Genomic DNA, 56,172 nt, shown 5'->3' on the forward strand with positions numbered 1-56,172 from the left:
CACCCGACCAATGCTGCAAGCCGTCAGAAAGTTCTTGCCAGGGCGCCGTCCACACGAGAACCAAAGCAGACGCGCTGAAGCCAGCCGAGATGTCCGCTTCTGGTAATGCGGACATACATGGCCGGCGTAAGCCGGCATGCCGCGCCTTCAGCAGCCCCGGCAGATCGAATTGAGCATCCTGTCGACCTTCGCTTCCTCGCGGTCGATGGCGGGACTGGTGCCAAGCGGTGGTCCTTTCATCAGATGGCCGGTGCCGGTCGAGGAAAGCGCGGTACCCAGCGAATTGGTACCGGGCGTGGCGGCGCTCGTACCGAAGGCGCCGCCAGTCATGGCCCCGTGCACGGAACCCATGCCGCCGCGGGCGAACGCAGCCGTTCCCGTGAGGCTAACGACACTTAGGACGCAAAGAACGCAAATGCTTCTCATGACGTTGCTCCTGATCTGTTCGCCCGATTGCGGAGCCTCGGCACGCATTGGATGCGCGGCCGCGAGTCCGGCCGCGATCACGCGTCGGAGCGCAGGCCGATTTCGGCTCTGACGATCGAGGTGGTGTCGGTACCGGAGAATTCCGACTTAAAAAACGTTAAGGAAAGTGTTTTCATCACGCTCGGGCGTGTCAGGCCGCCGGCCTTATGAAGACACGACTACACCGCGTTGATATCGACGCTTTCCAGTATCGGCTTCGGGTAGCCATCGCGCGCCACCTTGATCATGGCGCGGCCGAGCTGTTCGCTTGTCGTCATGTGGTTCGGCGTGGCGCGCACCATCCAGGACAGCAGCGGCCCGCTGATAGCGTAGACCGCATTCACCCAGGCGGTCTTGGACCTGACGCCGTGCAGCGGCTGGATGCCGGATGGCCGGAACATGTACGCCGCCTTGAACGGCAGCTTGAGCAGATCGTTCTCGGTCTTGCCCTTGACCCGCGCCCATCGGAGCGGGCCCTGCTCGGTCGAATCAGTGCCTTTGCCGGTGACGTAGGTGAAGACCATGCCGGGGTTGAGCCGGGCCAGCGTTTTGGCCGCCGCCATGGTGACGTCGTAGGTCAGATGGCGGTAGCGCTCCAGATCCATGCCGATCGAGGAGACGCCGAGGCAGAAGAAGCAGGCGTCGTATCCGGCAAGCTCGGATTCGATCTTCGAGAAATCCGTGAAATCGTCGTGCAGGACTTCGCGCAGCTTGGCGTGCTGCACCCCGGCCGGGCTGCGGGAGACCGCCAGCACTTCCGTGACGCCAGCATCGACAAGGCATTCGCGCAGGACGCCCTGCCCGACCATGCCGGTGGCGCCAAATAGAATCGTCTTCATGATTTGATGAACGCCAAGAGGTCTGCGTTGATGGTGGCGGCTTCCGTGGTGGGCATGCCGTGCGGAAAGCCCTTGTAGGTCTTCAGCGTGCCGTTCTTCAGCAGCTTTGCCGACAATGGCGCGGAGTCCGCGTAAGGCACGATCTGGTCGTCGTCGCCATGCATCACCAGAACAGGCACGTTGATCTTCTTGAGGTCTTCGGTGAAGTCGGTCTGCGAGAAGGCGACGATGCCGTCGTAATGCGCTTTGGCGCCGCCCATCATGCCCTGGCGCCACCAGTTCTCGATCACGGCTTCCGACGGCTTGGCGCCCGGCCGATTGTAGCCATAGAAGGGGCCTGCCGCGACGTCGCGATAGAACTGCGAACGGTTGGCCGCCACCTGCGCCTGGAAATCGTCGAACACCGCCTTGGGCAGGCCGCCGGGATTGGCCGGCGTCTGCACCATCAAGGGCGGCACCGCGGCGATGATTGCCGCCTTCGCCACACGGCTCTCGCCGTGACGGGCAATGTAATGCACCACCTCGCCGCCGCCGGTGGAATGGCCGACGTGAACGGCATTCTTCAGATCGAGATGCGCGGTCAGCGCCGCGAGATCGTCGGCATAATGATCCATGTCATGGCCGTCCGCCACCTGGCTGGAGCGGCCATGGCCGCGGCGGTCATGGGCGATGACGCGAAAACCGTTGTTCAGGAAGAACATCATCTGCGCGTCCCAGTCGTCCGCCGACAGCGGCCAGCCATGGCTGAACACGATCGGCTGGCCCTTGCCCCAATCCTTGTAGAAGATCTCGACGCCGTCTTTGGTCGTGATGGTGGGCATTTCGAATTCTCCTCTTGTTGAGCATCATTCCGGGACATGCATTTTCGCGGATGCGAAATCCGGATGAGATGGAGATTCCGGGTTCGCGCTGAAGCGCCCCCCGGAATGCCGAAATCGGGTTAGGCAGGCTGTGCCGGCGCCGGCCGGAATCGCCGGAGCACACCGATAATGACGACGACGAAGAACACCAGCACGACGCCCTGGGCGACGGCGAACGGCGGCTCGGCCGGCGGCACGCTCGGCGCCAGCGCGTGCAACGCCGGCACTTTCAGGAACGACTGGACCACCAGCACGAAGACGTTGAGATAGAGCGAAATCAACGCGGTCAGCGCGTAAATCCAGCGCCAGGCGCCATTAAGCTTCATGATGTAGAGGGCAAAGCAGGCGATCGCCAGCAGCACCAGCGAAAGAAAGCCGAACATATGCGACGGCAACAGTTTCTCGGACGGGAACGGAGGAATCAGAAACCCCGAAACACTGGTGAGGATCGTGAACAACAGGAAGATCGCCGTCAGGCCCGGCATCCGCTTCGAGCCGAGCATCCCGAACATCACGACAAGGCCCGCAACGATGGCGATCAGGCTGATGACCACATGCACCAGAACGAATGTCGCCAAGCTCATCCCTAAAATCATCTGCGCCCCCGCCATTGGAAATGTTCCAAAGCATACGTCGCATCGTCAAAAATTTCCACACGCGTCGCGTGCAGCGTCGTCAGGGCAGGCATGTGCGTGAATAAATGACGCATCAACGAAAGTAGTATGATGCACGAAATCTTTGCAACGCTGTCACAAACCGGAGCAGCGCCCGCGCTGAAGTTGAATCCAGGGCGTGTACTCAGGGCGCTGCGCTATGCGCCAATTGACGCATTCACCGCCATTTCTAGACTATGCCGGAATTCACGAAGGGGGCAGGCGTGCTTTCAAAACTCAAAAATCTGGCTGCAGACGCCATGAAAAGCGTCAGCGGACAGTTCGCGAACGCCTCCGGGGCAATTGCCGATCTGGCCGCCAGTCTTGCTACCCGCGCCGCGGCGGCCGCTGATCTCGGCCGCATTCTCGATATCATAGAAATGGTCCCGGGCGTAAGTTTCGACAAGCCCGAGCCCGATGCTGACTATCTCAATACGTTGCTGGCTGCCGTGCAGATGGGCGAGCTGACGCTGGCCGTGCATTATCGCCAGCAAACCGAAGCCAGCGTGGTGCGCTTGCATCCCATCACAACGGCAGAGGCCAATGCACTAACCGGCTCGGAGAACAAGTTCTCCTCGAAAAGCCTGGTCGACGGTGAAGGCGACAAACCTGCCATCCAGATGCTGATGAACACCGAGCATCTGGCGGAAAATTACCGGCACGTTTCCGCCGATACGCTGATCAACGCATTGGCCTTCCCGGTCGAGAATGTCAAAGGCGGCTTCATCATCGCCAAACCGTTTCGTGCGATCGCGCGACCGATCGCTGGCTGGCTGCTCAACATTATTTTCGACCAGGGCGAAAAACTGCACCGGCGCTTCCTCGGTAATCGCGGCGAAGATCAACTCCCATCGCCTTCGCCACTTGCGGACGAAGAACAAACCGACGCACCGCGTGCCTCAAGGACGCCGGAAGGCGGCGACGTCCAAGCCCCGGGCTCCGATCGAACCATCGAGGACCCGCCGCGGAACGATGGGCGGATTGATTAAACACGGTCGAGAGCAGCGCTCCATGCATCGTCGCTGGCGCCAAACCGGATATCGCTCTGGCATTTGGATAAACTTTATCTATCCAGCTAATGGGATCGACATAGCGATTTCCGAGATTTCGTAGTCGTGCGCGATCACTGGGGGAGACCATGGTAGAGTCAACAGCCATGGAATCCCGAAACGAAATGTCAGAGCCGCGCACAATCCGCGACGACGCGACCTCTACAACGCCGTGCATCGTCAATGGCCTGACGTTTCGCCCTCGTAAAAAGATCAATGTCTGGAAAGGTCTCGGCATTGTTCTCGGCACCACTTTGGTGCCGGATGTCATCGTGCTCCTCGCCATCATCCCGTTCGCTGTGCGTCGCATTCTGAAGGTTCTCGACGCGAGAGGAATGCTGGCTGACCGACCGGACGTTCTGAAATGACGAGACCGATAATCCTCGAATGGATAGCCGGTCCATTCCCCTGGCTGGGCGGAGCCGCGACGTAGTATGTTTGTCCGCTTTGTGGTCGGCACCGACGGCGAGAACCACCGATTGCTGAAGGGGATCATCAATGAGGCATTTCGTCTTCGCGACCGTGGGCGCCTCGACCCCCATCAACAGGCCTGCCTTAAGGACGCACATGTGTGGCTGAACGCCCACCTCCCTGTTCCGCCATTTTCCAGGAGCGACTGGGGCCCAAACGTAGTTTGCTGGTTCAAGGACACTGCTGACCCGTCGATCAAGAAGATGTGGGAAATCGTAGCTATCCTCAGGGAGAACGGCATCGCCGTGCGCCTACTTAGATCAAGGAATCCAGGAAAGATTGTCTACGAGGATGACTTCCAGGTCGTCGTTCGGGAGTGGAAGCGCCTGTAGGCGGACGCCGAAAGCCCATGTCTGCATCGTGTCAATAATAGCGGGGTATCGGACCGTTATGCGGCGTCTTGCGGTGCGACAGATCGAACAGCACCTCGTCGACATAGCACCAGCCCCAGCCTTCCGGCGGATCGTAGCCTTCGATCACCGGGTGGCCGGTGGCATGGAAGTGCGCTGAGGCATGCTTGTTCGGCGAATCGTCGCAGCAGCCGACATGGCCGCAGGTGCGGCAGATCCGCAGATGCAGCCACCGGCTTCCGCTTTTCAGGCACTCCTCGCAGCCGAGCGCGCTCGGCGTTACGGTTTGGATGCCGGCGATGTGGCTGCAGCCCTTTTTCGTCACCGCTTCACCCCTCGCGCGTTTCGAAGAACCTAGAGCGCCGGCTTCATGCTGTCGGCGAGAAAGCCGTGCAGCGCCGCCACCACCTGGGCGCCCTCGCCGATCGCGCCGCCGACGCGCTTGACCGAGCCGGAGCGAACGTCACCGACCGCGAACACGCCGGGCACCGAGGTTTCCAGCGGCGAGGCGGACCGCCCGTCCTTCTGGGTGCATTGCGTGCCCGTCACCACGAAGCCGCCGCGATCGACCATGACGCCGCAGCCCTCGAGCCAGGTCGTTGCCGGATCGGCGCCGACGAACAAAAAGAGATTACGGATATCGAGCGTGTGCTGTTCCGGCGCGAGACGGCTGCGCCAGCGCAGCCGCGTCAGCGCCGCCTCGGCATCGCCTTCGAGGCCGACGACCTCGGTATTGAACATCAGTTCGATGTTGGGGGTCGCCTCGATGCGCTCGATCAGATAGCGCGACATGCTGGCGCCGAGCCCGCCGCCGCGGATGATCATGTAGACCTTGCGCGCATGGCCGGACAGGAACACCGCGGCTTGCCCTGCGGAATTGCCGCCGCCGACCAGCACGACGTCTTGGTCCATGCACAGCTTGGCCTCGATCGGCGAGGCCCAGTACCAGACGCCGCGGCCTTCGAATTTCGCGAGGTTCTCGATCTCCGGCCGGCGATAGCGCGCGCCGCTCGCCACCACGACGGATTTGGCGCGCATCGTTTTCCCGCAATCGGTCGCCAGCGCAAAGACGCCATCGGGGCGGCTGCAATCGAGCGAGTTGATCGAGACCGGGATCAGCATGTCGGCGCCGAATTTCTGCGCCTGGGTGAAGGCGCGCCCGGTCAGCGCCTGACCGGTGATGCCGGTCGGGAAGCCGAGATAGTTTTCGATCCGGGCGCTGGCGCCGGCCTGGCCACCGAACGCGCGCGCGTCGAACACCGCGACCGACAATCCTTCGGATGCCGCATAGACGGCGGTGGCGAGGCCCGCCGGCCCGCTGCCGATCACCGCGACATCGTAGAGCTTTTCATGATTGTGCTCGCCGATCATGCCGATCGCGTAGGCGATCGCCGGCTCCGACGGATTGCGCAGCACCCGGCCGTCGGCAATCACGACCAGCGGCAGTTCGGCGCGCGAGGCGGCATAACGCGCGACGAGGTCGGCGGCGTCCTTGTCGGTCGCGGGATCGAGCAAATGGTAGGGCTGGCCGTTACGCCCCAGAAAATTCTGCAGCCGCGCCATGTCGCCAAGCGAAGGCGGGCCGATCAGCACCGGGCCGCCGGCGCCGCCCTGGATCAGGCTGACCCGGCGCAGGATCAGCGCCCGCATGATGCGCTCGCCGAGTTCGGCTTCCGCGACCAGCAGCGCCCGCAATTGATCCGGCGGAATCAAGAGCGTCTCGACATCGCCCTCAGCGTGGCCATCCACCAGCGCGAGGCGGCCCGAGAGCTGGCCGAGTTCGGCCAGAAATTGCCCCGGCCCCTGGTCGATGATCGGGGTGACATGACCAAGGCCGTCGCGCTGGGTGATCGCGACGTGGCCCGACAGCACCACGAACATGCCGGGACCCTGCTTGCCGGTCTCGAACAGGGCTTCGCCGTGCTCATAGCTGCACAAGCTCCCGAACCTGCGCATGCGCTCGATTTCGGGAGGCGTGAGCGCCGGGAATGTCTGCTCGTGACGGGGAAACGTATAGGCGTTGGGTCCGGTCGCCGGACCGGCCGTGGTGTCTGCACTCATTGTCGCCACCCAAAGAAACAAGAACTGTGCGAAGCGCCGCCACGCCGCCCGGCGAGCGATCAAGGCATTCTCCCTCTACGCTACCGGTGTGGCTTTTCTCCGCTGGCGTCATCTAGGGAGACATCGGCGTTTTCGGAAGATGCGGCGTCGCTGCGCCCGCGCGCCTGCGACTTCCGCCGCTTGAGATTTTCGCGCAACGCCAGCTTCAGCCGGTCGCGCCGTGAATCCTTCGCATCCACAGCCGTCTTGCCCGCGCCCTTGCCTTGATCGCCCGTCATCACCAGTCCGCCGAATATCCTTGCTCGAAACAGAGGCAGCCGGACGCACCGCCCGCTGCCGCCGGAACATAGTGCGTTTCGCGGCCCCTCGCCGCAACGGGCCCGTCGAGCTGACGGCGAGGCGATTGAACGCGCGGGTCAATGATTCGACGCTCCGGGGAACCGGATCGGCCGGAAGTTGACCGTTTTGAAGGCCTTCGCCGGCGACCACGCCGATTTTTCACGATTTTGGGCCCTTCCCGGCCCGCCCGCGTGCTTGCGCCAGAGGGGCCCTTGTGGCAAGAACCGGCCGCCTAGTGGGAGCCCGTTGGGGCCGATTCCCTTAAGTACCGGGCATGCTGCCGTAGCTCAGTGGTAGAGCACTCCATTGGTAATGGAGAGGTCGACAGTTCAATCCTGTCTGGCAGCACCATTCTTTCCGAAAATTGCCGACATCCTGCTCTCTGCAGCAGCCGAAGCCGCTATCGGCCACCAAACGTACGCCGCATATCCTGCTCGAATTTTTCCCGCCGCTCCCTTTCCTCGACTTCCCGCTTCTTGCTTTCCTCCTTCAGCCGTCTGGCCGTCTCCGCCCAATGTTTCTGCTGCTCGCGCGCTTTTGCGTTTTTCTCTGCGCGTGCCTGACGCTCCTGCGCCTGCCCCGGCATCTGCCACAGCCCGGTGAGATTGGTCAGCACGACGGCGATGCCGATCGAGAGGGCAACGATCTTGACGGTGTCCCAGCGCGAGATGACCTTCGGGTTTTCTCCCATTGCCACGACGTCAGGCTTCGGTGCGGGAGCCGCAGCGACCTTCGGAAGGTTGCTCCGCGATGCCGTCGCACTTGATCCGACATTTGATCCAACACTTGGCACGCTCGTCCTCGCCGGCTCGGCGGCCGGCGTGTCGCGAAAGGCAAGCCAGCGCGCTTCGACCGCTTCGCGGAGCGCCCGCGGCTCGACCGATACGAGTTCGTGATGCAAAGCCATCTGGACCTGCGCGCCCCTGGGAATGAAATTGGCGCTCCATCCGGGGCCGCGCAGAAAGGCTGAGTCGACGAAGAGCCGCTGGTCGTAGAATGGCTTGGAAAGCACAACCACGGTGACGTCGCGCAGGAGCAATAGATGGCGCGTTGCGAACTGACCGAACTGGAAGAACGACCAGTAGGTCGCTTCAACATCGATCGTGCCAATAGCCTGAATTTCGCGCCAAGGGATCAGGACTTCCTTGACGAAGGGGATTCGGTAACGGATACCCGCGGGCGAAAGCGTAAATAATGGCTTGCCGGGATTCGAGCGCCGCCAGAGCGTAAGGGCGACCAGGCCAGCACCGAACACCCAGCAGAGCACAATTCCGATGATCGTCCACGGCTCGCGGTCGAGGTCGACAAGCGCATATATCAGGAGGCCCAGGAAGATCAGCAGGAGACCGGTCGGCAGCAGCCTGACGATGGCCGTGGTCGACCTGAATTCCAGCGTTTGATGGATATCCTGGCCGCTGACATTCATGGCTTCGGCTCTCGATCGCGGGAATGGATAACGAGCATCACAGCCTGCTCCACCGGGCTTCAATGGTCCGGTGCGGAGCCGCAAGGCGCCATGCGCTTATCTGTACCGGGGAATTGGTCGGGCGAGCGTAGATCGCGGTTCACACGGGCAACAAGACAGCACGGAAAATCAGCCCAACGGGCGCTTCCCGCGGCTTTATTTCGGCCCGAGCGCGACGTTGCGGAACGCCTTGACCAGCGATCCCTCCAGCTTGCCTTCCATGCCGCAGAGGATCTGGTAGGCGTCGGGCCGCGGCATCGGCGGCCGGTAGGGCCGCGACTCGATGAGGGCTGCAAAGATGTCGGAGATCGTCAGCAGCCGGACGAGATCGGAAATCTCGGCCGCCTTCAGCCCATCCGGATAGCCGGAGCCATCGAGATATTCGTGATGGTGCCGCACGCCGTCCAGAATCTCCGGCGTGATGCCGGCTACGCCCTTCAAGAGATCATATCCGATCTCGGGATGGCGCCGGATGATCTGCTCTTCCTCGGGGTCGAGGCGGCCCGGCTTGTCGAGGATCGCCAGCGGAATGCGCGCCTTGCCGATGTCGTGCAGGGTCGCCGCCAGTCCGAGCCGCGATACGTCGGCGCCGGAGAAGCCGATATCGAGGGCGAAGCCGACCGCAATGCCGGTGACGAGCAGGCAATGCTGAAACGTGCCCTCATGATAGCGGCGCACCTCGTCGAGCCATGTCGACAGCCCCTCCTTCCCGACGCGGCTGATGATCTTCGACGTCGCACGCTTGGCATCGGCGACCTTCACCGGCTTGCCAAGGCGTACATTCGAAAACATCGAGGCGAAGGCTGCCACGCCCTCGTCCAGATCCAATGCCGGAGCTGCCGCGCTGTCCGCCGCGGCGGCTTCCGCCGCTTCGATCTCCGCAACCTTGAGAACGGCTTCCTTGGGCCGCGAAATGATCGAGGTCGCGCCGAGCGCATGGGCCTGCGCCACCATCGAGCGGGAGAGATTGTGAACGACAAACAGTTTCTCGGGGATCGCGGCGAGGTCCTGCAGAACAAACCTGAGCTTATCGACGCGCGGCATCTGCCGCAGGTCGACGTCGACCATCAGCACGCCATGCGACCTGATCCGAGTGCCGTCACCGCCCAGCAGCCATGGGACCACGGCGTGTTGCGGCTCGAGCATCGCTCGAATCGCAGGCAACTTCGTCGGTTCGTCTGTGACAAAATAGACGAGCATTTCGAGAAAGGTCCGTATGCGCGAATATTAAAGAAATCGTCCCTCGACGCTGAAGAACAGAAAAGAAAAATTGAACCATCTTGCCGGCGTTTCGGAGCACCGGGCCCTCACAGCCGGTCCCATCGGCATCGGGTACCTTCAACGTACCTCATTGTTGGACATCGGGGCTACCTTGCCGTTAAGCGGCGACCTCGTATAACTACGTACCTCAAATGAGGGACGCGGTTCGACCTCAAAAGGCAGAGATCGAGGACATCGTCGGTGAGTGACCTGTCGCCTCGAAAAAATTCGGGAACCGAAAGATCGACGCTCTGTGCCTTGCTCTCGGTCGGCTGCCTGGTCGCCGGCCCGGCATCCGCGCAGGTCGATCTCGCCGGCGCGACCGCCAAACTGACGCTGCAGGTCGCAACCGCCATCCTCGGCGAAAAATGCCGCCGCGTCGAGACGCCGAACCCCGTCTCCTTCGCCTCTGTAGCGCTGCACCGGACCTTCCACGACGATTTCGACGCGCATCCGCTAACGGACAGCAGATGGGCGTCTTACTACGCCGGCGGCGCGGCCTGGCCGGAAGCGCGTTACTGGGGTGGCGAGGGTTCCGACTTCAGGCGCAAGACCAGCTATAATGGCGAACAGCAGATCTATGTCGACCCGCGTTATGGCGGACGCGAAACAACGCCGCTCGGCCTCGATCCGTTCAAGGTCAGCAACGGCATTCTCTCGATCACAGCCAGTCGCACCCCGCCGGCGCTGAAGGCCGTGCTGTTCAACAATGAATACGTGTCAGGCATTCTCACGACGCAGAGCAGGTTTTCGCAAAAGTATGGATACTTCGAAATCCGCGCCAAGGTGCCGGTGGGCACCGGGGTTTGGCCGGCGTTCTGGATGCTCGCCGATGACGGCGGCTGGCCGCCCGAAATCGACATCATGGAGGGCCGTGGGCAGCGGCCGGGCAGCATCGTGATGACGACGCATTGGCGGATACCGGAGACGCAGCGCGTGGAACGCTGCGGGTTTGACTTCATCGTGCCGGACGCCGCGACCGCGTTCCACGACTACGGCGTGCTGTGGCAGCCGGATCGCATCACCTATTTCATCGACCGACAGCCGGTCTCCGAGATCAAGGTCCCGGTCGGCTTCCACGAACCCATGTACATGATCGTGAACCTTGCCATGGGCTCGAAGACTCTCGAGGGCGTCGGCTTCGTCGACGGCGAATCGCCCACGACCGTCGCCTTCGAGATCGATCGGGTATCCGCCTATCAAATCGACGAACGCTGACCGGAGACCATGATGTTCGGAAAATTCTCGCGCCGGCATTTTGCAAAGCTGGCGGGCCTGTCCGCCCTCGGCATGGCGGCGCGTCCGGCTGAAGCCGCCGCGCAGGCGGCGGCCGACCGGCCGAGCCTGGCAAATTTTCCGAAAGACTTCGTGTGGGGCACCGCCACCTCGTCCTATCAGATCGAGGGCGCCGTCAATGAAGACGGCCGCGGTCTCTCGATCTGGGATACGTTTACTCACACGCCCGGCAAGATCGAGGACGGCACCACTGGCGACCGCGCCAACGAACACTACCACCGCTACAAGGAAGACATCGGCCTGATCAGGGAAGTGGGCGCAAAAGCCTACCGGTTTTCGATCGCGTGGCCGCGGATATTTCCGGAAGGAACCGGCAAGCCGAATCCAAAGGGCCTCGACTTCTACGACCGCCTCGTCGACGAACTGCTCCGGCAGGGCATCGATCCCTATGCCACGCTCTATCATTGGGATCTGCCGCAGGCGCTCGAAGACAGGGTCGGCGGCTGGCGATCCAGCGAAACGTCAAAGGCATTCGGCGACTATGCCGGCCACGTGGCCGCGCGCCTGTCGGACCGCGTCAACTCGATCTTCACGATCAACGAAGCCGGAAGGTTTGTGAATTTCGGCTATGGCTGGGGTGTCGACGCGCCCGGCCTCAAACTGCCGGACGCCGACGTCAATCAGGTCCGCCACCATGTCGCACTGGCGCACGGCCTCGCGGTGCAGGCGATCCGCGCTCATGGACGCAAGGGCACCAAGGTGGGGCCGGCGGAGAACATCGCCGCCTGCGTGCCGGCATTCGACACGCCGGAGAACGTCCGCGCCGCCGAGATCGCGACGCGCGAACTGAACTCGGGCTTCCTCGGCGTCATCCTGGAAGGCAAATACACCGACGGCTTTCTGCAGTTCGCCGGCAAGAACGCACCGAAATTCACCGATGCCGAATTGAAGATCATCTCGACGCCGAACGATTTTGTCGGCCTCAATATCTACGCGCCGCAATTCTATATCGCGGCTTCCGACAAGGCACCGGGCTGGAGCGTGCTGCCCTTCCCGGCTTCATTCCCGCACATGAATTCGGAATGGCTGCGCGTCGGCCCGGAGACGATCTACTGGGCGCCGCGGCTGGCAGCGAAGGTCTGGAACATCGAGACGATCTATATCAGCGAGAACGGTACCTCGTCGGAAGACAGGCTTCGCGACGACGGCCAGGTCTACGACCTCGATCGCATCATGTATCTGCGCAACTACTTGCGGCAATTGCAGCGCGCGACGTCGGAGGGCGTGCCGGTGCGCGGCTATTTCCTCTGGAGCCTGATGGACAATTTCGAATGGATCTACGGCTACGAGAAACGCTTCGGGCTCTACCACGTCGATTTCGCCACGCAGCGGCGGACGCCGAAACTCAGCGTCGCCTTCTATCGCGATGTTGTGGCGCGGAACGCAATCGGCGTCTGAGCGGCGTCAGTCCTGTCCATATCGCGCGGCTTGCCGCACCGGTGCGAGGACTTCCGACGTGAAGCGCTGCTCGAGGTCGGTTGCCACAGTGGTGACGGGTTGCTGCGCAACCTTGCGCGACGATTCGTGACCTAGAAATGCACCGGCGGCCGTGATCATCAGCACGACATAAAGTACGAACATGCCGCCGACCCATTGCCAGTAAAGCCGGCGGTGGTCGGGTGTCAGGCTTTCGAGTAATCGACGCATGGTTTGCCTCCTCGCAGAACCAGTGCGCTGCGTATACGCCTCAAGTTACAAGCGGTGTGTGACGTACTTCACAGATGTCAATTTGAAGCGGAGAACCCGTGACCGGAGCCGAACTGAAGAAACTTCGCCAGCATCTCGGTGAGGCCATCGGCCAGCCGCTGTCGGTGGCCGACATGGCCAAACTCTGCGGGCTGCCGGCCGCGGATGGCGCCGACACCATCCGCAAATGGGAGGTCACCGGTCCGACCGGGCCGGTCGCGGAACTCTTGCGCATCCTGGCGATGGCCAGCGATCACTATCCGATCCTTGAGATGTTCAACGTGTTCGACCGTCACGACGTGCCGGTGAAAGAGCGCCCGGCGCGCCGGCAGGCCTTCCGCGAGCAGATGCGCGGCGACGTGCGCCGCCGCATCGGTTAAGCAGAGCTTAACGCGGAGCGGTGGAGGGTTACCGAAATTAAGCCTTTGCTTACCTTTGATTAGGCCTTCATTAAGTACAAAAAACGTTTGTCGGCCAATGGGTTGGGTTAGGATCCGCTGTCACCTCCAAGTGACAGCATTTTAGATAAATGCAGTCTAAGTGCGAGGTCATGTGATGCCCCGCACGAGGGTGTCGCCGAACGGTTTTCGGAGACCAACACCATGAAGAAGATCCTCGCAGCCCTCGTGGCCTTCGCCGCCCTCACCGCCGCCGCGCCGGCTCTCGGCGCCGATCTCGGCGGGCGCTCCTACTACAAGACGCCGCCGGCCTATGTGGCCCCGCTCTATAACTGGACCGGCTTCTATCTCGGCGGCCATATCGGCGGCGCCTTCAGCGGCAGCAACGATTTCAACGGCACGGTGCTGAGCGATTCCCGCGCCCGCCTGCTCGGCGGCATTCAGGCCGGCCTCGACTGGCAGTTCGCGCCGAACTGGGTGCTCGGCACCGAGGGCCAGTATTCCTGGCTCGGCAAGAACAACCTTACCGCCACCTTCCCGGGCGGCTACGTCTACACCAACGATCAGCGCGGCCTCGGCTCGATCACGGCCCGCATCGGCTACACCTGGGGTCCGGGCCTGATCTACGTCAAAGGCGGCTGGGCCTATTCCGACAACAGCGAGCGGGTGACGCTTGGCGGCGTGCCGATCCCGTTCCTGCTCGACGGCAACCACAGCAACGGCTGGACCGTCGGCGCCGGCCTCGAATACATGGTCGCCCCGAACTGGTCGGTCAAAGGCGAGTACATGTATTACGATTTCGGCAGCAGCCGCTTCGTGAACCCCGTCGCGCTGGCGCCGTTCGGAAGCTTCCACAACGAGGACCACACGCTGAAGCTCGGCGTCAATTATCGCTTCAACTTCGCAAGCCCGGTGGTGGCACGCTACTGAGCCCGTTCAACCGCGAATTGCAGAAGGCCGGCTTTCACGCCGGCCTTTTTTGTTTTGTGCGCTTTTCCGGCTTGCGGAAAAACCCGGAGCAAACGCTGCACCAGGCAAAATTATGGCGAAAAACGTTCCGATTTTCCAAACTTGTTAACCGGGTATCGCGATACTGCCGCGCGAGGAAACATCCCAAGGTAGCGTAGACGGGGCAGCGGGCAGATGTCGGTACAATCGAAATCGCGAGACAAGGGTTTTCGCTTCGGCGTCAGGGGCAGTCTGTTTGCCGCATTCGCCGTCATTGCCGGCATGGCGATCGTCATCTCGGCCGGCGCCGGCCTGATGCTCGGGCGGATCGGCGGCACCATGGTGGACTTGAGCGGACGCGACATTCCCCGCCTCGCCGCCAGCCTGCAACTTTCGGCGCAGAGCGCGAGCCTCGCCAGCCAGGGGCCGGCGGTGCTGGCCGCGCGCAGCGAAGAGGCGCTGAACGATCGCACCCGGAAAATGAAGGAGACCCAGACGGTCGCGCTGCAGAAGCTCGGCGAGATCGTGGAGCTTGGTGCCGACAAGGCGGTGGTTGCCGCGCTCACCGAGAACATGAAAAACATCGACGAGGTGATCAAGAGCCTCGGCTCGGCCGCGAAGGAGCGGCTCGAACTGGCCGCCCAGCATGAAAGACTGTATGAGGCCGTGCGCAAGGCGCAGCGGCGCTTCATTTCCGCCGCCGGCCCCGCCGCGATCGATGCCCAGACCGAACTCTACAGCATCTACGCCGCACCCGGCTTCTCCCAGACCGACGCCATCAACGCCCACAAGACGGCCGACCAGCTCGCCGACATCGCCGCGAGCGGCAACATGATGGCGTTCGACATGATCGCCGCGTTGTCGGCGACCAACGGCGATACGCTGGAGACCATCGGCAAGGATTTCCGCACCGCGCAGGCGCGCGTGAAGGCGAATGCGGAGCGGTTGCCAAAAACCACCGCGATGAATGTCGTCCGGCAGGCAACGCTCGAACTGCTGACGCTTGCCGAGGGCAAGACCGGCGTCTTCAAGGTCCGCCAGCAGGAGCTGGACGCCGACGATTACGGCCAGACCATCCTGGAGGAAACGCGCAAGCTCAATGTCGGCCTCGGCATCAGCGTGCAGCAGCTGGTCGACGGCGTGCAGAAGGAAACCGACTCCGCCGCCTGGCAGGCGCGTCAGGAGATCTCGTTCGGAACCATGGTCATGCTCGCCCTCGGCGTGATGACGCTGGTCGGTTCGGTGCTGTTCGTCTGGCTCTATGTCGGCCGCAACATCCTGCGGCGGATCAGCAACCTGCAGCGCTCGATGCAATTGCTGTCCAGCGGCGATCTCGAAACGCAGGTCTATCAGACCCACCACCAGGATGAGATCGGCGTCATGGCGGATTCGCTGCAGGTGTTCCGCGAGAGCATGATCCAGAGCCGCGCGCTGTCCGCCGAGCAGGACAAGGACCGCGTCGTCAAGGCTGAGCGTGCCAACCGCATGGAAGCCCGCATCGTCGAGTTCGAAAGCACCGTTCGCACGGCGCTCGACAGCCTGCAGACCGCGGCGGGCTCGATGCAGTCGACCGCGCAAAGCATGTCGGCGACCGCCGATCAATCCAGCGCGCTGGTGACCGCGGTGGCCACCGCCGCCGAGCAGACCTCGGCCAATGTGCAGACCGTGTCGTCGGGCACCGAGGAACTGTCGTCCTCGATCGAGGAGATCGGCCGTCAGGTCATCACCTCGTCGGAGATCGCCCGCAAGGCTGTCCAGGATGCCGGCGCCACCGACGCCACCATGCAGGGGCTTGCGGACAATGCGGCGCGGATCAGCGTGGTCGTCGATCTGATCCAGACCATTGCTTCGCAGACCAACCTGCTGGCGCTCAACGCCACCATCGAAGCGGCGCGCGCCGGCGATGCCGGCCGCGGCTTCGCGGTGGTCGCGTCCGAAGTGAAGAGCCTCGCCAACCAGACCGCAAAGGCCACCGACGAGATCCGCCAGCAGATCGTCAGCATGCAGACGGTGACGGAGAGCGCGGTGTCCGCGATCCGCAACATCAGCAGCACGATCGCCGAGATCAACGAGGTGACGACAGCGATCGCGGCCGCCGTCGAGGAACAGGGTGCGGCAACCCGCGAGATCGCGCGCAACATCCAGCACGCCGCCGGCGGCACCAGCGAGGTTTCCAACAACATCGTCGGCGTCTCCAGCGCCTCGGCGCAGGCCGAGACCGCCGCCGACGAGGTGCTGACTGCCTCCGACGCGCTGCGCCGCGAGGCCGACGTGCTGCGCGAGGAAATCGACGCGTTCCTGTCGAATATCCGGGCGGCGTAGTCAGGTATGCCGGGGCGGCGACGCCGCGCCGACAAAAAATGCGAAAACAACCCCATGCAAAGTAGCCGGGCACGCTGCGCAGCATCGGGGCATGCGCCACCATCGGCGATGCGCGGCGGCACGGGATTGCGCCGTCATTCCGGGGCGTCCGAAGGACGAACCCGGAATCTCGAGATTCCGGGTTCGCATCTTCGATGCGCCCCGGAATGACAGCCTTGCCCCCCGCTTTTTCAGCTAGCGCCGCGCCGCCTCTACCGCTAAGCCGGTAGCATGCATTCGAAATCCGACAGCGTGCAGTCCTCGGCCGAGGCACTGCGATACCCCTTCGAAAGCCACCCCGGCCACGACCAGGTCGTGGAGGTGGTGCCCGGCGTGCTCTGGGTCCGCCTCAAGCTGCCGTTCCGGCTCAACCATGTGAACATCTACCTGCTTGCCGACGGCGACGGCTGGGCGATGGTCGATTCCGGCTTCGGCAACGAAGAATCCATCGCGGCCTGGACCACCCTGTTCGAGGGTCCGCTGCGACATGTGAAGGTGACGCGGCTGATCGTCACCCACTCGCACCCTGATCATGTCGGCCTCGCCGGCTGGATCACGGAGCGCTTCGACTGCCCGCTGCAGATGTCGCAGGTCGAGTACCTGCAATCGGTCTATCACCAGAACCGCGGCACCGAGGAGCGGCGCAACGCGCAGCGGCTATTCTTCCGCCGGCACGGCATGGACGAAACGCTGACCGACAAGCTGCTTGGCCGGGGCCAGGATTATCTGAAGCGGGTCTCGGTGCTGCCGCCGTCCTATCACCGCATCTCGCATGGCGACGAGGTCGTGATCGGCACGCGGCGCTTCAAGGTCATCACCGGCGGCGGCCATGCGCTGGACCAGGTGATGCTGTATTGCGCCGCCGACAAATTGTTCCTTTCCGCCGACCAGGTGCTGAGCAAGATCTCGCCCAATGTCAGCGTCTGGGCGGTCGAGCCCGACCAGAATTCGCTCGGCGAGTACCTCGCCTCGCTCGCCAGCCTCACCACCACGCTGCCCTATGACGTCATGGTGCTGCCGGGCCACGGCGTGCCGTTCTACGGCCTTAAGACCCGCATCAAGCAGCTCGCCGACCATCACGAGGATCGTTGCCGCCTGATCGCCGAAGCCTGCCGGGAAGTGCCGCAGACCTCGAAGGAACTGGTGCCGGTCGTGTTCCACAAACACGTGCTGGACGAACACCAGATGGGCTTTGCCGCCGGCGAACTGGTCGCGCATGTCAACTACATGCTGGTCGAGGGGCGGCTGACCTGCGAGGTCACGGACGGCGTGCTGCGGTTCCGCACCACCTGATCGCGAGAGCCGATCGCAAGGCGCCTTGTCACAGCCAAAATCACACAGTGCCCTAGTTCGCCGCAGCGAAGTGTCGCCATGACTGATGAGAGCCATCCAATCACTTGGGACATCACGTTTAGGTTCTATTGGACGATTGTTTGGCGCACCTTCGCTATGTACGCCCTTGGCTTTACGCCCTTGTTTCTGTGGCTCATGGTTGATGCGCGCTTGGACGATCCGAGCTACCTTATTCTACGCTTCGCAACGGGGTGGGTATTGTTATTGGGGGCCAGTTTTATTGCGGTCAGGATGGCGCTTCGAAAGCGGTATCGCGGCTTTAGAATCCAGGTCAGCCGAGAGCGCCTGTCCTAATCGGCCTTGGCGAGTGTCCGAACTAGGACGGCACCCAAAACCAGCCACCTTAATTCCAACCTAGCGCCTTGATCCCGATCAACATTTGCGCCGGCTAGGTAGCATCCCGGAGGCGCGGCAAAATGTGGGGAATCACATAGACATCAAAGCTGGAAAGGCTCTAAAAAGGCCCGAAGCCAATACGGCCGGTTCCGTTCCAGGTCTAGTGATGGATTACAGCAGATTTTTCCAAACCGCCCTCAACCGCCTGCATGACGAGCGGCGCTACCGCGTTTTCGCCGATCTCGAACGGATCGCCGGCCGTTTCCCGCATGCGGTCTGGCACTCGCCGAAGGGCAAGCGCGATGTGGTGATCTGGTGCTCGAACGATTATCTCGGCATGGGCCAGCACCCCAAGGTGGTCGGCGCCATGGTCGAGACCGCGACGCGTGTCGGCACCGGCGCCGGCGGCACCCGCAACATCGCCGGCACCCATCATCCGCTGGTGCAGCTCGAACAGGAACTCGCCGACCTGCATGGCAAGGAAGCCTCGCTGCTGTTCACGTCGGGCTATGTCTCGAACCAGACCGGCATCTCGACGATCGCAAAACTCATCCCGAACTGCCTGATCCTCTCCGACGCGCTCAACCACAATTCGATGATCGAGGGCGTTCGCCAGGCCGGCTGCGAGCGGCAGATCTTCCGCCACAACGATCTCGCGCATCTGGAAGAACTTTTGAAAGCGGCGGGCCCTGACAGGCCCAAGCTGATCGCCTGCGAGAGCCTGTACTCGATGGACGGCGACGTCGCGCCGCTCGCAAAAATCTGCGATCTCGCCGAGAAGTACGGCGCCATGACCTATGTCGACGAGGTCCATGCGGTCGGCATGTACGGCCCGCGCGGCGGCGGCATCGCCGAGCGTGACGGCGTCATGCATCGCATCGACGTGCTGGAAGGCACGCTCGCCAAGGCGTTCGGCTGCCTCGGCGGCTATATCGCCGGCAAGGCCGAGATCATCGACGCGGTCCGTTCCTATGCGCCGGGCTTCATCTTCACGACCGCGCTGCCGCCGGCGATCTGCTCGGCCGCAACGGCCGCGATCCGCCACCTGAAGGCCTCGAACTGGGAACGCGAGCGTCACCAGGACCGCGCGGCCCGGGTCAAGGCGATCCTCAACGCCGCCGGCCTGCCCGTGATGTCGAGCGACACCCATATCGTCCCGCTGTTCGTCGGCGATCCCGAGAAGTGCAAGCAGGCGTCCGATCTCCTGCTGGAGGAGCACGGCATCTACATCCAGCCGATCAACTATCCGACGGTCGCCAAGGGCACCGAGCGGCTGCGCATCACGCCCTCGCCCTACCACGATGACGGCCTGATCGACCGGCTCGCCGAAGCGTTGCTGCAAGTCTGGGACCGCCTCGGCCTGCCCGTGAAGCAGAAATCGCTCGCGGCGGAGTAACCCTACCCCTGCTAATCTGGACGGATTGGGCCGGTAGCGCGGTGCGCTGCCGGCCCAAAGCGTTTATAGTCCCCCTACGGCTGCTGGCCGTGAAGGGAGATATGCAGCGATGCTGCACGACTGGGGCGTAATCGCCGCCGCGTTCGCCTATATCGGATTGCTGTTCGTCGTCGCCAGCTATGGCGACCGCCTGTCGCCGAGCCAGCGCGGCCGCGCCAGCATGCTGATCTATCCGCTGTCGCTGGCGATCTACTGCACCTCCTGGACCTTCTTCGGTTCCGTCGGCTTCGCCACCCGCACCAGCGTCGACTTCCTCGCGATCTATGTCGGGCCGATCCTGATGATCGGGCTTGGCACGCCGCTTCTGCGGCGCGTGATCCAGCTCGCCAAGTCGCAGAACATCACCTCGATCGCCGACTTCATCGCCGCGCGCTACGGCAAGAGCCAGGCGGTTGCCGGCACCGTCGCGATGATCGCGATCGTAGGTTCCGTGCCCTACATCGCGTTGCAGCTCAAGGCGGTGGCGTCGTCGCTGGAGACGATCCTCAGAGAGGACAAGCTGTTCTCCTCGATCCCGATCATCGGCGACATCGCGCTGGTGGTGACGCTGGCGATGGCGGCATTCGCCGTGCTGTTCGGCACCCGCCAGACCGACGCCACCGAGCACCAGCACGGCCTGATGCTGGCGGTCGCCACCGAATCCATCGTCAAGCTGGTGGCCTTTCTCGCCGTCGGCGCGTTCGTCACCTTCTGGATGTTCACGCCGGTCGAGCTGATCGAACGCGCGATGAAGACCCCCGAGGCGGTCCGCGCGATCGACTACGTGCCCTCGCTCGGCAATTTCCTCACCATGACGCTGCTGTCGTTCTGCGCGATCATGCTGCTGCCGCGGCAGTTTCACGTCAGCGTGGTCGAGAACTCCAGCCCCGAGGAGGTCAGCCGCGCCCGCTGGCTGTTCCCGCTCTATCTTATCGCCATTAACCTGTTCGTGATTCCGATTGCGATCGCCGGCCTCGTCACCTTCCCGTTCGGCGCCGTGGACAGCGACATGTACGTATTGGCGCTGCCAATCGAGGCGAATGTCCCGCTGCTCAGCATTGCGGTGTTCGTCGGCGGCCTGTCGGCCGCGACCGCGATGGTGATCGTGGAATGCGTCGCGCTCTCCATCATGGTCTCGAACGACATCGTCCTGCCGCTGGTGCTGCAGCGCGGACCCGCAACGCGCGACAGCAGCAAGGATTTCGGCGACTTCCTGCTCAGGATCCGGCGCTTTGCGATCTTCGCCATCATGGTGATGGCGTATTTCTACTATCGCGCGCTCGGCAATGCGCAACTGGCGGCGATCGGCCTGCTGTCATTCGCAGCGCTCGCCCAGCTGGCGCCGGCCTTCTTCGGCGGCCTGTTCTGGCGCCAGGGCACCGCACGCGGCGCCATGACCGGTATGCTGGTCGGCTTTGCCGTGTGGGCCTATACGCTGTTCCTGCCGAGCTTCCTGGAGGGCAATCCCACCGGTCTCCTGCTGCTGCAACACGGACCATTCGGCATCGAGGCGCTGCGTCCGCGGGCGCTGCTCGGCACCGATCTGCCGCCGCTGATGCATGGCGTGCTCTGGTCGCTCTCGCTCAACATCCTGACCTACATCGTGATGTCGATCGCGCAACGGCCGTCCTCGATCGAACGGCTGCAGGCGGACCTGTTCGTGCCCAACACGCTGACGCCGATCACGCCGACGTTCCGGCGCTGGCGGACGACCGTTACCGTGCAGGACATCCAGAGCACGGTGACGCAATATCTCGGCCCCGAGCGCGCCGCCCAGGCGTTCCAGACCTTTGCCGCCAATCGTCCTGGCAATCTCGATCCGGCGGCGCCAGCCGATTTCGAATTACTGCAATTTGCCGAACGCCTGATCGCCTCCTCGATCGGCGCGGCCTCCTCGCGCCTCGTGATGTCGCTGCTGCTGCGCAAGCGGACCGTCTCCGCCAAGGCCGCGCTGAAGCTGCTCGACGACTCCCACGCCGCGCTGCATTTCAACCGCGAGATCCTGCAGACCGCGCTCAACCATGTGCGCCAGGGCATCGCGGTGTTCGACGCCGATCTGCAACTGATCTGCTCGAACGCGCAGTTCGGCGAGATTCTCGCGCTGCCGCCGCAACTCGTGCAACTCGGCATTCCCTTGCAGGAAATCCTCGAATTCATGGACGCGGTCAATCCGTCCGGCGCCGGCGATTCCGATGCGCTGTTGGCGCGGCGGCTGGAGGCCTACACCACCGAAGGCGAGCCCTATCTGGAGCGCCTGCCCGACCGCCACATGGTGATCGAGGTCCGCTCCAACCGGATGCCGGGCGGCGGCCTCGTTATCACCTTCTCCGACGTCACCCCGAGCTTCGAGGCGGCTGAGGCGCTGGAGCGCGCCAATGCGACGCTGGAAAAGCGCGTGCGCGACCGCACCGAGGAACTGACGCGCCTGAATTCCGAACTGGCGCAGGCCAAGAGCACCGCCGAGGACGCCAACATCTCGAAAACGCGATTTCTGGCCGCGGCCAGCCACGACATCCTGCAGCCGCTCAATGCGGCGCGGCTGTATGTGACGAGCCTCGTCGAACGGCAGAACGGCGGCGAGGATTCCCGCCTGGTCGAGAACATCGACGACTCGCTGGAGGCGATCGAGGAAATCCTCGGTGCGCTGCTCGATATTTCGCGGCTCGATGCCGGCGCGATGGCGACCTCGATCACCAGCTTCAAGATGGCCGATCTGATGCGCTCGCTCGAGATCGAGTTTGCGCCGATCGCGCGCGCCAAGGGGCTGGAGCTGACCTTCGTGCCCTGCTCGCTACCGGTGCAATCCGACCGCTCGCTGCTGCGCCGGCTGCTGCAGAACTTCATCTCTAACGCGATCAAATACACCCCGCGCGGGCGCGTGCTGGTCGGCTGCCGCCGCCACGGGCAATCGCTGCAGATCGCCGTTTACGATACCGGCGTCGGCATTCCCGTGATGAAGCGCGGCGAGATCTTCAAGGAGTTCCACCGCCTCGAACAGGGCGCGCGCATTGCGCGCGGTCTGGGCCTCGGCCTCTCGATCGTCGAGCGGCTGGCGCGCGTGCTCAACCACGGCATCGCGATCGACGCCAACGCCGGCGGCGGCTCGGTGTTCTCGGTGACGGTGCCGGTCGCCAAGGCGATCACCCACACCGCCGCCGTCACCAGCGCGACGCCGCTGTCGAAGACGCCGATGAGCGGCGCCCTGATCGTCTGCATCGAGAACGACCCGGCGATCCTCGACGGCATGAAGACGTTGCTGACCGCCTGGGACGCCGAGGTGATCGCGGTGGCCGACCCGGAAGCCGCGATCGCCGCGATCGAAGCTTCCGGCAACGACGTGACCGGTCTTCTGGTCGACTATCATCTCGACCGCGGCAACGGCGTCGCCGCGATCCGCGAAATCCGCCGCCGCTTCGGCGAAAACATTCCGGCCATCCTGATCACGGCCGACCGCAGCCCGAACGTCCGCGCCGCCGCGCGCGAGGAGAATATCGCGATCCTCAACAAACCGGTGAAGCCGGCCTCGCTCCGCGCCCTGCTCGGCCAGTGGCGGGCGCAGCAGATGGTGGCCGCGGCGGAGTAGAAATCAGTAGTCGGTCGAGCTACTGAGTGGGCGCCACCGGTCCAACTCCTCGAGGCGCTGACGATCTGCCTCGGCAATGGCCGTCACGGCGTCGCTTCCGAGCGCCAGCCGCGGGGGCGGTCGATCCATTTCTGCCAGCTTCAGGACGACGGCGGCTGCCTTGGCGGGATCTCCCGGCTGGCGACCGTCATAATCACGCTGCTTCCTGACGGCCGCGCCGACGACGGCATCGTATTCGCTCCGTCCCTCATCCGTCACATGCGCGGCCTGTGCAAAGCCGGTCCGGAAGCCGCCGGGTTCAACGATCGTCAAATACACGCCGATCAATTCCATCTCGCGCGCCAGCGACTCGGAAAAACCTTCGACACCCCATTTCGCAGCCGAATAGGCGGCCCGCGCGGGGGCACCGAGCCTTCCACCGACCGACGAGACTTGTACGATGTGGCCCGGCGCTGCCGCCGCAGCACCGGGATCACCGCCTTGCTCACGATGATGGTGCCGATCAGGTTGACTTCAATCTGCCGGCGGAACGACTCCAGGCTCGTGTCCTCCACCGACCCGAGTTCGCCGTAGCCGGCATTGTTGACGACGACGTCAACACCGCCGAACGCCGAAACCGCAAGGTCGATGGCTGCTTGCGCAGCGTCCTCATCAGTCACGTCGAGCCGTGCGAGCCGCAATGTGTCACCGAACTGTTCACGCAACGGATCGAGCGGCCGCAAATCGCGGGCAGTCGCCACGACCCGATGCCCACCGGCCAGCGCCGCCTCCGTGATCGCGAGCCCAAGCCCGCGAGAGCTGCCACTGACGAACCATGTCTTCAAGACGGCCTCCCGGCTCTCAAGGCGCGAGCCGGGTGAAGACATAGTCGCGGCTTTTGGCGCGAGCTTCGTGACAGGCAAAGCAGGTGCGATGCTGGGCCTCGTCGACCGGTTTGCCGTTGACGAACCGGCCGAAGCCCCAGCCGCCGGTTGCGGCATATTTTCTGGAATCCTTGACCATCACCTGGACCGTGGTGGCTGCGCCGGGAATCGTCGCGGAGCCGAATTCCGGTGACTGTTTCCGCTTCCAGGCACGCTTGACCAGGATCGTTCCGTCGGGGAACGGAAATTGTCCGGCCTGATAGGCGTCGACGGCGGTCTGATTACCGATGACGGCGCGAAGCTCGTCGAGCGGAGCAGCTTCTTCGGCTGGCGCAATCAGCTCCCAGCGCTTGTAGTCCCGGGGTACCGTCACGCCGAAGATCGGTGATGCGTCCGCCGCGCTACCTTGTGCCGGTCCCTCGGCAAGGGCGATCGAGACGAGGTATGGCACGCAAACCAGTAGGACAACGATGAGCAGCACGGCTACCGTGACAGCCATCATGTAGGCGGTTCTCTTCGTTTCAGTTTCAATTGGGGTCATGATTTTGGCCAGGCTGAAGATCGGCATTGGTCCCGATCCGGCGCGTGCCGGATCGGGATAGTGTGAAAACTCAGACGCCGTCGGAATCGATGACGGCTCTGGCGAAGGCTTCCGGTGCTTCCTGAGGCAAATTGTGGCCGATGCCGCCGGTCACCATCCGATAGTCATATCGACCGGCGAATTTCCGGGCGTACGCACTGGCATCGGGGTGCGGCGCGCCATTGGCGTCACCTTCCATCGTGATCGTCGGCACGTTGATCACCGGCGCTGCTGCGAGCTTCTGTTCCAGTCCTTCGTATTTGGCCTCGCCCTTTGCGAGCCCGAGCCTCCAGCGATAATTGTGGATGGTGATCGCAACATGATCCTTGTTGTCGAGCGCCGCCGCGCTCCGGTTGAAGGTGGCGTCGTCGAACTTCCACTGCGGTGAGGCGAGTTTCCAGATCAGTCTTGCGAAATCGTGCGTGTACTTCGCGTAGCCGGCGAAGCCGCGCTCGGTCGCAAAATAGAACTGGTACCACCATTGCAACTCGGCCTGCGGCGGCAATGGGGCACTACCGGCGGCCTGGCCGGAGATCAGGTAGCCGCTGACCGACACCAGAGAGCGACAACGTTCCGGCCACAACGCGGCGATGATGTCGGCGGTGCGCGCGCCCCAGTCGAACCCGGCGACGACCGCCCTCTCGATACCGAGACTGTCCATCAGCGCAATGATGTCTGCAGCCATTGCCACGGGCTCGCCGTTGCGCGGCGTTTCGCCGGAGAGGAAATGCGTCGAGCCGTAACCGCGCAGATAGGGAATGATCACGCGGTAACCGGCCTTTGCCAGGATCGGAGCGACATCCACGAAGGCGTGAATGTCGTAGGGCCAGCCGTGCAGCAGGATCGCCGCAGGACCGTTCGAGGGGCCTGCCTCGGCATAGCCGACATTGAGCACACCGGCGTGGACCTGCTTGATCGGGCCGAACGAGGCACTGGACCCGGAAGGCCGCGATCCGGTCTCGGCGCTGGCCAGATCGATGACGCCGAGGCCGACGGCGAGGGTTCCTGCGGCGACGCCGAAGAACTTGCGGCGATGCTGGTCGATATCTTGATTCATGATGGTACTACCTTGTCGAGGGTGGGTGATGGCGCGTCAGATCAATGCGACCGTGACATCGATATTGCCGCGGACGGCTTTGGAGTAAGGACAGGTCTGGTGGGCGTCCTCGATGATGCCTTGCGCGATCTGCCGGTCGAGACCGGGCAGGCTGACACTGAGTCGTGCCCGAAGTGAGTAGCCGCCCTCATCGAGCACGAGATCGATTTCTGCGTCGATCGCGCGTTTGCGGGGAAGCTCGACGCTGCGTGTTCGCGCCGCGATTTCCATCGCGCCTTCGAAGCAGGCTGACCAGCCTGCCGCGAACAGTTGCTCGGGGTTGGTACCGATGCCCGCGCCGCCCGGCGTCGACAGCTTGAGGTCGAGGCGGCCGTCGGAACTGCGCGATATGCCGTCGTGCCGCCCGCCGCTGGTATGGGTCCTCGCCGTGTAAAGTATCTTTGCCGCTTGTGTCATGCAGGTCTCCTTGCCCCGGGCAACCGAATAGCAGCGGCGGCCGGAGCACACCCGTTTGGACTTGTGAGAAATTGTGAGGGCGACACATGCACGTCTCACAAGTCCTGCATGCACGGTCTGACGGCGATGCAGGGAAGGTCTTGCCGGATCGAGGTCATCTCGATATCCGGTTGCGCAGATGAGCAAGATTTCGCGATGACTGAGCCGGTTGGTTCCAGGGCAACGACCCTGTCGTTCGGACCCTTTACCGTGACGCCGCATGAGCGCCTTGTGATGCGCGACGGAGTCACGCTGCCGCTCGGCGCCAAGGCCTTCGACACACTGATCGCACTGATGTCGCGCCCCAACCAGGTCGTCAGCAAATGGGATCTGATGGCGCTGGTGTGGCCCGGCATCACCGTCGAGGAGGCCAATCTGCGCTTTCACGTCGCAACGCTGCGCAAGGCGCTTGGCGACGGCAAGGATGGCGCTCGCTACATCACGACGCTCTCGGGCCGGGGCTATTGCTTCGTGGCGCCGCTCTCGCACAGCGATATCCGGACGGAGCGCCGCCTCGAACCGCGGGCGGATTTGCAGCCCGCCAAACTGCCCAACCGCCTGCAACGGATGGTCGGCCGCGACGAGACCGTTGCCGCCGTGTCGGAAAAACTCATCTCCTCTCGCTTCGTCACGATCGCCGGCCCGGGTGGCGTCGGCAAGACAGCGGTCGCGGTGACGATCGCTCACGACCTGCTCGACACGCGCTTCGACTCAGCCCATTTTGTCGATCTCGCCGCGCTCAGCGACCCCGATCTGGTGATCACCTCGATCCTGCTGATGCTCGGTTTGCCGGCACAGACCGACGATCCGCTGCCGGCGCTACTTGCGCATCTGCACGACAAGCGGATGCTGCTGATCCTGGACAATTGCGAGCACGTCATCGCCGCCGCAGCACCCGTTGCGGCGGAAATCTTCCGTGGGGCACCTGACGTCCACATCCTCGCCACGAGCCGCGAACCCCTGCGTGTTGAGGGCGAGCAGGTCTACCGGCTGGCGCCGCTTGCCGTTCCGCCCGACAACGGTGATCTCACGGCGGCCATGGCGCAGACCTATCCTGCGCTGCAACTCTTCCTCGAGCGCGCGTCGGCAGGCGGCGCCAAGATCATGCTCGACGATTCCAGTGCAGCGATCATCGCCGGAATCTGTCGCAAGCTCGACGGAATGGCGCTGGCGATCGAGCTTGCGGCGGGCCGCGTCGAAGCCTACGGCCTGGAGCGAACGGCAACGCTGCTCGACGAGCGCCTTAATCTGCTCTGGCAGGGCCAGCGCACTGCCCCGCCGCGGCAAAAGACGTTGCAGGCGACGCTGGACTGGAGCTACCGGCTGCTGTCCGAAACGGAGCGCCTCGTGCTGCGCCGGCTTGCGGTCTTCGCTGGCCACTTCACCATCGACGCGGTGCTCGAAGTTGTGCCCGACGAGCGCGTCGACCGTTCTCGCCTGTTCGACGCCATCGACAGCCTCGTCGCCAAGTCGATGGTCGCGCCGCGGCCGATCGGCGCCATGATGCGCTATCGCCTGCTCGACACGACACGCTCCTATCTGCTCGAGATCGAGCCCGGCGACGCAGCGCTCGCCGCGCGACATGCGACCTACTATCGCCGATGGCTCGAACAGGCCGGCACGACATTGGCAACGATGCCGAGCGCCGACGAGCGCGCGATACATTTCTCTGCACTTCACAATCTGCGCGCCGCGTTGGACTGGTGCTTCGGCAGGGACGGCGATGTTCGCATCGGCTTCGCGCTTGCCGCTGCAGCGGCGCCGATCTTCCTTGCAATGTCACTGCTGATCGAATGCCGGCGCTGGTCGGAACGCGCGCTGCTCGCGGTTGATGCGTCCTTGCGCGGCAGCACCGAGGAGATGCACCTGCAGGCCGCCCTTGGCCTGGCTTTGATGTTCACGCGCGGCGGCAGCGCAGCGGCGCTTGCCGCCCTCAGCCGCAGTCTTGCAATCGCCGAAACGCGCGGCGACCTGCCGAACCAGCTCCAGTTGCTCGGCCGCATGCACATTTTCCACGAGCGGATGGGACAGTTCGAGGCAGCGCTTGGTTATGCGCGGCAGAGCACTACGGTTGCCGGAACGCTCGGCGATGCCGCCGCCCTCGCCCTCGCCAACTCGCTCCTCGGCGTCTCGCTGCATCTGGCCGGCGAGCATCGCGATGCGATGACCGTGCTGGAGGCAGCCTGGAAAGGGCCGGGCACGGAACGGATCAGTACCGTGTACGGCTTCGACCACCGCAACCGCGCCGGCATCTCGCTGGCGCGCGAGTTCTGGTTGCAGGGCCGGCCGGCGGACGCACAGCGGCTGGCGCGCCAGACAGTCGCCGAGGCCGCCCAGATGGAACACCCGATCACGCTGTGTATCGCGCTGATATGGGCGGTCTCGATCGACCTCTGGAACGGGGACCTCGACGATGCCGAAGCGAACATCGACCGGTTCATCGAACATGCGACCTCACGCTCGATGGGCCCGTATCTCGCAGTCGGGCGCGGCGTCAAAGGCGAACTGGCGATCCGGCGCGGTGCCGCCGCTGAGGGCGTCGAGACGATCAAGGCGTGTCTGCGTGAACTCCATGACGCCGGCTACGAGTTGCTCACCACGACGTTCAACATCGCGCTGGTTCACGGCATGCTGGCGCTTGGCCAGTCCGAGGAGGGCGCATGTCTGATCGACGAAGCCATCCACCTCGTCGGGCAAGGCGGCGACCGTCTCTACATGCCCGAGCTGCTGCGCGTGAAAGCCAGGGTATTGCTCTCCTTCCCGAGGCCGAATGTCGAGGAAGCAGAAACCTGCCTGATGGAGTCGCTGGAACTCGCCCGTCGCAGCGGCGCAATCGCGTGGGAACTGAGGACCGCAATCGATCTCGCCGAACACCGTGCCGCACATGGTCAATGGGAGGAGGCCGGAGAGCGGCTTCGGTCGACTATCGAACGCTTCGCGGAGGGTTCCGAGACGGCGGATATCAGAACCGCCTGCGGACTGCTGGAGATCTGGAAATAGTCTCGACGGCTCACCCCGTCGGCGTGCCCTGGCGCCACTGGCCGCCGGAGATCTTTGCCGCAGCGATCACGGCCTGTGTGCGGCTTTCGACGCCGAGTTTCTGCAGGATGGCCGAGACATGCGCCTTGATGGTCGCTTCGGAAACGCCGAGCTCGTAGGCGATCTGCTTGTTGAGCAGGCCCTCCGACAGCATCATCAGCACCCGCACCTGCTGCGGGGTCAGCGTGACCAGGCGGTCGCGCAGCCGCGCCATGTCGGGATCGTCGGCCGATGACAGATCGGTGTCCGGCGGAACCCAGACGTCGCCCTCCATCACCTTCATGACGGCGTCGCGCAGCGTCTCGACGCCGAACCGCTTGGGGATGAAACCCGAGGCGCCGAAATCCAGCGACCGGCGGATCGTACCGGCGTCATCGCTGGCGGATACGATCACCACCGGGATCGCCGGGTATTGCGCGCGCAGATAGATCAGGCCGGAGAATCCCGAGATCCCGGGCATGGAGAGGTCGAGCAGGATCAAATCGACCTCGGAATCCCGCTCCAGCAACGCGGTGAGATCGTCGAACGACCCGGCCTCGCTGATCGTGGCCGATGCCACGACGCTCGCGACCGCCTGCCGCAACGCGTCGCGGAACAGCGGGTGGTCATCGGCGATGACGAGGTGGGTATTGGCAGTAGCAGCAGTCATCTGATCCAAGCGCCGACGAGAGGTCGGAAAGCGTGCAACTCGTTGCTGATCGACAGCAATTTGATTGTCCACCGTCAGGGAGCGACTTGCAAGGCAACCTTTCCCGCGTCGCGCAAAAGCAGTTAATCCGCGCCGATTTCCTGTAAATGGTGCAGCGCAAAAACAATTAACTTCAGAAGTGCCGCGCCACGCCGTTCCGCTGGCAAGGAACTGGGGGAAGAATGCCTCGCTTTCGCAGAACGCCTCGTATCAATCCTTAAACAGCAAGTCGCGGCCCAGCTCATCGATGCTGGAAACCGCAGCGAGCGCCGCGCGCAGCCGATCGAGGTCACGGGCTGACAATCGCTTCACGGCGACGGCGTTGGAGGGTTGGATACCGTGGGCGACGTCCTCGAGCTGCTGCGACAGGATGAGATCGAGAAAGGCCCCCTGCGCTTCGCCGAGCGCGTCGAGATCGCGCTCGCTGGCCCGAACCCTCGCCTTCACGCCGGCCAGTCGCGCCGACGTCGACCGTTCCATGACATGATAGCGGATCGCCATCGCGCGCACCCATGAAATGAGCCCAAACAGTCCAGCCGCCTTGAGGTCGATGCGGCCGGCGACCGTGCGGATTCCGCCGAAGAATTTCAGGCTCGAGGGAACGCCGACGTTCTCGACCAACAGTTTTGCGAACGCAACCTGGCCCTCGGCCGCGGCGAAGGCCGCCTGACGCACCGAGACGGCAAGGCCGCCGTTGCCATGAACCGCCCGCAGGTCGAAGAAGATATCGACGGACAACAGATCGGCGGGACGGGAACGCGTGATCCACTTGTCGATCCGGTCGCGCCATGTGGCCGCCGAGCCGCGCCAGGACGGATTCTTCGCCATGACGCCTCCGCGGCAATAGGGCACACCGACCTCGTGCAGGATATCGGCGACGTGCGTGCCCAACGCTGCAAACCAGCGATCCTCCTCGCCATCGGGTTCGCCCTGCGCGAAGATCAATGCGTTGTCCTGATCCATCGCCAACAGGCTCTCGCCGCGTCCGGCCGAGCCGAGCACCAGCAGCGCATAGTCGCATGGCGGCTCGCCCCGGCCGTTCTCCCGCATGATTCGTTCGGCGATCACCGCGGCCTGGCGGGAAAGAGCGCCCAGCTCCCGGGAAATCACCTCGGCGATATCGCGTCCGGACAATCCCTCCGCCAGAAGCATTTGCGCGACACGAGGCAACTGCGCCCAGGCGGCCGACAGCGCATGCGCGTCGGTGGCCTCGTCGATCTCGTCGCCGAGCGATATGGCATCGCCTGCGCGCAGGCGCAGCAGATCACGCGCCGACAATGCGCCGATCACGCAGCCCTTCTCGTCAACGACGCCGAGATGGCGGGTCTTGAGACGATACATCCGGCCGATCGCGCGGTAGACAAACGCGTCTGCCGGGACCGCCGCAAGCGGCCGGCTCATGATCTCGGCGACCGGCTGTCGCAGTGCCGGGGCGCCGTCCCGGGCCAGGGCGCGCAGCACGTCGCGCTCCGTGACAATCCCCGCGTCAGCCGCCTTGACCTCCGGCTCCGGCTGCGGCCCGTGGACGTAGACCGCCGATATCTTCTCGTCCGTCATTCGCACCAGCGCCTCGCCGACCCTGGTATCCGGTGAGACGAAGATCACGGGTGTCCGCATGATGCCGCGGATGCGGTGGCGAAACGGATAGCTGTCGAAGCGCTTCAGCGTTTGCTCGGTATCGACGCGGGCCGTTGCCTCGACCGCCTCGATCCACCCGCTCTGCACCTGATCGTCGAGCACGGCAGTAAGCGCGCGGCAAGCGCGTTCGGCCTCGGCAACGGTGCGGATGCCGCGCTCGCGCAGCTTTGGTACCAACGCCAGGAATAGCCGCGCCGTCGTGATCGCGTCACCCAGCGCGGTGTGACGTTCGGAAGCTGCGATTCCGAGCCAGCCGGTGAGCTTTTCCAGCGTGTAGCCGGCCAATTCGGGAGCGACGATCTCGGCGAGCAGCCGGGTATCGAGCGTTCGCGGCCGCGACCACGGCAGATCGGCCAGATCGCATTCGCGCTTGAGCATCGCCAGATCGAAGCCCACCGTGTGCCCGATCACGAGGGATCCATCGACAAACGCGTCGAAACTCGTCCAAACGTCCGCAAACACGGGCGCCGCCGCTACCGCCGCATCGTCGATGCCATGGATGCGCGTCGCCTCGGCCGGGATCGTCTCGCCTGCCGGCCGCAGCAATTGACGAAACGACACGTCGGCCGCCAGCCTCCCCGCTGAAAGCCGGACCCCGGCAAGCTCGATCATCCGCGCCTTGCGTGGATCGAGACCGGTGGTTTCAGTATCGATGACCACGGCGTCGAGTGACAAAAGCGAAGCGCCGCCGTTCGTCCTGATCATCGGTCCCTCGCGTCGCCGGGTCGCGGTGTCGGGTCGGCGATGGCCGCGTCCAGACGCCGCCCTATTTCAATAACGCTCCGGTGACGGCGGCAGCGTCGATCCGCTCGATCAACTCGTCATGGATGTTGCACAGGCTTATGCGCAAGTAATTGCGCGTCGTATCGAAGTCTCGCCCGCGCAGCTTTTCGTGGATCGGCATCATGGCAAAGTAGCTCTCCGCCAGGGGATCAGGGATGTCCATCACCCGCTTCGGCGCGTGCCCCCCGACCAGGTCGAGCCGGCGCTCCAGCTCCCGCCGCGCCTCCTGCCAACCGGCCTCGCCGATCGACGGCGGCACCGGATAGCGGTCGAAGACCGACAGGACGACCATGATGATCCGGTCGAGAACCGCCCGGCGATCGGCGCCGGCATGCGGGCGCAGGACCACGTCTACCATCTCGCCGACCATCGCGAGTCCCAGCGGAAACGCCTGCCAGCGCGCAAGTTCGACCGACCGGGCAAACCCCTCCTCGGCAAACAGCACCTTCGCGTAGTGCCCCGCACGCGCCCGCGAATATTCGAAGATTCCCTTCTGCACAATGAAGGCGGATTGGGCATCGATGAAGTCCGCAAGCGCCTCGCGGTCCCGAATGGGCGGACGCGGTCGAAACAGTTTTTCGAACAGCTTCATTGCGGTCTCATCCTGCCTGATCAGCGCGAGGCAACCTGATCAGCAGCTTACCTTATCCGATCCAGCAAGGTTCAAGGTTCTCAGCACCGCGTCGTTAGCAGTTGCGGCAATTCCCTATCGGAATCGCTTCACCCCCTTCGCAAACGCAACAAATAATACCCCCGAAAGTCTAATGAAGGCCCGACGATTCGTGGTGTTAGCCTGCGTTGTCTCCAAAGCCGGCACTAGACCGGTAGAGCAGCGGCAAAGAGGGGGCGCCGCACTGAAGGGATTTGCACTCCCCTCGATCATTCATCCCGGCGCTTTTTTGCCGGCCCATGCTTTGAAGGAGGAATGCAAGCTATGCCTGACTCTACAAGCATCAAACAGAAAGAAGAGGCCCACTGGCGCAAGACGTCGCGCCTGATGTTTACCCATCTCGCCATCTGGTTCTTCTTCGGCTTCGTCATCCACATGTTCGTGAAGCCGCTCAACAATATCGTCATCCCGGTTCTCGGCTTCCCGCTCGGCTTCTACATGGCGGCGCAAGGGTCGCTCATCGCCTTCGTGGTCATGCTGTTCCTGTTCGCGAAACAGCAGGACAAGATCGATCGCGAATTCGGCTTTGCCGAGGAAGATTGAGGGGATGAGATCATGGCCACACAAGCCACCACCAGCACCTCGGATTTCATTAAGAATCTGGGCAGGATGTACGGCACCTATACCGGAGGGTTCCTGGCGTTCATCATCCTGCTCGCGATTCTCGAACAGGTAGGCGTTCCGAACAAGATACTCGGATATCTGTTCGTGTTCTTCACGCTCGCGGTGTACGCCATCATCGGGGTGATGACGCGAACCGCCGAGGTCTCCGAATATTATGTCGCCGGACGGCGTGTCCCGGCTTTCTATAACGGCATGGCGACGGGCGCCGACTGGATGTCAGCGGCTTCCTTCGTCGGCATGGCCGGCACCTTGTTTCTTTTAGGTTATGACGGACTCGCATGGGTGCTGGGTTGGACCGGCGGATTTGTGCTGGTGTCGATCCTGATCGGACCGTATCTGCGCAAGTTCGGCGCCTATACCGTGCCCGACTTCCTGTCATTCCGGTACGGCGGCAACTTCGCCCGCTTCCTCGGCGTGATCGTGCTGGTCGCATGCTCCTTTACCTATGTAACGGCGCAAATCTACGGCACCGGAATCATCGCCTCGCGTTTCCTCGGAATGCAGTTCGAGCTTGCGGTCTTTGCCGGCCTTGTCGGCATTCTGCTCTGCGCGATGCTGGGTGGCATGCGGGCGGTGACCTGGACGCAGATCGCACAATACATCGTGCTGATCATCGCCTATCTGACGCCGATCGTGATCCTGTCCACCATGAAATACGGGATTCCGCTCCCCCAACTCACTTACGGTCAGGCAATCGCGGAAATTGCCGCGCGCGAGCAGCAAATGCTGGCGAACGGTCTGTCGACGGCCGCAGCGCTGAAGCCGCACCTCCAGCCCTTCATCAACTATAGCCCGCTCAACTTCTTTGCGATCATCATGTGCATGATGGTCGGAACGGCCTCGTTGCCGCACATCCTGATGCGTTACTTCACCACCCCGTCGGTGCGTGAGGCACGCCAATCCGTCGCCTGGTCGTTGCTGTTCATCTTCCTGCTGTACTTCTCGGCGCCGGCCTATGCGGCGTTCTCCAAGCTGGAGGTCTACACCAACATCATCGGGCGGGACCTGTCCGCCATTCGCCCCTGGTTGTTCAGTTGGGGTGAACTCGGGCTGATCCAGATCTGCGGCAAGAATGCCAGCAGCATCGATGCGGTGATCGCCGCCTGTAAAGCGATCGCCGATCATCCCGGGGTCGTGCGGCTGCAGGACTTCGTGATCAACACGGACGTGATCGTGCTCTCCACGCCGGAGATCGCGGGGCTTCCCTATGTGATCTCGGGCCTGGTGGCAGCGGGCGGTCTCGCCGCCGCACTCTCCACCGCCGACGGCCTGCTGCTTGCCATCGCCAACGCGCTGTCGCACGACATCTATTACAAGATGATCGATCCGAACGCTCCGACCATTCGCCGCCTCACGGTGGCGCGCGCGCTCCTGGTGGTCGTCGCGGTGGTCGCGGCCGCGACGGCGGCAACCAAGCCGGCCGACATCCTGGCCATGGTCGGCTGGGCGTTCTCGCTCGCGATGGCCGGCAACTTCCCGGCCCTCGTGATGGGCGTCTGGTGGAAGCGGACGACGGCAACGGGCGCCATCTGCGGCATCATTGCCGGATTCGGGCTGTGCCTGTTCTATCTCGTGACAACGCGATACTTCCCGGGCGCAGGCGTGAAGTACTTCGGCATGACCTCGCTGCTGAACCCCCTCACAGGGGCTCCGGTGGTCGACATTGCGAAGGCCATGGCATTACCCAATGCCATGGAAAGCTTCCCGACATTGGCTCACCCGCTGGCCAACAAGGTCGGGTGGTTCAACCTCAACAATATTGCGTGCGGCTTGTTGGGAGCGCCATTGGGCTTCGCGGTCATCTACATCGTCAGCAAGCTCGGCAGGGAGCCATCGGCGGAAATTCAAGCCTATGTCGACGAGATCCGGAAGCCGCGCGGCAGGACGGTGCTCGAGGAGAAGACGACATAGCCGTGCAACAAGCGCGTTTCGGCGAACGGGGCCTCGATAAGGGCCCCGTTTTGTTTTGGCCGAAGCGCAAGTGACTTCGCTTGCCCGAAGGGTCGCCGCTTGCCATTGTTGTGTCGTGCATCTCGTGGTTACGCGTGCCAGGTCGTCGATTGCTCAAGCCCCCAGGAGAGTCCCACTTTGGGTATTTCAACAGCGCTGGCCACCTACTGGTATTTCCACCTGCCGAACTTCATTCTGGCCGCACTGATGTACACGTTGCTTGGCCGCGTTCTGCTCGGCCTGATGGTGGATGCGGACTCGCCGAACTACATCTGGCGATTCTTCTGCCGGATCACCGATCCCGTCGTCGCCGCCGTCGCTGTCATGACGCCCAAGGTTACCCCGCCGGTCCTGATCTGGCTGTTCGGATTTGTCTGGCTGTTCTGGCTGCGCGTTGCGTTTCACTACACATTGCTGCTGTTCAATCTGGCGCCCCGGATTGGTGGAGCCGCATCGTGAGCCGCAATTTCTATTTCATCGGAATCGCATTCTTCGGCATGATCAACGGCATCTTCAATCAGCTCGCGCTGATTTTCACGCTGCTGTACGTCCAATTGCTCGCCGGCCCGCTGCTGTTTGGCAGCCTGTCCCTGACGCTGATGTTCGCATCCCTGATGGTTTCGACAGCAACCGTCATCCTTGGCGGGATTCCGGCGGCGATCTACGAGCGGGTCACCGGAGCCTCGGAATCAACCGACGCATCGCTCTGGATATGGCTTGCAGGAACCGCCCTCCTGGCGCTGCCCGCCGCCGGTAACTTTCTCAAGATCGGCCTGTAACGCCCAATAGCGGAGTTGAGCACGGGTCGCGCTGCCGCTACCCTGCGCCGGCTTTTGAACCGGCATCTATCCTTGATTGACGGGGTGGCGGATCATGGAAGAGATGCGCCGTATCGCCTACGAGACAGTGCTTCGCGCCTGTGGCTTCGCCTCGCTCGCCATCTTCTGCGTCATGATCGGACTGTCATTCCTGCCGCGCTCCGCCTTCCAGGCCGGCGGCTTTCTCAGCATCCTGATGACACTGATTCTGGTGTTGAAAGCCTGGGAAGCCCGAACCAAGGACCACCGCCGCACCGAGATGTGGCTCTATCTTTCCAAGGAAAACCGTCCGCCCCAGGCCTCCGCGCAACGGACGGTTTCGATGGTCATGCGCGAGACTTATTTGCTGTTCGCGAGCTGGACCGCAGTGATTTCCATCGTGATGTGGAGCATCGCGCTCGTCTTTTCAGTCATTGGACTTTAGTCCGAAGCTGCGCCGACAAACGGCGATTCACGATCGCAGCGGCCAAAAACGGCGGGAAAACGCTGCCGATCCCACCGAAAGTACTATTGGGCCCAACTTCGCGAACATGTAGTGAAGTTAATAATTGCGCGTCGATCTGACGCAACGCCTATCTGCGCGATCATAAAAAAGGGGAGCGAATCGGAATGTCGACAATTACTGCCACATCCGGCAAGGCCGGTGGGATGACGAAGGACGAACGTTTCGTCATCGTAGCTTCCTCGCTGGGCACTGTCTTCGAATGGTATGACTTCTACCTCTACGGATCGCTCGCCAGCGTCATCGGCGCGCAGTTCTTCTCGGCCTACCCGCCGGCAACCCGCGACATCTTCGCGCTGCTGGCCTTCGCCGCCGGCTTCCTGGTCCGCCCGTTCGGCGCCATCGTGTTCGGCCGTGTCGGCGACATCGTCGGCCGCAAATACACCTTCCTCGTCACCATTCTGATCATGGGCCTGTCGACCTTCATCGTCGGCCTGCTGCCCAATGCCGCAACCATCGGCATCGCGGCCCCGATCATCCTGATCGCGCTGCGCCTGCTGCAGGGTCTCGCGCTCGGCGGCGAATACGGCGGTGCGGCGACCTACGTTGCCGAGCACGCGCCGATGGGCAAACGCGGTTACTACACCTCGTTCATTCAGACCACCGCGACGCTCGGCCTGTTCCTGTCGCTGCTGGTGATCCTGTTCACACGAACGATCCTCGGCGAGCCTGAGTTCGCGGCGTGGGGCTGGCGCATACCGTTCCTGCTCTCGGTCGTGCTGCTCGGCATCTCGGTCTGGATCCGACTGCGGCTGAATGAGTCGCCGGTCTTCCAGAAGATGAAGGAAGAGGGCAAGGGCTCGAAGGCTCCGCTGACCGAAGCCTTCGGCAACTGGAGCAACGGCAAGCTCGTGCTAATCGCACTGCTCGGCGGCGTGATGGGTCAGGGCGTGGTCTGGTACACCGGCCAGTTCTACGCACTGTTCTTCCTGCAATCGATCCTTCAGGTCGACGGCTACACCGCCAACCTCCTGATCGCCTGGTCGCTCCTGCTCGGCACCGGCTTCTTCATCGTGTTCGGTTCGCTGTCGGACAAGATCGGCCGCAAGCCGATCATCCTGGGAGGCTGCCTGATTGCGGCGCTGACCTTCTTCCCGATCTTCAAGATGATCTCGACCAACGCCAACCCGACGCTGGAAAAGGCCATCGAATCGGTGAAGGTGCAGGTCGTGGCAGATCCGAAGGGCTGCGGCGACCTGTTCAACCCGGTCGGCACCCGCGTGTTCACCGCGCCTTGCGATCTGGCCCGCGACTTCCTCGCGAAGTCCTCGGTGAAGTACGACACCGTCGCAGGTGCCGCCGGCTCGCCCGTGCTGATCCGCATCAATGGCAAGGACGTGCCCTACAGCAAACCGGCTGACTCCAATGCCGGCGCGACGGCCGCCCTGCAGGAGGCTGGCTATCCGAAGCGCGGCGCCAACCCGACGCTCGTGAAGATGAACCATCCGTTCGACATCTTCAAACCGCAGGTCGCCGCCATCATCGGACTGCTGTTCATCCTGGTGCTTTACGTCACCATGGTGTACGGGCCGATCGCAGCGATGCTGGTCGAACTGTTCCCGACCAAGATCCGCTACACCTCGATGTCGCTGCCCTACCATATCGGCAACGGCTGGTTCGGCGGGTTGCTGCCGGCGACCTCGTTCGCGATCGTGGCCGCGACCGGCGACATCTATGCCGGTCTCTGGTACCCGATCATCTTCGCCTCGATCACCGTGGTCATCGGCTTCTTCTTCCTGCCGGAAACCAAGGACGTCGACATCACGAAGTAACCGGTTTTCACAACCATCAATCACGGACCGGCCGCGGAGCGATCCGCGGCCGGTTTGTTTTTTAATGGGTTCTCAGTCCGTCATGCCGGCGAACTGCAGCACGATCTCGCGGCGGTGCGGCCGCGCACGGTGCTCGACCAGATAGATCGCCTGCCATGTTCCGAGCGCGAGCGTGCCCTGCAGCACCGGGACCTGCAGCGAGGTCGCGGTCAGCATGGTCTTGATGTGCGCGGGCATGTCGTCCGGCCCCTCGGTGTCATGGCGCCAGCCGGCATTTTCCGGCGCGAGCCGATTCAGCGCGGTCGTCAGATCGACCAGCACGGTGGGGTCGGCGTTTTCCTGGATGGTCAGCGACGCCGAGGTGTGACGGATGAACGCCGTCAGCGCGCCTTCGCGCGCCCGCGCCTCCGCCACGAATTTTGCGACCTCAGCAGTGAGATCGGTGAAGCCTGTGCCCGACGTCTGCACGGTCAGCAGCGAAGACACGATGGTGTTGGCGCTGACCACGGACGGCGCGGACCGGGAGAGAGATTTGGATGAACTCATGAAGATTCTCTCCACACGTCGTCCCTGCGAAAGCAGGGACCCATAACCGCAGGCGGTCATTGTTGCGAACGATATCGACTTCGATCATCCCAAATCAAAAGGCCGCGGCGTATGGGTCCCTGCGTTCGCAGGGACGACGGCGAGAACGCCGCAGGGACGACGGCCGCCTTGTCAAATCTTGCCGCTGTTGACGTCCCGTTGCAGCCGGTTGGCCATCTCGATCAGGCGCCGCCAGGCCTGCTCCAGGAAGGACATCATGCGATCCATGTCGCGATCGCTCGGCAGCGGGATTTCGATCTTGCGCTCGCTCTCGGCAACCTTCGGCGGCTTGAGCGAGTCCGCTTTCGGCAGCGGCTCCTCGATCTTGCCCGATACAGTCGGTTCGCGCGAGGCGAGTTCCGATTTCAGCTTTTCATTCTCGGCCTGCAGCCGGCCAATGTCAGCCTGCAGGCGGCCGATTTCCGAATCCATCGCCGTGCGCTCGTCGGGCACCGCATAGCAGGCCCAGCCGGCGCCCGAATTGGTGCAGGTCGAGACCGCGCCGGTACGGGTGTCGAGCCGCAATACGCCATCGCCGGCCGGCGACAGCGAATAGCGCCCGTTCTCGGTCTCCGGCATCGGCCCTGCGAACGCGTGGCCGCTGGCTGCGAGACAGAACGCGAGCGCGACGGGGCCTAAGAGTTTCGAGGACGATTTCGCTGTACGCATGGGCTTGCTCCCGCCTCAGGAGTTGCCGGTTTCCTCGACCGGCGGGGCGCTTTCAAGGCGCGCCTCACACCCTTGAGCTATAGGCCGCCCGTCCCGACTTCAACGCATCGTCCAGCAATTCGATGCGGTCCTGGCCCCAGAACACTTCACCATCCAGCACATAGACCGGCGAGCCGAACACGTCGGCCGCCAGCGCTTCCTGCCGGTTCTGCTCATATGCCGCCGTGATGTCGTCTGCGCCGGAGCGCTCCACCAATTGCTTGCCGGGCAGCCCCGATTCGTCGGCGAGTTTTGCAATCGTGGCGGGATCGGCGAGATTGAGCTGATCTTGCCAGACGCCGGCGAAAGCCCGCCGCAGATATCGGTCGGGGTCGAGGCCGCCCTCCAGCGCCGCGATCACGACACCGTCGGCAAGCCGGGCGTTGAAAGGCCAGTGGGCCGGCTGCAGGTTGAATTTCAGCCCGCGCTTGTCGCGCCAGCGCTGCAGTTCGACCATCCGGTAGCGCTGCCGCACCGGGTGGCGCTTCATCAGGGGCAGGCCGCCGGTCTCCGAGAAGAGATCGACCAGGACCACCGGCTTGTGATTAACCTTGAGATCGTAAGTACTTACAAGGTCGCGAAAAGCTTGATGCCCGATATAGGCCCAGGGCGATTGGATCGAGAAATAGTAGTCGACCTGACGCGACATGCGCCCTCCTGGAACGAGGATTTTCGTCTCGCGCGGGGCATCCCAACAGACCGTCCAGACGGGCGCAAGATCGATCCTTGCTGGAATAGCTGCTGCACTGCGATGACAGTCCACAGTGTCGCAGGCATCCTTCGAATAATTCCAATCAAATCAAAGCACTAACTGGCTACGGCCTAATCTTGACTTGATTAGACGCGGTAAGTATGGTCCGCGCGGCTTTCAAGGGTGACGGGCGTAATTTCCATCAACCGTTGGCATCGTTTAATGTCTTGGGCATGGCCGAAGACAAGAACGACAACGCAAGTGGGAATCGCGATCAGCCGTCTTCCGACGAAGCTGCGCTTTCCGCAAGGCTCGGAAGTCTGGATCAACGGTTGTCCGAAATTCGCGACAGCCGGAAAGTAAGGACTGATCAACCCGGTACTGAAAGCGGAGATACGGCTGCCAGAGCATCTGCGATGGCGCTGGGTTTCCGGCTTTCCTCAGAGTTGGTCGCGGGCGTTGTCGTCGGAGCGGCGATTGGCTGGGGGTTCGACCGTTTGCTGTCGACATCGCCGTTCGGTTTCATCGTGTTTCTTCTGCTCGGCTTCGTCGCCGGGGTGGTCAACGTGGTGAGATCTGCAGGCGTAGCTTCCCGCAGGCGCTGAGCACCGACGGAAAGTCACGCATTTGAAATTCGATTGCCGGCCAGGCCGGTGGATAAAGAGCCGCGCGGATGAAAATCGACCCGATCCACCAGTTCAATATCGAACCCCTCTTCACGATCGGCCATATCGGCAACCACACGATCGCCTTCACCAACTCGACGCTGTACATGTTCATCGCCGTGGCGGTGATCTCGCTGCTGATGATCGGCGGCATGGCGAGAGGGCAGTTGGTTCCCGGCCGGATGCAGTCGATCGCCGAAATCAGCTACGAGTTCGTCGCCAGCACAATCCGCTCTACCGCCGGCTCGGAAGGCATGAAGTTCTTCCCGCTGATCTTCTCGCTGTTCATGTTCATCTGCATCTCGAATCTGATCGGCATCGTCCCCTACACGTTCACGGTCTCGAGCCACATCATCGTCACCGCGGCGCTGGCCTTCCTGGTCTTCTTCACGGTCCTGATCTACGGCATCTACAAGAACGGCCTGAAGTTCTTCAAGATTTTCGTGCCGTCCGGCGTTCCAGGCTACATCCTGCCGCTGGTCATGTTCATCGAAATCCTGTCGTTCTTCCTGCGGCCGGTCTCGCACAGCGTGCGTCTGTTCGCCAACATGCTGGCCGGCCACATCGCGCTGAAGGTGTTCGCGGGCTTCGTCGCCATGCTCGGCGTCTCGCTCGGCGCGCTCGGCTGGTTCGGCGGCATGCTGCCGCTGGCGCTCACCGTGGCGCTGACCGCGCTCGAACTCCTGGTCGCATTCCTGCAGGCCTACGTGTTCGCGATCCTGACCTGCATCTACCTCAACGACGCCATTCATCCGGGACACTAAGCGGTCCGGGGAATTTCCACCCACACTTTGTCTTACCCTCTCAAGGAGCTCTAGAAATGGAACCGGCAGCAGCTAAACTTATCGGCGCGGGCATCGCATGCATCGGCATGGGCGGCGCGGGCGTCGGCGTGGGCATCATCTTCGGCAACTACCTTGCCGCTGCCGTGCGCAATCCTTCCGCAGCCCAGGGCCAGTTCGGCAACCTGATCTTCGGCTTCGCCGTGACCGAAGCGCTCGGCATCTTCTCGCTGCTGATCGCGCTGCTGCTGCTGTTCGTTCCGCTCTGAGCTGCACCCTATCGCGCCGCCTCCGGGCGGCGCGGCTGACTGCAACAGGAGAACCCCGTGGCTGAAAAAAGTCATGGCACCAAGGGCACCGGCGCCCACACCGAAGCCGACGGCGGACACGGCGGATTTCCTCCGTTCGAGTCGAGCACGTTTGCTTCGCAACTGGTGTCGCTCGTCATCGCTTTCGTCGCGCTCTACGTCATCGTCTCTCGCATCGCGCTGCCGCGCGTCGAAAGCGTGATCGATGCACGCCAGAACGCGATCGAGGGCGATCTGGCGGCGGCGCAGAAGTTCAAGGACGAGTCGGACGCGGCGCTGAAAGCGTACGAGACCGAACTCGCCTCCGCCCGCACCCGCGCGCAGGCCATCGGAAACGAGACCCGCGAGAAGCTGAATGCGGCTGCGGAAGCCGAGCGCAAGTCGCTGGAAGACCAGCTCACCGCCAAGCTTGCCGCCGCCGAGAAGCAGATCGCGACGACGCGGCAAACCGCGATGAGCAATGTCCGCGGCATCGCCGCGGATGCGGCCGGCGCGATCGTTCAGCGTCTCACCGGCGTGCTGCCCGACAGCAAGGCGGTGGGCAGCGCCGTCGACGCTTCGTTGAAGGGATAGACCGATGTTCGCCCAACCGGAAACCTGGGTCGCAATCGCCTTCATCATCCTGCTGGTGCTGTTTGCCTATCTCGGCATCCACAAGACGGTGCTGACGGCGCTCGATCACCGCGCCGAACGCATCAAGGCCGAACTTGACGACGCTCGCCGTCTGAAAGAGGAGGCCGCCAAGCTGCTCGGCGAGTACCAGACCCGCCGCGCCAGCGCCGAGCGGGAGGCCGAGGAGATCGTCGCCAACGCCAAGGCTGAAGCCGAGCGCATCGCGACCGAAGCCAAGGCCAAGATGGAAGACTTCGTCGCCCGTCGCACCAAGACCGCCGAAGGCAAGATCGCTCTTGCCGAAGCCCAGGCTTTGGCCGACGTCCGTGCCGCTGCCGCCAACGCCGCAGTCGAAGCCGCCTCGACCATCCTGTCGCAGTCGGTCAAGGGTTCGGTCGCCGACGACCTGCTCACCAAGGGCATTGCGGAAGTTCGCGCCAAGCTGAACTGAACGCTCTTCACCACCAATCAAAAAGCCGGCGCGAGATGATCGCGCCGGCTTTTTTATTGCTTCTTCTTCTTCGGTGCCGGACGCTCGGGCTTCAGGGCCTGCGGGTCGAAGCCGATATAGAAGATGTAGGCGTCGCCGGCGGCGCCGGGGGGCACCGGATAGGTGAGATCCTCGGCGACCAGCGTGAACGGCTCGCTGCCGCTTTCGGTCATGTTGACCGTGGTCTGGTAGGCCTTGGTGGCGATGGTCTTCTCGGCCACGCCGCCATGCACCACCGCGACACGAATCGGAACCTGGACCGACGCCGGGGCACCGGCGGGACCGGCGATGACGCGGCCCTGAATGCCGATCCGCGCCGTGATCACGCCGCCATTGACGCTGCATTCGCGGGCCATCTTGCTGATCGTCGCCTGGAAGCGCAGGTCGTTGCCGACCGGCTGCTTGCCGGCCGCTCCGACCGCGTAAGTGGATGCCCCCGCCCGGACCGTAACCGGCGGACAGGTCAGATCGCCCGTATCCTGCGGCGCCGCCGCCGCAGGCGCAGTGGCAGCCGGCTCCTCGTCCGACTTGCCGCCGAACAGGCTCTTGAAGCGATCGCCCAGCGATTGCGCCGATGCCGGCGCGGCCGTTAGGCACGCCAGCCCACCCGCGACTGCGGCCACCACCGCGATCCCAGCCAAACGATTGTCACCCATGCGACGTCCCTGACATCCGATCGTCATTGTTTCCGGCGGCGTTATAGCAGCCCAATGGCGGCGAACCCAAGGCACCAAAAAGGCTTAGAAATCAGCGGTTCAGCCGCGGAAATCCTCGTGCAGCAGGCCAAACAGCAGATGGTCCTGCCAGACGCCGTTGATGCAGAGATAGCGCCGCGCCAGCCCCTCGCGGGTGAAGCCGCATTTCTCCAGCACCCGGATCGACGGCGAATTGGAGGGGATGCAGGCGGCCTCGATACGGTGCAAATTGAGCTCACCAAACAGCGTCGGCAGCAGCACCCGCAGCGCCGCGGTCATGTAGCCGCGATGGGCATGGGGCTCGCCGACCCAATAGCCGATGGTGCCGGCCTGCACGATGCCGCGGCGGACATTGGCGAGCGTGATGCCGCCGATCATGGCGCCATCCGCCTCGCGGAAGATGATGAACGGATAGGAACGGTCGGCGGCGATATCCTCGGCGTAGCGGCGGAGCCTGCGGCGAAAGCCGGCGCGGGTCAGATCGTCCGACGGCCAGATCGGTTCCCACGGCGTCAGATAGGCGCGGCTTGATTCGCGCAGTTGCGCCCATTGCGGGAAGTCCGCCATCTGCGGCGCGCGCAACAGGAGGCCGCGGCCGCGCGGCACAAGCGCGGCAGGTCCGCTGGTTGGCAACCGAAACAGGGCCATGCCCACTCTCTCCCGCCCGAACTACTCCCCTCGTCCCGCTTTTGCGGGGAGAGGTCAGGAACCTAATGCAGAAGCGTCTTCGCCTTCGACCGCGTCAATCCTTCCGCAAAAGATACCGCCGTGTCCAGACCCCTGCCGCTGCCAAGCGCCACGACCGCCGGCCGGCTGCGCGACAAAAGTGCGTGAGCAGCGCTCTGGGTGGATTCGACGCTGACAGCGTCGATCCGCGCCACCAGCTCTTCCACCGTCAGCGGACGGCCATAGGCCAATATGTGCCGCGCCAATTGCTCGGCCCGGGACGAGCAGCTTTCCAGCGCCATCAACAGCCCCGCCTTCATCTGCGCCTTGGCGCGGGCGATTTCGGCTTCGGTGAGGGTTTCCACCGCGTCATTGATGACGTCGACGATCACTTCCATCATCTCCGGCGCGTCGCCGGGATCGGTGCCGGTATAGAGGCCGAAAAAGCCGGTGTCGGTATAGGGCGCGTGGAAGGTGTAGATCGAGTAGCACAGGCCGCGCTTCTCGCGCACTTCCTGGAACAGCCGCGACGACATTCCGCCGCCGAGCGTGTTGGTGAAGACCTGCAGCGAAAACAGCGACAGGTCGGTCTGCGGCACGCCTTCCAGCGCCAGCGTCAGGTGCGCCTGTTCGAGGTCGCGGTGCACAACGCGCGAACCGCCCTTGCCGAACATCGCAGCCTGCGGCTTCGGCCCGGGCGTGGCGTCGAAGCTGGCAAATTTCTGCGCCGCTTCCTCCACCACGCGCTTGTGGTCGACCGCGCCGGCGGCCGCCACCACCATGTCGGGGCCGCGGTAATGCGTGGAGAGATAGCCGCGCAACATGTCGCGGTCGAACTTCTTCAGCGTCTTGGCGGTGCCGAGCAGCGAGCGGCCCATCGGCTGGGCCGGAAAGCAGAGTTCGTTGAGATGCTCGAACACGACATCATCGGGCGTATCCTGCGCCGCGCCGATCTCCTGCACGATGACGCTCTTCTCGCGCTCGAGCTCGTCAGGCACGAAGGACGGATTGGTGAGGATGTCGGAGAGCACATCCAGCGCCAGCGGCACGTCGGCCTTCATCACCCGCGCATAATAGGCCGTGGTCTCGGTCGAGGTGCCGGCGTTGAGATCGCCGCCGACCGCCTCGATCTCCTCGACGATCTCGCGCGAGGACCGCTTGGTCGTGCCCTTGAAGGCCATGTGTTCGAGCAGGTGCGAGATGCCGTGCTCGTTCGGCTTTTCGTCGCGGCCGCCGACGCCGGCCCAGACGCCGAGCGCTGCGGTTTCCAGGTGCGGCATCGTGTCGGTAACGACGGTCAGGCCGGACGGCAGCTTGGTCACGTCGACACTCATCCGGCTACTCCCTGCTTCGCGGCGCGGCTCACCGAGCGCACGAATCGCTCCACTTCGGCTGAATCGTTCTTCATCACCGTGATGTGTTCGGATTTGGTCATCAGGCCGTCGAGCCAGGCCGGCAGTTGCGGCCGCACGCCGCAGGCGGCTTCCACCGCATCGGGAAACTTGGCCGGATGCGCGGTCGACAGCACGATGTTGGGGATCTTCGAATCCGAGGTGTCGCGATCGGCCACCGCCAGCGCCACCGCGGTATGGGGATCGACGAGCTCGCCGGCCTCGCGCCAGGCGGTGCGGATCGCGGCCGAAGTCTCGGTCTCGTCGGCGCGGCCGGCGTCGAACTCCTCGCGGATCGCGGCCAGCATGGCATCCGGCAGCACGAAGCGGCCGGACTGCTTCAGCGAGCCCATCAGGCGGCGAACGCTGTCGGCATCGCGGCGGCTCGCTTCGAACAGCAGCCGCTCGAAATTCGAGGAGACCTGGATGTCCATCGATGGCGAAGCGGAGGCGTGAACCTCGCGGACCTCGTAGATGCCGGTCTTGAGCGTGCGCGGCAGGATATCGTTGACGTTGGAGGCGATGCGCAGCCAACGCACCGGCAGGCCCATTTTCTTCGCGACATAGCCTGCAAAGATGTCGCCGAAATTGCCGGTCGGCACGGTGAAATCAACCGTGCGCGCGGGCGCGCCGAGCGCCACGGCAGAAGTGAAGTAGTAGACCACCTGGGCAACGATCCGCGCCCAGTTGATCGAGTTGACGCCGGACAGCGAGACCGCATCGCGAAAACCGTGATGGTTGAACATCGCTTTCACGAGCGCCTGGCAATCGTCGAAGGTGCCCTCGATCGCGACCGCGTGCACGTTGGACGCGCCGGTCGTCGTCATCATCTGCCGCTGCACGTCGGAGATGCGCCCGTTCGGGAACAACACGACCAGATCGACATTGTCGAGGCCGGCAAAGGCATCGACCGCGGCGCCGCCGGTATCGCCCGAGGTCGCAACCACGATGGTGGTGCGCTGGTTGCGCTTGGCCAGCACGTGATCCATCAGCCGCGAGATCAGCTGCATCGCGACGTCCTTGAACGCCAGCGTCGGGCCGTGGAACAGCTCCAGCACGAATTGATTGGGGCTGACCTGGTTCAGCGGCACCACCGCGGGGTGGCGGAACGTGGCGTAGGCCTCATTCGCCATGCGGCCGAGATCGGCGTCGGAGATCTCGCCCGCCGCAAACGGCTTGATCACGTCGACGGCGACTTCCCAGTAGGGCCGGCCGAAGAAGGAGGCAATGGTCTCGCGCGACAGCTGCGGCCAGACCTCGGGCACGTAGAGGCCGCCGTCGCGGGCGAGCCCGGTCAGCATCACATCGCAGAAACCCAGAACGGGGGCCTCCCCCCGCGTCGAAATATAGCGCGTCAAACCACCCTCCAAAGGCGCCAGCCTTATGCCAAGCCTTTGATATTGATCATGAATTAGATTTCGCCTAGCGAAGCGAGGGCCACCATAGAGCGTTTTGGGGCGAAGGGGAAATGGCTCGTGGATGAAAAGACGGGGGGCGGGTTATTGGAGCCCAGCCGCCTTTGCCCTCGGAAGGCAGAGCATCCAGTGCGCCGCGGCCTTTCCGCGTCATTGCGAGCGCAGCGAAGCAATCCACGTCTCAGCGCGGGGATAGATGGATTGCTTCGCTGCGCTCGCAATGACGCGGATATAGTTCGCATTCTCGCATACTTCTGCGCGCGAGGGTTGCACCTTCATGGAGATTAGAGGTCGCCCGCCCTCACCCGTATCGAAGCGCCTCCACCGGATCGAGCCGTGCGGCACGCCAGGAGGGATAGAGCGTGGCGAGGAACGACAGCGTCAACGCCATGGCCACGACGGCGGCGGTCTCGCCGAAATCGATCTCTGCCGGCAGCTTCGACAGGAAGTAGAGTTTTGGCGGAAACAGCTCGGTGTTGGTGATCCAGGACAGAAACTGCCGGATCGTTTCGATATTCAGGCAAACCAGCATGCCGACGAGCAATCCGGTTATCGTGCCGAGCACGCCGATCGCGGCACCCGCGATCAGGAAGACCCGCATGATCGAGCCTCGCGAGGCGCCGACGGTACGCAGAATGGCGATGTCGCTGCCCTTGTCCTTCACCAGCATGATCAGGCCCGACACGATGTTCAGCGCGGCGACCAGCACGATCAAGGTCAGGATCAGGAACATGACATTGCGTTCGACCTGCAGCGCCGCGAAGAAGGCCGAGGTACGCCGCCGCCAGTCGACCAGGAACACCGGCCGTCCCGCAGCCTCTGTCACCGGCCTGCGAAAGCTGTCGACCTTGTCCGGGCTGCCTTCGATGAAAACTTCGATGGCGCTCACGTCATTGCCACGGTTGAAATAGGCCTGCGCCTCGGCGAGCGGCAGAAACACCATGACGGAATCATATTCCGACATGTCGATGCTGAACACCGCCGCAACCTTGTACGGCTTGATACGGGCCGCCGTGCCCTTCGACTTGATGGCTCCATCCGGCGCGACCAGCGTGATGTTGTCGCCGGCACGCAGCGACAATTGATCGGCAAGCCGGCGGCCGATGGCGACCCCCTGCCCCTGATTGAATGCATCCAGCGAGCCCTGCTGGATGTTGCCGGCGATCGCGGTGAGTTTGTTGAGATCTTCGGAGCGAATGCCGCGAATGAGGACTCCGGAAGCATTGTGCGCCGACGATGCCAGCGCTGGACCGTCCACGACGGGGGCGGCGAGTTTGACGTCTGGAACCCGGCTGATGCGCTCGGAGACGTCCTTCCAGTCCGTCAGCGGCGACTCCAGCGGTTGCACCAGAAGATGGCCGTTGAGGCCGACGATCTTGTCCACCAGCTCCTTGCGAAAGCCGTTCATGACGGCCATCACGATGATCAACGTCGCCACGCCGAGCATGATGCCGAGGAAGGAAAAGCCGGCGATGACGGAAATGAAGCCTTCCTTGCGCCGCGCACGCAGGTAGCGGCCGGACACGAGCCATTCGAATGCCGAGAACGGCAGGGGACGCCGGACCTTTTCCATGGTCCATTCATAGCGCGTTTTCAGGACGATTCGAGCGCCCGCTTCAAAGAATGATCTTCGTCCACCGCCATATTCCCGCCATTCATGAAGCACGACGTCGCTGGTGGCGTCCATTTACGGTCTCAGAACAATCGCACCGGCCGACCTCCCCTGTTCGAGCGCTTCGTGCGCGCCAGCAGCATCGGACAATGCGTAGGTCTTCCAGACCGACGGTTTGATGATGCCGCGTTGGACAGCATCGAACACGTCGAGGATCCGCTCTCGGTACTCGTTGATGTCGGTCGCATGCGCAGCCAGTCCGGGACGAGTCAGAAAGAGCGAGCCCTTGGCGTTGAGCGTTCCGACCTCTACCGGCGGAGGCGCGCCCGTCGAAGCGCCGAACGACACCATCGTGCCACGCGGTCGCAGGCTATCCAGCGAGGCGGCGAACGTCGTTCGCCCGATGCCGTCGTAGACCACGTCGGCTTTACGACCATCCGTGAGCCGCGCGATCTCCGCCGGGAGGTCTCGGCTCCAGATCACGACAGCATCGCATCCAGCAGCCTTCGCGCGCTCGATGCTCGCCTCCTTCGACACGACGCCGATCACGAAAGCTCCGAGATGCTTCGCCCAGGGCGCGAGGATCTGGCCGAGCGCTCCGGCAGCGCCGTAGAGCAGAACGGTCGTCCCGGCCTTGACTGGAAACGTGCTTTTAATGAGGTACTGGGCTGTGATGCCCTTGAATATCACCGCCGCGGCATCCTCGGATTTGATTGCCTCCGGAAGTTTCAGCAGACGGTTCGCCGGATAGAGGCGGCCGGTCGCGTAGCCGCCGAGCGGACCGAGTGCGTAGCCGACCCGATCGCCGACCGCGACGTTGTTGACGTCCGGACCAACCGCGGTGACGCGGCCCGCGCCCTCCAGTCCGAGACCGCTCGGCAGCGGTATCGGCACCGCGCCATTGCGTTGCGTGATGTCGAGATAGTTCACGCCGATGGCGTCGTGCTCGATCCAGGCCTCCCCGGACTTGGGCGCTTGCTGTTCGACCTGCTCAAGCCAGAGGACATCAGGTCCTCCCGTGCTCTTTATTCGAATTGCCGATGTCATCTGGTCCTCCAGAATTGCTCGACCGCCCGTAAGTCGACAGGCGACCTACGCAGGCCGGTGTTTGCGTTCGTTGGGATCGGTTTGCTGCTCAGGCGCTGGCCGGGCTGTAGTGTGCCTCCGCGGTCCACGCCTCCTTCGGCTGGCTGTAGAGGTGCCAGAAATGTTCGGCGACCGACTCGGCTTCCTTCGATTCCGGAGACACAAAGGCAGCAACCGTCACTGTCGCGACGTGGATTCCCTTCTCGCGGAAGGGCTCGAAGAGCCCGAGTGCCAATGCGCGGATGCCGGCCTTGCCGATACTGAGCGACAGATAGTCCGGGCTCGGTGCGAGTGCGAAGCCGCCTCCCGTCAACAGGATCGCGCCGGATTTCCGCTCTTCCATCTTCGGAGCGACGGCCTTGGCGGCAACGAGGGCACCACCGATGTTCACCGCCAGATCGCCGTTGAGGGTGTCGCGCGGCTGCTCCGCGAGGCTCGCCTTGCGCATGGAGGCAGCGTTGTAGTGCAAGACGTCGATGGAGCCGTGCTGCTTTTCGACTTCGGCGACCAGTCTGGCGACGCTCTCCGGGTCGCTCGAATCTACCGTCCGAACTTCGGCCTTGTGCCCTTTCGACTTGAGCTGTTGGGCCAACTGCCCGGTTTTGGCGGCGTTCCGGGCGGCCAAAATTAATCGGAATCCCTCCTTGGCGAACCGTTCGGCGGTCGCGAAGCCCATGCCTGGGCCGGCTCCGATGCTGAGAAACGTCTTCATGGCGTGTTTCCTTTCGACCTTTCGGTCCGCCCGATGTAGAACGTGCAGGCCGTGCCGATAATCGGGTACGGCAGCATTAAACTCGTGCAAATGATGCAGGAATTGCTGGAAGGCGGATCACTGGAGGAACTGACGGCCTTCGTTGCCGTCGGCGAAGCCGGCAGCTTTGCCGGCGCCGCCAAGCGGATCGGCCGGGATGCGTCAGTCGTCTCTCGCCGTGTGAGCCAGCTCGAGCAGCGGCTCGGTGTCCGATTGCTCTCGCGCACGACGCGCCGGGTATCGCTCACCGAAGTTGGCGCCCTCTACTTCAGGCGCGTTCAGGCCATTCTGGACGAGCTTGTGAGTGCCACCACCGAGGCGAGCGATTTCGCGGCGAGCCCTCAAGGCGTTCTGAAGATATCGCTGCCGGTCACCTTCGGTCGGCAGTGGATCGCTCCGTCCTTCGCGTCGTTCCTGGCACAACATCCGCACATCAGGATCGATGCGCACTTCACCGACCGGATCGTCGACATTGTCGCGGATGGGTTCGACCTTGCTATTCGGGTAGGCGTGCTCAACGATAGTTCGCTGACTGCGAAGCGCATCGCTTCATACACGAACATCCTGATCGCCGCCCCGAGCTATCTCGAAGCCCGCCGTCGGCCGCGCACGCCGGCCGATTTGAAGGACCATGCGTGTCTGGGATTTCCGAGCCATCCCTACTGGCCCGACTGGGTGCTGACCAAAGAAGGACAGCGCAAGACCGTACGTCCGAACTGCAATCTCGTTGCCGACAACTCGGAAGCGATCCTGATGGCCACCCTTGAAGGTGCCGGTATTGCCTTGTTGCCCGATTGGCTGGCTGGTCCATCAGTGAAGGCGCGCAAACTTGTTCAAGTGCTTCCGGGATGGACCGGAAGAGGCGAAGGCGGCGTCTACGCGGTCTTGCCGCCCGGCCGTCTCGTGCCGACGAAAACCCGCTTATTCGTTGATGCTATTTCGGCATCCATCAAAGCAGGCTGGCAGCGACATTAGAATTGCTCCGCCGAGACGACGCAGCATGGGCAATGTCGCCTTCTGGCACATCGCGGCGTCAAGCCCGGTATTGTTCGTCGCTGACCTTCTCCATCCAGTCGACGGCCTTGCCGTCGAGCCGCTCCTGAATGGCGATGTGCGTCATGGCCGTTGCCGGCGTCGCACCGTGCCAGTGTTTTTCGCCCGGCGGAAACCAGATGACGTCGCCCGGGTGAATTTCCTCGACGCGCCCGCCCCAGACCTGCACCCAGCCGCGGCCGGAGGTGACGATCAGCGTTTGGCCCAGCGGGTGGGTATGCCATGCCGTGCGCGCGCCAGGCTCGAAAGTGACGTGGGCGCCGGCGGCGCGCGCGGGATCTGGGGCCTGGAACAGCGGATCGACGCGCACGCTGCCGGTGAAATATTCCGCAGACCCCTTGCCGGACGGCTGTGAACCGCTTCGCTTGATTTCCATCGTTGCGCTCCTTGCTTGCGCCCGGACAGGGGGCGTGGCGCCTGCCGCCAGCACGACGAGGCCGGTGGCTGCGATGAGGCCTCGTCGCGTGATCATGGCACTCCCGGAACAAATACTGGCGGTTCGAGATAGCTGGCAATTCAACCCACGTCCGGCATCCGCTCCAGCAGCTTGTCGAGCGTGATGGGATAGTCGCGCACCCGGACGCCGGTCGCGTTGTAGACCGCGTTGGCAACGGCTGCCGCCACGCCGCAGATGCCGAGCTCGGCGACGCCCTTGGCCTTCATCGGCGATGACATCGGATCGGTCTCGTCGAGGAAGAACATGTCCTGATGCGGAATGTCGGCATGGACAGGCACCTCATAGCCGGCGAGGTCATGGTTGACGAAGAAGCCGGCGCGCCTGTCGACCACCAGTTCCTCCATCAGCGCGGCGCCGACGCCCATCGTCATCGCCCCGATCACCTGGCTGCGGGCGGTCTTCGGATTGAGAATGCGGCCGGCGGCGCACACGGCCAGCATCCGGCGCACGCGGATCTCAGCGGTCGCGGCATCGACGCCGACTTCGACGAAATGCGCGCCGAAGGTCGATTGCTGATACTTCTTGGCCAGATCACCGTATTCGATTTCGTCTTCCGCCGTGATGCCAGCCTCGCCCGCAGCCTGTGTCAGCGGCACGCGGCGATTGCCGGCGCGCACCTCGCCATCGGCAAACTCCGCCTCCGCAGAGTTGAAGCCGAGCTTCTGCGCAATCGCCTCGCGCAGCTTGACGCACGCGGCATAAACGCCCGCGGTGGAGTTGTTGCCGCCCCATTGGCCGCCGGAGCCGGCCGACACTGGAAAAGCGGAGTCACCGAGACGCACCTTCACCTTTTCGAGCGGCACGCCCATCATCTCGGCCGCGGTCTGGGCAATGATGGTGTAACTGCCGGTCCCGATGTCGGTCATGTCGGTCTCGACGGTCACGATGCCGCTGCTGTCGAGGCGCACCCGCGCCGCCGATTTGGTCAGCAGGTTGTTGCGGAACGCGGCGGCGGCACCCATGCCGACCAGCCAGCGTCCGTCGCGCATTCTGCCCGGCTGCGGATTGCGCCGGCTCCAGCCGAACCGCGCCGCGCCGTTGCGCAGACACTCGACAAGCTGCCGCTGCGAGAACGGCCGCTCCGGCTTTTCCGGATCGACCTGGGTATCGTTGACGATCCGAAACTGGACCGGATCGATCCCGAGCTTCTCGGCCATTTCGTCCATGGCGATTTCCAGGGCCATCATGCCGGTCGCTTCGCCCGGTGCGCGCATCGCATTGCCTTCCGGCAGGTCGAGGGTGGCGAGCCGCGTCGCGGTCATGCGGTGCGCGCCGGCATAGAGCAGCCGCGTCTGGCTGACCGCGCCATCCGCCTTGCCGCCCGCCAGATCGCCCGACCAGCTTTCATGACCGATCGCGGTGATCTTGCCGTCCGTCGTCGCTCCGATCCGGATACGCTGGATCGTGGCGGGACGGTGCGTGGTGTTGTTGAACATCAGCGGGCGCTGCAGCGCGACCTTGACCGGCCGTTTCGCGGCGCGCGCGCCGAGCGCAGCGAGCAGCGCGTCCGCGCGCGGGAACAGCTTGCCGCCGAAGCCGCCGCCGACAAACGGCGAATCGAGGCGGACGTTCTCCTTCGGGATTCCCAGGATCGTCGCCATCTCGGCGGCGTTCCAGGCGATCATCTGGTTGGAGGTCCAGAGCATGAGCTTGTCGCCCTGCCATGCGGCGATCGTCGCATGTGGCTCCATCATCGCATGGGCTTCATCAGGTGTTGAGTAGCGCGCATCGAGCCGAACCGGCGCTGCCGCAAACGCGGCGGCGAAGTCGCCGACCGCGGTATCGGCGGGACCGCCGGTGATGGCATTGGGCTTCGCCTTGTCTGTCAGCGAAGCCAGATCGAACGCGCCCTGCTCCTTGGCATAGTCGACGCGGATCAGCGCGGCCGCGGCGCGCGCCTGCTCGAAGGTTTCCGCCACGACGACGGCGATGGCCTGATGATAATGCTGGATCTCGGGCCCGCCGAGCAGCTTTGCGGTGTTGAGCCTGCCCTTGCCGAGTTTGCCGGCGTTTTCGGCCGTGACGATCGCGAGCACGCCGGGTGCGGTCTTGGCCTTGCCGAGATCGATGCCGGCGATCCGTCCCTTGCCGATCGCCGCGCCGACGACATAGCCATAGGCCTGGTTGGCCGCGACATCGTGCCGCTCATAGGCGTAGGGCGCGGTGCCGGTGGTCTTGAGGGGACCGTCGATCCGGCTGAAGGGCTGACCGACGACCTTCAACCGGTCGATCGGGTTGGTCGTTGCGGGGCTATCGAATTTCATGGCTCAACCCTTCGCTTCGGTCAGCGCCGCGCCGATGGTGCGCTCGGCCAGCGCCAGCTTGAATGCGTTGTCCCTGGTCGGCCTGGCATTGGCGAGCAGTTTCGTCGCGACGGCGCGCGCGCCGCGCGGCAGCTCGGCGTCCGCGGCCTCGACCCGCCAGGGTTTGTGGGCGACACCGCCAAGCGCAACGCGCCCGCTGCCGTCGCGCTGCACGATCGCGGCAACCGAGACCAGCGCAAAGGCATAGGAGGCGCGATCGCGCACCTTGCGATAGACATGCGTGCCGCCGACGGGCTTGGGCAGCGTCACCGCGGTGATCAACTCGCCCGGCTGCAGCGTCGTCTCGATATGCGGGGTGTCACCGGGCAGACGATGAAAATCAGCAATCGGGATGTTTCGCGTCGTGCCATCAGGCCGAACCGCTTCAACCGTCACGTCGAGCGCGCGCATCGCGACCGCCATGTCGCTCGGATGGGTGGCGATGCAGGCCTCGCTGGCGCCGATGACCGCATGCTGGCGGCTGAAGCCGCCGATCGCACTGCAGCCGCTGCCGGGCCGGCGCTTGTTGCAGGGCTGGTTGGTGTCATAAAAGTAAGGACAGCGTGTCCGCTGCAGCAGATTGCCCGCGGTCGTCGCCTTGTTGCGCAGTTGTCCTGAAGCGCCCGCCAGCAGCGCGCGTGACAGGACGCCATAGTCGCGCCGGATGCGGCTATCGGCCGCGAGATCCGTGTTGCGCACCAGCGCGCCGATCCGCAGTCCGCCCTCCGGCGTCGCTTCGATCTTGTCGAGCGCAAGGCCATTGACGTCGACGAGATGCGCCGGCGTCTCGATCTCGAGCTTCATCAGATCGAGCAGGTTGGTGCCGCCGGCAATGAACTTGGCGTCCGGCCTGCGCAGGGCAGAGGCTGCAGCCTCGGCCGGCGTGCGGGCGCGCTCGTAGCTGAATGATTTCATGCGGGCCTCCCGGCGACTTCAGAGATCGCCTCGGCGATATTGGAATAGGCGCCACAGCGGCAGATGTTGCCGCTCATGCGCTCGCGAAGTTCTGCGTTGGTCAGTTGCAGCGGCGCGTTCAGATCGGCGCTGACGTGACTGGGGATGCCGGCCTTGATTTCATCGAGCACCGCGACCGCCGAACAGATCTGTCCCGGCGTGCAATAGCCGCACTGAAAGCCGTCATGCTTGACGAACGCGGCCTGCATCGGGTGCATGTTCTCGGGCGTGCCCAGCCCTTCGATGGTCGTGATGCTGTCG

The 56,172-nt window shown here is 63.6% G+C and carries 54 protein-coding genes, 1 tRNA gene and 1 pseudogene (1 of these 56 only partly in view); 25 read left to right on the plus strand and 31 right to left on the minus strand.

The annotated features are described in order from the left end of the window. Positions 1–147 precede the first annotated feature (147 nt). The 4 genes from CQ12_RS20535 to CQ12_RS20550 all read right to left on the minus strand — a co-directional run bounded on the left by CQ12_RS20535 (position 148) and on the right by CQ12_RS20550 (position 2,760). A complete protein-coding gene (locus CQ12_RS20535) occupies positions 148–426 on the minus strand; it encodes a hypothetical protein (RefSeq protein ID WP_057837197.1) in 279 nt (92 codons plus the stop codon). A gap of 218 nt (positions 427–644) precedes the next feature. Next, entirely contained in the window at positions 645–1,304 is a 660-nt protein-coding gene (locus CQ12_RS20540; protein WP_057837128.1) for an NAD(P)H-binding protein, read from the minus strand. Further along, positions 1,301–2,125, minus strand: a complete 825-nt coding sequence (locus CQ12_RS20545; protein ID WP_057837129.1) for an alpha/beta fold hydrolase — start codon at positions 2,123–2,125, stop codon at positions 1,301–1,303. Before CQ12_RS20545 ends, CQ12_RS20540 begins: the two co-directional genes overlap by 4 nt. Positions 2,126–2,244: 119 nt before the next feature. Beyond that, positions 2,245–2,760: a hypothetical protein gene (locus CQ12_RS20550; protein ID WP_057837198.1), complete on the minus strand. Its 516-nt coding sequence runs from the start codon at positions 2,758–2,760 to the stop codon at positions 2,245–2,247. A gap of 254 nt (positions 2,761–3,014) precedes the next feature. Between CQ12_RS20550 and CQ12_RS20555 the strand changes: the two genes are divergently transcribed. The 3 genes from CQ12_RS20555 (at position 3,015) to CQ12_RS20565 (ending at position 4,669) form a co-directional block, all read left to right on the plus strand. Continuing rightward, positions 3,015–3,806 (plus strand): hypothetical protein, encoded by a 792-nt coding sequence (locus CQ12_RS20555; RefSeq protein ID WP_057837130.1) that lies wholly within the window; start codon positions 3,015–3,017, stop codon positions 3,804–3,806. 167 nt (positions 3,807–3,973) lie between these two features. Then, positions 3,974–4,234, plus strand: a complete 261-nt coding sequence (locus CQ12_RS20560; protein ID WP_157088357.1) for a hypothetical protein — start codon at positions 3,974–3,976, stop codon at positions 4,232–4,234. A 66-nt stretch (positions 4,235–4,300) separates the two neighbouring features. Then, positions 4,301–4,669, plus strand: a complete 369-nt coding sequence (locus CQ12_RS20565; RefSeq protein ID WP_057837132.1) for a hypothetical protein — start codon at positions 4,301–4,303, stop codon at positions 4,667–4,669. 31 nt (positions 4,670–4,700) lie between these two features. Here CQ12_RS20565 and CQ12_RS20570 read toward each other — a convergent pair whose 3' ends face one another. The 3 genes from CQ12_RS20570 to CQ12_RS20580 form a co-directional block, all read right to left on the minus strand. After that, positions 4,701–5,012, minus strand: a complete 312-nt coding sequence (locus CQ12_RS20570; protein WP_057837133.1) for a UBP-type zinc finger domain-containing protein — start codon at positions 5,010–5,012, stop codon at positions 4,701–4,703. A gap of 29 nt (positions 5,013–5,041) precedes the next feature. Further along, on the minus strand, positions 5,042–6,748 hold the full coding sequence (locus CQ12_RS20575; RefSeq protein ID WP_057837199.1) for an FAD-dependent oxidoreductase: 1,707 nt from the start codon (positions 6,746–6,748) through the stop codon (positions 5,042–5,044). An 80-nt stretch (positions 6,749–6,828) separates the two neighbouring features. Beyond that, positions 6,829–7,026, minus strand: coding sequence for a hypothetical protein (locus tag CQ12_RS20580; RefSeq protein WP_057837134.1), 198 nt, complete (start codon positions 7,024–7,026; stop codon positions 6,829–6,831). A 337-nt stretch (positions 7,027–7,363) separates the two neighbouring features. Between CQ12_RS20580 and CQ12_RS20585 the strand changes: the two genes are divergently transcribed. After that, positions 7,364–7,438 (plus strand) — tRNA-Thr (locus CQ12_RS20585). A 49-nt stretch (positions 7,439–7,487) separates the two neighbouring features. Here CQ12_RS20585 and CQ12_RS20590 read toward each other — a convergent pair. Together CQ12_RS20590 and CQ12_RS20595 are read right to left on the minus strand one after the other, a co-directional pair. After that, positions 7,488–8,513 (minus strand): hypothetical protein, encoded by a 1,026-nt coding sequence (locus tag CQ12_RS20590; RefSeq protein ID WP_057837135.1) that lies wholly within the window; start codon positions 8,511–8,513, stop codon positions 7,488–7,490. A 195-nt stretch (positions 8,514–8,708) separates the two neighbouring features. Further along, positions 8,709–9,698 (minus strand): HD-GYP domain-containing protein, encoded by a 990-nt coding sequence (locus tag CQ12_RS20595; RefSeq protein ID WP_198164214.1) that lies wholly within the window; start codon positions 9,696–9,698, stop codon positions 8,709–8,711. 315 nt (positions 9,699–10,013) lie between these two features. Here CQ12_RS20595 and CQ12_RS20600 point away from each other — a divergent pair, with 315 nt between their 5' ends. Next, on the plus strand, positions 10,014–11,030 hold the full coding sequence (locus tag CQ12_RS20600; RefSeq protein WP_245310038.1) for a glycoside hydrolase family 16 protein: 1,017 nt from the start codon (positions 10,014–10,016) through the stop codon (positions 11,028–11,030). 12 nt (positions 11,031–11,042) lie between these two features. Further along, the gene (locus CQ12_RS20605; protein ID WP_057837201.1) at positions 11,043–12,506 is read left to right on the plus strand and encodes a GH1 family beta-glucosidase; all 1,464 of its coding nucleotides are present in this window, start codon (positions 11,043–11,045) and stop codon (positions 12,504–12,506) included. 6 nt (positions 12,507–12,512) lie between these two features. Here CQ12_RS20605 and CQ12_RS43965 read toward each other — a convergent pair whose 3' ends face one another. After that, positions 12,513–12,755: a hypothetical protein gene (locus CQ12_RS43965; protein ID WP_157088358.1), complete on the minus strand. Its 243-nt coding sequence runs from the start codon at positions 12,753–12,755 to the stop codon at positions 12,513–12,515. 98 nt (positions 12,756–12,853) lie between these two features. Between CQ12_RS43965 and CQ12_RS20610 the strand changes: the two genes are divergently transcribed. The 6 genes from CQ12_RS20610 to CQ12_RS20640 all read left to right on the plus strand — a co-directional run bounded on the left by CQ12_RS20610 (position 12,854) and on the right by CQ12_RS20640 (position 23,208). After that, a complete protein-coding gene (locus tag CQ12_RS20610; protein WP_057837137.1) occupies positions 12,854–13,174 on the plus strand; it encodes a helix-turn-helix domain-containing protein in 321 nt (106 codons plus the stop codon). A gap of 222 nt (positions 13,175–13,396) precedes the next feature. After that, entirely contained in the window at positions 13,397–14,122 is a 726-nt protein-coding gene (locus tag CQ12_RS20615; RefSeq protein ID WP_057837138.1) for an outer membrane protein, read from the plus strand. A 213-nt stretch (positions 14,123–14,335) separates the two neighbouring features. Further along, positions 14,336–16,462, plus strand: coding sequence for a methyl-accepting chemotaxis protein (locus tag CQ12_RS20620; RefSeq protein ID WP_057837139.1), 2,127 nt, complete (start codon positions 14,336–14,338; stop codon positions 16,460–16,462). A gap of 270 nt (positions 16,463–16,732) precedes the next feature. Then, positions 16,733–17,794, plus strand: coding sequence for an MBL fold metallo-hydrolase (locus tag CQ12_RS20625; RefSeq protein ID WP_057837140.1), 1,062 nt, complete (start codon positions 16,733–16,735; stop codon positions 17,792–17,794). A 562-nt stretch (positions 17,795–18,356) separates the two neighbouring features. Then, a complete protein-coding gene (hemA, locus tag CQ12_RS20635) occupies positions 18,357–19,586 on the plus strand; it encodes a 5-aminolevulinate synthase (RefSeq protein ID WP_057837142.1) in 1,230 nt (409 codons plus the stop codon). Between the two features lie 109 nt (positions 19,587–19,695). Continuing rightward, positions 19,696–23,208 carry a PAS domain-containing hybrid sensor histidine kinase/response regulator gene (locus CQ12_RS20640; RefSeq protein WP_057837143.1) on the plus strand — a complete coding sequence of 1,171 codons (3,513 nt, stop codon included), beginning with the start codon at positions 19,696–19,698 and terminating at the stop codon, positions 23,206–23,208. Between the two features lie 3 nt (positions 23,209–23,211). On the opposite strand, the pseudogene CQ12_RS20645 reads toward CQ12_RS20640, so the two are convergent. The 4 genes and pseudogenes from CQ12_RS20645 to CQ12_RS20660 all read right to left on the minus strand — a co-directional run bounded on the left by CQ12_RS20645 (position 23,212) and on the right by CQ12_RS20660 (position 26,164). Then, positions 23,212–24,074: pseudogene (locus CQ12_RS20645) on the minus strand (SDR family NAD(P)-dependent oxidoreductase). Then, positions 24,049–24,612: a cytochrome P460 family protein gene (locus CQ12_RS20650; protein WP_083519398.1), complete on the minus strand. Its 564-nt coding sequence runs from the start codon at positions 24,610–24,612 to the stop codon at positions 24,049–24,051. The pseudogene CQ12_RS20645 and the gene CQ12_RS20650 overlap by 26 nt, the downstream one beginning before the upstream one ends. A gap of 70 nt (positions 24,613–24,682) precedes the next feature. Further along, positions 24,683–25,708, minus strand: coding sequence for an alpha/beta fold hydrolase (locus CQ12_RS20655; RefSeq protein ID WP_057837144.1), 1,026 nt, complete (start codon positions 25,706–25,708; stop codon positions 24,683–24,685). Between the two features lie 36 nt (positions 25,709–25,744). After that, entirely contained in the window at positions 25,745–26,164 is a 420-nt protein-coding gene (locus CQ12_RS20660; RefSeq protein ID WP_057837203.1) for an organic hydroperoxide resistance protein, read from the minus strand. A gap of 195 nt (positions 26,165–26,359) precedes the next feature. Here CQ12_RS20660 and CQ12_RS20665 point away from each other — a divergent pair, with 195 nt between their 5' ends. Continuing rightward, positions 26,360–29,203: an ATP-binding protein gene (locus CQ12_RS20665; RefSeq protein ID WP_057837204.1), complete on the plus strand. Its 2,844-nt coding sequence runs from the start codon at positions 26,360–26,362 to the stop codon at positions 29,201–29,203. A 10-nt stretch (positions 29,204–29,213) separates the two neighbouring features. Here the strand turns inward: CQ12_RS20665 and CQ12_RS20670 are convergent, their stop codons facing one another. The 3 genes from CQ12_RS20670 to CQ12_RS20680 all read right to left on the minus strand — a co-directional run bounded on the left by CQ12_RS20670 (position 29,214) and on the right by CQ12_RS20680 (position 32,943). After that, positions 29,214–29,891, minus strand: coding sequence for a response regulator transcription factor (locus CQ12_RS20670; protein ID WP_057837205.1), 678 nt, complete (start codon positions 29,889–29,891; stop codon positions 29,214–29,216). Positions 29,892–30,140: 249 nt separating this feature from the next. Further along, complete coding sequence (locus CQ12_RS20675; protein WP_057837145.1) at positions 30,141–32,273, minus strand: DUF294 nucleotidyltransferase-like domain-containing protein; 2,133 nt, start codon at positions 32,271–32,273, stop codon at positions 30,141–30,143. A gap of 61 nt (positions 32,274–32,334) precedes the next feature. Then, complete coding sequence (locus tag CQ12_RS20680) at positions 32,335–32,943, minus strand: hypothetical protein (protein WP_057837146.1); 609 nt, start codon at positions 32,941–32,943, stop codon at positions 32,335–32,337. A 342-nt stretch (positions 32,944–33,285) separates the two neighbouring features. On the opposite strand from CQ12_RS20680, the gene CQ12_RS20685 reads away from it, so the two are divergent. The 6 genes from CQ12_RS20685 to CQ12_RS20710 all read left to right on the plus strand — a co-directional run bounded on the left by CQ12_RS20685 (position 33,286) and on the right by CQ12_RS20710 (position 38,687). After that, positions 33,286–33,564 (plus strand): DUF4212 domain-containing protein, encoded by a 279-nt coding sequence (locus tag CQ12_RS20685; RefSeq protein ID WP_057837147.1) that lies wholly within the window; start codon positions 33,286–33,288, stop codon positions 33,562–33,564. 12 nt (positions 33,565–33,576) lie between these two features. Then, on the plus strand, positions 33,577–35,556 hold the full coding sequence (locus tag CQ12_RS20690) for a sodium:solute symporter family protein (protein WP_057837148.1): 1,980 nt from the start codon (positions 33,577–33,579) through the stop codon (positions 35,554–35,556). Between the two features lie 177 nt (positions 35,557–35,733). After that, on the plus strand, positions 35,734–36,054 hold the full coding sequence (locus tag CQ12_RS20695) for a hypothetical protein (RefSeq protein WP_057837149.1): 321 nt from the start codon (positions 35,734–35,736) through the stop codon (positions 36,052–36,054). A gap of 38 nt (positions 36,055–36,092) precedes the next feature. Then, positions 36,093–36,374: a hypothetical protein gene (locus CQ12_RS20700; protein ID WP_157088359.1), complete on the plus strand. Its 282-nt coding sequence runs from the start codon at positions 36,093–36,095 to the stop codon at positions 36,372–36,374. 94 nt (positions 36,375–36,468) lie between these two features. Then, positions 36,469–36,837, plus strand: a complete 369-nt coding sequence (locus CQ12_RS20705) for a hypothetical protein (protein WP_057837151.1) — start codon at positions 36,469–36,471, stop codon at positions 36,835–36,837. 185 nt (positions 36,838–37,022) lie between these two features. Continuing rightward, the gene (locus CQ12_RS20710) at positions 37,023–38,687 is read left to right on the plus strand and encodes an MFS transporter (protein ID WP_057837152.1); all 1,665 of its coding nucleotides are present in this window, start codon (positions 37,023–37,025) and stop codon (positions 38,685–38,687) included. A 72-nt stretch (positions 38,688–38,759) separates the two neighbouring features. Here CQ12_RS20710 and CQ12_RS20715 read toward each other — a convergent pair whose 3' ends face one another. From CQ12_RS20715 to CQ12_RS20725, 3 genes are all read right to left on the minus strand, one after another. Further along, the gene (locus CQ12_RS20715; RefSeq protein WP_057837153.1) at positions 38,760–39,233 is read right to left on the minus strand and encodes a secondary thiamine-phosphate synthase enzyme YjbQ; all 474 of its coding nucleotides are present in this window, start codon (positions 39,231–39,233) and stop codon (positions 38,760–38,762) included. A 171-nt stretch (positions 39,234–39,404) separates the two neighbouring features. Then, a complete protein-coding gene (locus tag CQ12_RS20720; protein WP_057837154.1) occupies positions 39,405–39,941 on the minus strand; it encodes a hypothetical protein in 537 nt (178 codons plus the stop codon). 64 nt (positions 39,942–40,005) lie between these two features. Further along, positions 40,006–40,629, minus strand: a complete 624-nt coding sequence (locus CQ12_RS20725) for a 2-hydroxychromene-2-carboxylate isomerase (RefSeq protein WP_057837155.1) — start codon at positions 40,627–40,629, stop codon at positions 40,006–40,008. Positions 40,630–40,904: 275 nt separating this feature from the next. Here CQ12_RS20725 and CQ12_RS20730 point away from each other — a divergent pair, with 275 nt between their 5' ends. From CQ12_RS20730 to CQ12_RS20750, 5 genes are all read left to right on the plus strand, one after another. Continuing rightward, positions 40,905–41,276 carry an AtpZ/AtpI family protein gene (locus CQ12_RS20730; protein WP_057837156.1) on the plus strand — a complete coding sequence of 124 codons (372 nt, stop codon included), beginning with the start codon at positions 40,905–40,907 and terminating at the stop codon, positions 41,274–41,276. Positions 41,277–41,344: 68 nt separating this feature from the next. Further along, positions 41,345–42,100: a F0F1 ATP synthase subunit A gene (locus tag CQ12_RS20735; RefSeq protein ID WP_057837157.1), complete on the plus strand. Its 756-nt coding sequence runs from the start codon at positions 41,345–41,347 to the stop codon at positions 42,098–42,100. A 56-nt stretch (positions 42,101–42,156) separates the two neighbouring features. Then, positions 42,157–42,387, plus strand: a complete 231-nt coding sequence (locus CQ12_RS20740) for a F0F1 ATP synthase subunit C (RefSeq protein WP_016847054.1) — start codon at positions 42,157–42,159, stop codon at positions 42,385–42,387. 57 nt (positions 42,388–42,444) lie between these two features. Continuing rightward, positions 42,445–42,999, plus strand: a complete 555-nt coding sequence (locus CQ12_RS20745) for a F0F1 ATP synthase subunit B family protein (RefSeq protein WP_057837158.1) — start codon at positions 42,445–42,447, stop codon at positions 42,997–42,999. Positions 43,000–43,003: 4 nt separating this feature from the next. Next, a complete protein-coding gene (locus CQ12_RS20750) occupies positions 43,004–43,489 on the plus strand; it encodes a F0F1 ATP synthase subunit B family protein (RefSeq protein WP_057837159.1) in 486 nt (161 codons plus the stop codon). A 53-nt stretch (positions 43,490–43,542) separates the two neighbouring features. On the opposite strand, the gene CQ12_RS20755 is transcribed toward CQ12_RS20750, so the two are convergent. From CQ12_RS20755 to CQ12_RS20785, 7 genes are all read right to left on the minus strand, one after another. Further along, positions 43,543–44,184, minus strand: coding sequence for a hypothetical protein (locus CQ12_RS20755; RefSeq protein WP_057837160.1), 642 nt, complete (start codon positions 44,182–44,184; stop codon positions 43,543–43,545). A gap of 99 nt (positions 44,185–44,283) precedes the next feature. Then, on the minus strand, positions 44,284–44,871 hold the full coding sequence (locus CQ12_RS20760; RefSeq protein ID WP_057837161.1) for a GNAT family N-acetyltransferase: 588 nt from the start codon (positions 44,869–44,871) through the stop codon (positions 44,284–44,286). Positions 44,872–44,933: 62 nt separating this feature from the next. Next, positions 44,934–46,223: a M16 family metallopeptidase gene (locus CQ12_RS20765; protein WP_057837162.1), complete on the minus strand. Its 1,290-nt coding sequence runs from the start codon at positions 46,221–46,223 to the stop codon at positions 44,934–44,936. Then, the gene (gene thrC, locus CQ12_RS20770) at positions 46,220–47,638 is read right to left on the minus strand and encodes a threonine synthase (RefSeq protein WP_057837163.1); all 1,419 of its coding nucleotides are present in this window, start codon (positions 47,636–47,638) and stop codon (positions 46,220–46,222) included. Before thrC ends, CQ12_RS20765 begins: the two co-directional genes overlap by 4 nt. A 358-nt stretch (positions 47,639–47,996) precedes the next feature. Continuing rightward, positions 47,997–49,268 (minus strand): lipoprotein-releasing ABC transporter permease subunit, encoded by a 1,272-nt coding sequence (locus CQ12_RS20775; RefSeq protein ID WP_057837206.1) that lies wholly within the window; start codon positions 49,266–49,268, stop codon positions 47,997–47,999. A 114-nt stretch (positions 49,269–49,382) separates the two neighbouring features. Next, positions 49,383–50,354 carry a quinone oxidoreductase family protein gene (locus tag CQ12_RS20780; RefSeq protein ID WP_057837164.1) on the minus strand — a complete coding sequence of 324 codons (972 nt, stop codon included), beginning with the start codon at positions 50,352–50,354 and terminating at the stop codon, positions 49,383–49,385. An 88-nt stretch (positions 50,355–50,442) separates the two neighbouring features. Further along, on the minus strand, positions 50,443–51,105 hold the full coding sequence (locus CQ12_RS20785; protein WP_057837165.1) for an SDR family oxidoreductase: 663 nt from the start codon (positions 51,103–51,105) through the stop codon (positions 50,443–50,445). A 42-nt stretch (positions 51,106–51,147) separates the two neighbouring features. Between CQ12_RS20785 and CQ12_RS20790 the strand changes: the two genes are divergently transcribed. Next, positions 51,148–52,119, plus strand: a complete 972-nt coding sequence (locus CQ12_RS20790) for a LysR family transcriptional regulator (RefSeq protein WP_245310039.1) — start codon at positions 51,148–51,150, stop codon at positions 52,117–52,119. 58 nt (positions 52,120–52,177) lie between these two features. Here CQ12_RS20790 and CQ12_RS20795 read toward each other — a convergent pair whose 3' ends face one another. The 4 genes from CQ12_RS20795 to paoA form a co-directional block, all read right to left on the minus strand. Next, complete coding sequence (locus tag CQ12_RS20795; protein WP_057837208.1) at positions 52,178–52,573, minus strand: (R)-mandelonitrile lyase; 396 nt, start codon at positions 52,571–52,573, stop codon at positions 52,178–52,180. A 140-nt stretch (positions 52,574–52,713) separates the two neighbouring features. Then, positions 52,714–54,918, minus strand: a complete 2,205-nt coding sequence (gene paoC, locus CQ12_RS20800; protein ID WP_057837166.1) for an aldehyde oxidoreductase molybdenum-binding subunit PaoC — start codon at positions 54,916–54,918, stop codon at positions 52,714–52,716. A gap of 3 nt (positions 54,919–54,921) precedes the next feature. Then, positions 54,922–55,872, minus strand: a complete 951-nt coding sequence (locus CQ12_RS20805; protein WP_057837167.1) for an FAD binding domain-containing protein — start codon at positions 55,870–55,872, stop codon at positions 54,922–54,924. Further along, on the minus strand, positions 55,869–56,172 hold the end of the coding sequence (gene paoA, locus CQ12_RS20810; protein WP_057837168.1) for an aldehyde dehydrogenase iron-sulfur subunit PaoA. 350 nt of this gene lie beyond the right edge of the window; only the last 304 of its 654 coding nucleotides appear in the window; its start codon lies beyond the right edge, outside the window; its stop codon occupies positions 55,869–55,871. The genes CQ12_RS20805 and paoA overlap by 4 nt, the downstream gene beginning before the upstream one ends.

The sequence above is a fragment of the Bradyrhizobium jicamae genome (assembly GCF_001440395.1).
Taxonomy (GTDB): domain Bacteria; phylum Pseudomonadota; class Alphaproteobacteria; order Rhizobiales; family Xanthobacteraceae; genus Bradyrhizobium; species Bradyrhizobium jicamae.

Bases quoted from the DNA above. Each gene is read 5' to 3' on its own strand.
- CQ12_RS20595 (WP_198164214.1), bottom strand. From the start codon at position 9,698: ATGCTCGAGCCGCAACACGCCGTGGTCCCATGGCTGCTGGGCGGTGAC.
- CQ12_RS20545 (WP_057837129.1), bottom strand. From the start codon at position 2,125: ATGCCCACCATCACGACCAAAGACGGCGTCGAGATCTTCTACAAGGAT.
- CQ12_RS20580 (WP_057837134.1), bottom strand. From the start codon at position 7,026: ATGACGGGCGATCAAGGCAAGGGCGCGGGCAAGACGGCTGTGGATGCG.
- CQ12_RS20705 (WP_057837151.1), top strand. From the start codon at position 36,469: ATGGAAGAGATGCGCCGTATCGCCTACGAGACAGTGCTTCGCGCCTGT.
- CQ12_RS20755 (WP_057837160.1), bottom strand. From the start codon at position 44,184: ATGGGTGACAATCGTTTGGCTGGGATCGCGGTGGTGGCCGCAGTCGCG.
- CQ12_RS20730 (WP_057837156.1), top strand. From the start codon at position 40,905: ATGGCCGAAGACAAGAACGACAACGCAAGTGGGAATCGCGATCAGCCG.
- CQ12_RS20615 (WP_057837138.1), top strand. From the start codon at position 13,397: ATGAAGAAGATCCTCGCAGCCCTCGTGGCCTTCGCCGCCCTCACCGCC.
- CQ12_RS20685 (WP_057837147.1), top strand. From the start codon at position 33,286: ATGCCTGACTCTACAAGCATCAAACAGAAAGAAGAGGCCCACTGGCGC.
- CQ12_RS43965 (WP_157088358.1), bottom strand. From the start codon at position 12,755: ATGCGTCGATTACTCGAAAGCCTGACACCCGACCACCGCCGGCTTTAC.
- CQ12_RS20660 (WP_057837203.1), bottom strand. From the start codon at position 26,164: ATGACACAAGCGGCAAAGATACTTTACACGGCGAGGACCCATACCAGC.
- CQ12_RS20720 (WP_057837154.1), bottom strand. From the start codon at position 39,941: ATGCGTACAGCGAAATCGTCCTCGAAACTCTTAGGCCCCGTCGCGCTC.
- CQ12_RS20625 (WP_057837140.1), top strand. From the start codon at position 16,733: ATGCATTCGAAATCCGACAGCGTGCAGTCCTCGGCCGAGGCACTGCGA.
- CQ12_RS20560 (WP_157088357.1), top strand. From the start codon at position 3,974: ATGGAATCCCGAAACGAAATGTCAGAGCCGCGCACAATCCGCGACGAC.
- CQ12_RS20775 (WP_057837206.1), bottom strand. From the start codon at position 49,268: ATGGAAAAGGTCCGGCGTCCCCTGCCGTTCTCGGCATTCGAATGGCTC.
- CQ12_RS20535 (WP_057837197.1), bottom strand. From the start codon at position 426: ATGAGAAGCATTTGCGTTCTTTGCGTCCTAAGTGTCGTTAGCCTCACG.
- CQ12_RS20605 (WP_057837201.1), top strand. From the start codon at position 11,043: ATGTTCGGAAAATTCTCGCGCCGGCATTTTGCAAAGCTGGCGGGCCTG.
- CQ12_RS20650 (WP_083519398.1), bottom strand. From the start codon at position 24,612: ATGACCCCAATTGAAACTGAAACGAAGAGAACCGCCTACATGATGGCT.
- CQ12_RS20590 (WP_057837135.1), bottom strand. From the start codon at position 8,513: ATGAATGTCAGCGGCCAGGATATCCATCAAACGCTGGAATTCAGGTCG.
- CQ12_RS20725 (WP_057837155.1), bottom strand. From the start codon at position 40,629: ATGTCGCGTCAGGTCGACTACTATTTCTCGATCCAATCGCCCTGGGCC.
- CQ12_RS20550 (WP_057837198.1), bottom strand. From the start codon at position 2,760: ATGATTTTAGGGATGAGCTTGGCGACATTCGTTCTGGTGCATGTGGTC.
- CQ12_RS20795 (WP_057837208.1), bottom strand. From the start codon at position 52,573: ATGGAAATCAAGCGAAGCGGTTCACAGCCGTCCGGCAAGGGGTCTGCG.
- CQ12_RS20555 (WP_057837130.1), top strand. From the start codon at position 3,015: ATGCCGGAATTCACGAAGGGGGCAGGCGTGCTTTCAAAACTCAAAAAT.
- CQ12_RS20655 (WP_057837144.1), bottom strand. From the start codon at position 25,708: ATGAATCAAGATATCGACCAGCATCGCCGCAAGTTCTTCGGCGTCGCC.
- CQ12_RS20765 (WP_057837162.1), bottom strand. From the start codon at position 46,223: ATGAGTGTCGACGTGACCAAGCTGCCGTCCGGCCTGACCGTCGTTACC.
- CQ12_RS20620 (WP_057837139.1), top strand. From the start codon at position 14,336: ATGTCGGTACAATCGAAATCGCGAGACAAGGGTTTTCGCTTCGGCGTC.
- CQ12_RS20750 (WP_057837159.1), top strand. From the start codon at position 43,004: ATGTTCGCCCAACCGGAAACCTGGGTCGCAATCGCCTTCATCATCCTG.
- CQ12_RS20680 (WP_057837146.1), bottom strand. From the start codon at position 32,943: ATGAAGCTGTTCGAAAAACTGTTTCGACCGCGTCCGCCCATTCGGGAC.
- CQ12_RS20540 (WP_057837128.1), bottom strand. From the start codon at position 1,304: ATGAAGACGATTCTATTTGGCGCCACCGGCATGGTCGGGCAGGGCGTC.
- CQ12_RS20675 (WP_057837145.1), bottom strand. From the start codon at position 32,273: ATGATCAGGACGAACGGCGGCGCTTCGCTTTTGTCACTCGACGCCGTG.
- paoC (WP_057837166.1), bottom strand. From the start codon at position 54,918: ATGAAATTCGATAGCCCCGCAACGACCAACCCGATCGACCGGTTGAAG.
- CQ12_RS20785 (WP_057837165.1), bottom strand. From the start codon at position 51,105: ATGAAGACGTTTCTCAGCATCGGAGCCGGCCCAGGCATGGGCTTCGCG.
- hemA (WP_057837142.1), top strand. From the start codon at position 18,357: ATGGATTACAGCAGATTTTTCCAAACCGCCCTCAACCGCCTGCATGAC.
- CQ12_RS20565 (WP_057837132.1), top strand. From the start codon at position 4,301: ATGTTTGTCCGCTTTGTGGTCGGCACCGACGGCGAGAACCACCGATTG.
- CQ12_RS20760 (WP_057837161.1), bottom strand. From the start codon at position 44,871: ATGGCCCTGTTTCGGTTGCCAACCAGCGGACCTGCCGCGCTTGTGCCG.
- CQ12_RS20665 (WP_057837204.1), top strand. From the start codon at position 26,360: ATGACTGAGCCGGTTGGTTCCAGGGCAACGACCCTGTCGTTCGGACCC.
- CQ12_RS20575 (WP_057837199.1), bottom strand. From the start codon at position 6,748: ATGAGTGCAGACACCACGGCCGGTCCGGCGACCGGACCCAACGCCTAT.
- CQ12_RS20710 (WP_057837152.1), top strand. From the start codon at position 37,023: ATGTCGACAATTACTGCCACATCCGGCAAGGCCGGTGGGATGACGAAG.
- CQ12_RS20805 (WP_057837167.1), bottom strand. From the start codon at position 55,872: ATGAAATCATTCAGCTACGAGCGCGCCCGCACGCCGGCCGAGGCTGCA.
- CQ12_RS20715 (WP_057837153.1), bottom strand. From the start codon at position 39,233: ATGAGTTCATCCAAATCTCTCTCCCGGTCCGCGCCGTCCGTGGTCAGC.
- CQ12_RS20780 (WP_057837164.1), bottom strand. From the start codon at position 50,354: ATGACATCGGCAATTCGAATAAAGAGCACGGGAGGACCTGATGTCCTC.
- CQ12_RS20670 (WP_057837205.1), bottom strand. From the start codon at position 29,891: ATGACTGCTGCTACTGCCAATACCCACCTCGTCATCGCCGATGACCAC.
- CQ12_RS20740 (WP_016847054.1), top strand. From the start codon at position 42,157: ATGGAACCGGCAGCAGCTAAACTTATCGGCGCGGGCATCGCATGCATC.
- CQ12_RS20735 (WP_057837157.1), top strand. From the start codon at position 41,345: ATGAAAATCGACCCGATCCACCAGTTCAATATCGAACCCCTCTTCACG.
- CQ12_RS20700 (WP_157088359.1), top strand. From the start codon at position 36,093: ATGATCAACGGCATCTTCAATCAGCTCGCGCTGATTTTCACGCTGCTG.
- CQ12_RS20640 (WP_057837143.1), top strand. From the start codon at position 19,696: ATGCTGCACGACTGGGGCGTAATCGCCGCCGCGTTCGCCTATATCGGA.
- CQ12_RS20690 (WP_057837148.1), top strand. From the start codon at position 33,577: ATGGCCACACAAGCCACCACCAGCACCTCGGATTTCATTAAGAATCTG.